This is a genomic window from Planctobacterium sp. R6, assembly GCF_055755215.1.
Genome location: NZ_JBVTQY010000009.1, coordinates 57,157 through 114,827 on the forward strand (window position 1 = coordinate 57,157; position 57,671 = coordinate 114,827).

52 protein-coding genes (1 of these 52 running past the window's edge) are annotated in these 57,671 nt (G+C 45.7%); 24 read left to right on the forward strand and 28 right to left on the reverse strand.

Annotated elements, in window-relative coordinates; translation table 11 throughout:
* Positions 1–135 precede the first annotated feature (135 nt).
* Genes fabG through yceD form a run of 6 tightly spaced genes read right to left on the reverse strand, consistent with a single transcriptional unit; the run spans position 136 to position 4,533 of the window.
* On the reverse strand, positions 136–873 hold the full coding sequence (gene fabG / locus AC0J20_RS08140) for a 3-oxoacyl-ACP reductase FabG (protein WP_473021311.1): 738 nt from the start codon (positions 871–873) through the stop codon (positions 136–138).
* Positions 874–897: 24 nt separating this feature from the next.
* Positions 898–1,821: an ACP S-malonyltransferase gene (gene fabD / locus AC0J20_RS08145; protein ID WP_473021312.1), complete on the reverse strand. Its 924-nt coding sequence runs from the start codon at positions 1,819–1,821 to the stop codon at positions 898–900.
* A gap of 9 nt (positions 1,822–1,830) precedes the next feature.
* Complete coding sequence (locus AC0J20_RS08150) at positions 1,831–2,793, reverse strand: beta-ketoacyl-ACP synthase III (RefSeq protein WP_229527371.1); 963 nt, start codon at positions 2,791–2,793, stop codon at positions 1,831–1,833.
* Entirely contained in the window at positions 2,794–3,822 is a 1,029-nt protein-coding gene (gene plsX, locus AC0J20_RS08155) for a phosphate acyltransferase PlsX (RefSeq protein WP_229527372.1), read from the reverse strand. It lies immediately after the preceding gene.
* 9 nt (positions 3,823–3,831) lie between these two features.
* Complete coding sequence (gene rpmF, locus AC0J20_RS08160) at positions 3,832–4,002, reverse strand: 50S ribosomal protein L32 (RefSeq protein ID WP_229527373.1); 171 nt, start codon at positions 4,000–4,002, stop codon at positions 3,832–3,834.
* A 3-nt stretch (positions 4,003–4,005) separates the two neighbouring features.
* Positions 4,006–4,533, reverse strand: coding sequence for a 23S rRNA accumulation protein YceD (gene yceD, locus AC0J20_RS08165; protein ID WP_473021313.1), 528 nt, complete (start codon positions 4,531–4,533; stop codon positions 4,006–4,008).
* A 315-nt stretch (positions 4,534–4,848) separates the two neighbouring features.
* On the opposite strand from yceD, the gene AC0J20_RS08170 reads away from it, so the two are divergent.
* Positions 4,849–5,478: a Maf family protein gene (locus tag AC0J20_RS08170; protein WP_473021314.1), complete on the forward strand. Its 630-nt coding sequence runs from the start codon at positions 4,849–4,851 to the stop codon at positions 5,476–5,478.
* A gap of 4 nt (positions 5,479–5,482) precedes the next feature.
* Here the strand turns inward: AC0J20_RS08170 and AC0J20_RS08175 are convergent, their stop codons facing one another.
* Entirely contained in the window at positions 5,483–6,133 is a 651-nt protein-coding gene (locus AC0J20_RS08175; RefSeq protein WP_473021315.1) for an HAD family hydrolase, read from the reverse strand.
* Complete coding sequence (rluC, locus tag AC0J20_RS08180) at positions 6,123–7,076, reverse strand: 23S rRNA pseudouridine(955/2504/2580) synthase RluC (RefSeq protein ID WP_229527377.1); 954 nt, start codon at positions 7,074–7,076, stop codon at positions 6,123–6,125. The genes AC0J20_RS08175 and rluC overlap by 11 nt, the downstream gene beginning before the upstream one ends.
* A gap of 429 nt (positions 7,077–7,505) precedes the next feature.
* Between rluC and rne the strand changes: the two genes are divergently transcribed.
* Positions 7,506–10,268 (forward strand): ribonuclease E, encoded by a 2,763-nt coding sequence (rne, locus tag AC0J20_RS08185; RefSeq protein WP_473021316.1) that lies wholly within the window; start codon positions 7,506–7,508, stop codon positions 10,266–10,268.
* Between the two features lie 90 nt (positions 10,269–10,358).
* Here rne and pyrF read toward each other — a convergent pair whose 3' ends face one another.
* The 8 genes from pyrF to gyrA form a co-directional block, all read right to left on the reverse strand.
* The gene (pyrF, locus tag AC0J20_RS08190; RefSeq protein ID WP_473021317.1) at positions 10,359–11,051 is read right to left on the reverse strand and encodes an orotidine-5'-phosphate decarboxylase; all 693 of its coding nucleotides are present in this window, start codon (positions 11,049–11,051) and stop codon (positions 10,359–10,361) included.
* Entirely contained in the window at positions 11,052–12,224 is a 1,173-nt protein-coding gene (lapB, locus tag AC0J20_RS08195) for a lipopolysaccharide assembly protein LapB (RefSeq protein WP_229527380.1), read from the reverse strand.
* On the reverse strand, positions 12,224–12,484 hold the full coding sequence (locus AC0J20_RS08200) for a lipopolysaccharide assembly protein LapA domain-containing protein (RefSeq protein ID WP_229527381.1): 261 nt from the start codon (positions 12,482–12,484) through the stop codon (positions 12,224–12,226). The genes lapB and AC0J20_RS08200 overlap by 1 nt, the downstream gene beginning before the upstream one ends.
* A 65-nt stretch (positions 12,485–12,549) precedes the next feature.
* A complete protein-coding gene (gene ihfB / locus AC0J20_RS08205) occupies positions 12,550–12,870 on the reverse strand; it encodes an integration host factor subunit beta (protein WP_267498149.1) in 321 nt (106 codons plus the stop codon).
* A gap of 43 nt (positions 12,871–12,913) precedes the next feature.
* A complete protein-coding gene (gene rpsA / locus AC0J20_RS08210; protein ID WP_229527383.1) occupies positions 12,914–14,587 on the reverse strand; it encodes a 30S ribosomal protein S1 in 1,674 nt (557 codons plus the stop codon).
* A 96-nt stretch (positions 14,588–14,683) separates the two neighbouring features.
* The gene (gene cmk, locus AC0J20_RS08215; RefSeq protein ID WP_229527384.1) at positions 14,684–15,373 is read right to left on the reverse strand and encodes a (d)CMP kinase; all 690 of its coding nucleotides are present in this window, start codon (positions 15,371–15,373) and stop codon (positions 14,684–14,686) included.
* Between the two features lie 153 nt (positions 15,374–15,526).
* Positions 15,527–16,807, reverse strand: a complete 1,281-nt coding sequence (aroA, locus tag AC0J20_RS08220) for a 3-phosphoshikimate 1-carboxyvinyltransferase (RefSeq protein ID WP_473021318.1) — start codon at positions 16,805–16,807, stop codon at positions 15,527–15,529.
* A 2-nt stretch (positions 16,808–16,809) separates the two neighbouring features.
* Positions 16,810–19,506 (reverse strand): DNA topoisomerase (ATP-hydrolyzing) subunit A, encoded by a 2,697-nt coding sequence (gene gyrA / locus AC0J20_RS08225; protein WP_473021319.1) that lies wholly within the window; start codon positions 19,504–19,506, stop codon positions 16,810–16,812.
* 192 nt (positions 19,507–19,698) lie between these two features.
* On the opposite strand from gyrA, the gene ubiG reads away from it, so the two are divergent.
* From ubiG to yfaE, 5 genes are all read left to right on the forward strand, one after another.
* Positions 19,699–20,454 (forward strand): bifunctional 2-polyprenyl-6-hydroxyphenol methylase/3-demethylubiquinol 3-O-methyltransferase UbiG, encoded by a 756-nt coding sequence (gene ubiG, locus AC0J20_RS08230; RefSeq protein WP_229527387.1) that lies wholly within the window; start codon positions 19,699–19,701, stop codon positions 20,452–20,454.
* Positions 20,451–21,116, forward strand: coding sequence for an HAD family hydrolase (locus AC0J20_RS08235; RefSeq protein WP_473021320.1), 666 nt, complete (start codon positions 20,451–20,453; stop codon positions 21,114–21,116). Before ubiG ends, AC0J20_RS08235 begins: the two co-directional genes overlap by 4 nt.
* Before the next feature lie 433 nt (positions 21,117–21,549).
* Positions 21,550–23,877, forward strand: coding sequence for a class 1a ribonucleoside-diphosphate reductase subunit alpha (gene nrdA, locus AC0J20_RS08240; RefSeq protein WP_229527389.1), 2,328 nt, complete (start codon positions 21,550–21,552; stop codon positions 23,875–23,877).
* A gap of 68 nt (positions 23,878–23,945) precedes the next feature.
* On the forward strand, positions 23,946–25,076 hold the full coding sequence (gene nrdB / locus AC0J20_RS08245) for a class Ia ribonucleoside-diphosphate reductase subunit beta (RefSeq protein ID WP_229527390.1): 1,131 nt from the start codon (positions 23,946–23,948) through the stop codon (positions 25,074–25,076).
* An 18-nt stretch (positions 25,077–25,094) separates the two neighbouring features.
* Entirely contained in the window at positions 25,095–25,361 is a 267-nt protein-coding gene (gene yfaE / locus AC0J20_RS08250) for a class I ribonucleotide reductase maintenance protein YfaE (protein ID WP_229527391.1), read from the forward strand.
* Positions 25,362–25,419: 58 nt separating this feature from the next.
* On the opposite strand, the gene purC is transcribed toward yfaE, so the two are convergent.
* Genes purC through dapA form a run of 3 tightly spaced genes read right to left on the reverse strand, consistent with a single transcriptional unit; the run spans position 25,420 to position 28,141 of the window.
* Entirely contained in the window at positions 25,420–26,133 is a 714-nt protein-coding gene (gene purC, locus AC0J20_RS08255; RefSeq protein ID WP_229527392.1) for a phosphoribosylaminoimidazolesuccinocarboxamide synthase, read from the reverse strand.
* A 17-nt stretch (positions 26,134–26,150) separates the two neighbouring features.
* Positions 26,151–27,263 carry an outer membrane protein assembly factor BamC gene (gene bamC, locus AC0J20_RS08260; RefSeq protein ID WP_473021321.1) on the reverse strand — a complete coding sequence of 371 codons (1,113 nt, stop codon included), beginning with the start codon at positions 27,261–27,263 and terminating at the stop codon, positions 26,151–26,153.
* The gene (dapA, locus tag AC0J20_RS08265; RefSeq protein ID WP_473021322.1) at positions 27,263–28,141 is read right to left on the reverse strand and encodes a 4-hydroxy-tetrahydrodipicolinate synthase; all 879 of its coding nucleotides are present in this window, start codon (positions 28,139–28,141) and stop codon (positions 27,263–27,265) included. The genes bamC and dapA overlap by 1 nt, the downstream gene beginning before the upstream one ends.
* A 116-nt stretch (positions 28,142–28,257) precedes the next feature.
* Here dapA and AC0J20_RS08270 point away from each other — a divergent pair, with 116 nt between their 5' ends.
* Together AC0J20_RS08270 and bcp are read left to right on the forward strand one after the other, a co-directional pair.
* Positions 28,258–28,782, forward strand: a complete 525-nt coding sequence (locus AC0J20_RS08270; RefSeq protein WP_473021323.1) for a glycine cleavage system transcriptional repressor — start codon at positions 28,258–28,260, stop codon at positions 28,780–28,782.
* Between the two features lie 9 nt (positions 28,783–28,791).
* Entirely contained in the window at positions 28,792–29,262 is a 471-nt protein-coding gene (gene bcp, locus AC0J20_RS08275) for a thioredoxin-dependent thiol peroxidase (RefSeq protein WP_473021324.1), read from the forward strand.
* A 20-nt stretch (positions 29,263–29,282) separates the two neighbouring features.
* Here bcp and AC0J20_RS08280 read toward each other — a convergent pair whose 3' ends face one another.
* A complete protein-coding gene (locus AC0J20_RS08280) occupies positions 29,283–30,365 on the reverse strand; it encodes an AI-2E family transporter (RefSeq protein WP_229527397.1) in 1,083 nt (360 codons plus the stop codon).
* 279 nt (positions 30,366–30,644) lie between these two features.
* On the opposite strand from AC0J20_RS08280, the gene AC0J20_RS08285 reads away from it, so the two are divergent.
* Together AC0J20_RS08285 and bepA are read left to right on the forward strand one after the other, a co-directional pair.
* Entirely contained in the window at positions 30,645–31,229 is a 585-nt protein-coding gene (locus AC0J20_RS08285; RefSeq protein WP_473021325.1) for a hypothetical protein, read from the forward strand.
* Between the two features lie 72 nt (positions 31,230–31,301).
* Complete coding sequence (gene bepA, locus AC0J20_RS08290) at positions 31,302–32,744, forward strand: beta-barrel assembly-enhancing protease (RefSeq protein WP_473021326.1); 1,443 nt, start codon at positions 31,302–31,304, stop codon at positions 32,742–32,744.
* Here the strand turns inward: bepA and AC0J20_RS08295 are convergent.
* Positions 32,730–33,197: a TlpA family protein disulfide reductase gene (locus AC0J20_RS08295; RefSeq protein ID WP_229527400.1), complete on the reverse strand. Its 468-nt coding sequence runs from the start codon at positions 33,195–33,197 to the stop codon at positions 32,730–32,732. The two genes, bepA and AC0J20_RS08295, sit on opposite strands and share 15 nt — an antisense overlap.
* A gap of 61 nt (positions 33,198–33,258) precedes the next feature.
* Here AC0J20_RS08295 and arsC point away from each other — a divergent pair, with 61 nt between their 5' ends.
* The 4 genes from arsC to AC0J20_RS08315 are packed head-to-tail and all read left to right on the forward strand — an operon-like array spanning position 33,259 to position 36,531.
* The gene (gene arsC, locus AC0J20_RS08300) at positions 33,259–33,612 is read left to right on the forward strand and encodes an arsenate reductase (glutaredoxin) (RefSeq protein WP_473021327.1); all 354 of its coding nucleotides are present in this window, start codon (positions 33,259–33,261) and stop codon (positions 33,610–33,612) included.
* Positions 33,612–34,178: an NAD(P)H:quinone oxidoreductase gene (wrbA, locus tag AC0J20_RS08305; protein ID WP_229527402.1), complete on the forward strand. Its 567-nt coding sequence runs from the start codon at positions 33,612–33,614 to the stop codon at positions 34,176–34,178. Before arsC ends, wrbA begins: the two co-directional genes overlap by 1 nt.
* Complete coding sequence (locus AC0J20_RS08310; protein WP_473021328.1) at positions 34,175–34,588, forward strand: DUF2069 domain-containing protein; 414 nt, start codon at positions 34,175–34,177, stop codon at positions 34,586–34,588. The genes wrbA and AC0J20_RS08310 overlap by 4 nt, the downstream gene beginning before the upstream one ends.
* Positions 34,589–34,599: 11 nt before the next feature.
* Positions 34,600–36,531 (forward strand): PKD domain-containing protein, encoded by a 1,932-nt coding sequence (locus tag AC0J20_RS08315; RefSeq protein ID WP_473021329.1) that lies wholly within the window; start codon positions 34,600–34,602, stop codon positions 36,529–36,531.
* Here AC0J20_RS08315 and hda read toward each other — a convergent pair.
* Together hda and AC0J20_RS08325 are read right to left on the reverse strand one after the other, a co-directional pair.
* A complete protein-coding gene (hda, locus tag AC0J20_RS08320) occupies positions 36,524–37,237 on the reverse strand; it encodes a DnaA regulatory inactivator Hda (RefSeq protein ID WP_473021330.1) in 714 nt (237 codons plus the stop codon). The two genes, AC0J20_RS08315 and hda, sit on opposite strands and share 8 nt — an antisense overlap.
* A complete protein-coding gene (locus tag AC0J20_RS08325; RefSeq protein WP_473021331.1) occupies positions 37,225–38,259 on the reverse strand; it encodes a DUF2066 domain-containing protein in 1,035 nt (344 codons plus the stop codon). The genes hda and AC0J20_RS08325 overlap by 13 nt, the downstream gene beginning before the upstream one ends.
* 229 nt (positions 38,260–38,488) lie before the next feature.
* Here AC0J20_RS08325 and purM point away from each other — a divergent pair, with 229 nt between their 5' ends.
* Genes purM through AC0J20_RS08340 form a run of 3 tightly spaced genes read left to right on the forward strand, consistent with a single transcriptional unit; the run spans position 38,489 to position 40,947 of the window.
* Positions 38,489–39,523 (forward strand): phosphoribosylformylglycinamidine cyclo-ligase, encoded by a 1,035-nt coding sequence (gene purM, locus AC0J20_RS08330; RefSeq protein WP_473021332.1) that lies wholly within the window; start codon positions 38,489–38,491, stop codon positions 39,521–39,523.
* Between the two features lie 10 nt (positions 39,524–39,533).
* Positions 39,534–40,175 carry a phosphoribosylglycinamide formyltransferase gene (purN, locus tag AC0J20_RS08335; protein WP_473021333.1) on the forward strand — a complete coding sequence of 214 codons (642 nt, stop codon included), beginning with the start codon at positions 39,534–39,536 and terminating at the stop codon, positions 40,173–40,175.
* Positions 40,165–40,947, forward strand: coding sequence for a DUF3108 domain-containing protein (locus tag AC0J20_RS08340; RefSeq protein ID WP_473021334.1), 783 nt, complete (start codon positions 40,165–40,167; stop codon positions 40,945–40,947). Before purN ends, AC0J20_RS08340 begins: the two co-directional genes overlap by 11 nt.
* Positions 40,948–41,009: 62 nt before the next feature.
* Here the strand turns inward: AC0J20_RS08340 and AC0J20_RS08345 are convergent, their stop codons facing one another.
* Positions 41,010–42,848, reverse strand: a complete 1,839-nt coding sequence (locus tag AC0J20_RS08345) for a DUF885 domain-containing protein (RefSeq protein WP_473021335.1) — start codon at positions 42,846–42,848, stop codon at positions 41,010–41,012.
* 150 nt (positions 42,849–42,998) lie between these two features.
* Complete coding sequence (locus tag AC0J20_RS08350; RefSeq protein WP_229527410.1) at positions 42,999–43,781, reverse strand: class II glutamine amidotransferase; 783 nt, start codon at positions 43,779–43,781, stop codon at positions 42,999–43,001.
* A gap of 147 nt (positions 43,782–43,928) precedes the next feature.
* On the opposite strand from AC0J20_RS08350, the gene fadE reads away from it, so the two are divergent.
* From fadE to AC0J20_RS08375, 5 genes are all read left to right on the forward strand, one after another.
* Complete coding sequence (fadE, locus tag AC0J20_RS08355) at positions 43,929–46,385, forward strand: acyl-CoA dehydrogenase FadE (RefSeq protein ID WP_473021336.1); 2,457 nt, start codon at positions 43,929–43,931, stop codon at positions 46,383–46,385.
* Positions 46,386–46,576: 191 nt separating this feature from the next.
* The gene (locus AC0J20_RS08360) at positions 46,577–48,409 is read left to right on the forward strand and encodes a two-component system response regulator (protein WP_473021337.1); all 1,833 of its coding nucleotides are present in this window, start codon (positions 46,577–46,579) and stop codon (positions 48,407–48,409) included.
* A gap of 22 nt (positions 48,410–48,431) precedes the next feature.
* On the forward strand, positions 48,432–49,025 hold the full coding sequence (locus tag AC0J20_RS08365; protein WP_229527413.1) for a PilZ domain-containing protein: 594 nt from the start codon (positions 48,432–48,434) through the stop codon (positions 49,023–49,025).
* Positions 49,026–49,038: 13 nt separating this feature from the next.
* The gene (gene mfd, locus AC0J20_RS08370) at positions 49,039–52,518 is read left to right on the forward strand and encodes a transcription-repair coupling factor (protein WP_473021338.1); all 3,480 of its coding nucleotides are present in this window, start codon (positions 49,039–49,041) and stop codon (positions 52,516–52,518) included.
* 47 nt (positions 52,519–52,565) lie between these two features.
* Positions 52,566–53,927: a CsiV family protein gene (locus AC0J20_RS08375; RefSeq protein WP_473021339.1), complete on the forward strand. Its 1,362-nt coding sequence runs from the start codon at positions 52,566–52,568 to the stop codon at positions 53,925–53,927.
* Between the two features lie 13 nt (positions 53,928–53,940).
* On the opposite strand, the gene AC0J20_RS08380 is transcribed toward AC0J20_RS08375, so the two are convergent.
* A complete protein-coding gene (locus tag AC0J20_RS08380; protein ID WP_473021340.1) occupies positions 53,941–55,320 on the reverse strand; it encodes an SLC13 family permease in 1,380 nt (459 codons plus the stop codon).
* Positions 55,310–56,317, reverse strand: a complete 1,008-nt coding sequence (gene nagZ, locus AC0J20_RS08385) for a beta-N-acetylhexosaminidase (RefSeq protein ID WP_473021341.1) — start codon at positions 56,315–56,317, stop codon at positions 55,310–55,312. Before nagZ ends, AC0J20_RS08380 begins: the two co-directional genes overlap by 11 nt.
* 267 nt (positions 56,318–56,584) lie before the next feature.
* On the opposite strand from nagZ, the gene AC0J20_RS08390 reads away from it, so the two are divergent.
* A complete protein-coding gene (locus tag AC0J20_RS08390) occupies positions 56,585–56,848 on the forward strand; it encodes a GrxA family glutaredoxin (RefSeq protein ID WP_229527418.1) in 264 nt (87 codons plus the stop codon).
* Between the two features lie 86 nt (positions 56,849–56,934).
* On the opposite strand, the gene AC0J20_RS08395 is transcribed toward AC0J20_RS08390, so the two are convergent.
* On the reverse strand, positions 56,935–57,671 hold the 3' portion of the coding sequence (locus AC0J20_RS08395; protein ID WP_473021342.1) for a DNA alkylation repair protein. 397 nt of this gene lie beyond the right edge of the window; 737 of the gene's 1,134 nt are visible here — the last part of the coding sequence; the start codon falls outside the window, past its right edge; the stop codon is at positions 56,935–56,937.

Below are 57,671 nucleotides of genomic sequence, written 5' to 3' on the forward strand. Positions count from 1 at the left end.
TAAAATTGCGGTTAGTCTATGCTTCAAATCCCAACCATGCAAGCATGACCATGGGTTTTTTGGCTGGTCTAACCACCAATTTAGCACATTTAATATTTATTCATAAAGCATTTGCGAAATTTTTTACAAAGTCGCTTAAACCATGAACATGCCACCATTCACATGAATGGTTTCACCAGTAATATAAGCCGCACCATCAGATGCCAGGAATGCAACTGTTGCTGCAATTTCCTCAGGTTTACCCAGGCGCTCCATTGGCACATCCTTCATAATCCCGGCTTTCTGGTCATCCGTTAACACCTTGGTCATGTCGGTATCAATAAAACCCGGAGATACCACGTTTACAGTGATACCGCGAGATGCAATCTCGCGCGCCATGGATTTACTGAAACCAATTAAACCCGCCTTAGCTGCTGAGTAATTGGTTTGACCAGGGTTACCGCTACTACCTACTACAGAACCAATATTGATGATTCTGCCAGCACGCTTTTTCATCATTGGCCGTAAAACGGCCTTAGACATGCGGAAAATAGACGTCAGGTTAGTATCCAGAATGGACTGCCACTCGTCGTCTTTCATGCGCATTAACAGGTTGTCTTTGGTGATACCGGCGTTATTGACCAGTATATCCACATCGCCATATTGCTCTTTGACTGCAGCAAGTAAGGCTTCGATGGATTCCTGGCTGGAAACGTCCAGTACTTTACCTGACCCATTCTCGCCCAGGTATTCACTGATAGCGGCAGCGCCCTTTTCTGATGTGGCTGTACCAACAACAGTCGCGCCCTGCGCCACCAAAGCTTCAGCAATGGCTTTACCAATGCCTCGGCTGGCACCGGTTACCAGCGAAACTTTACCTTCTAAGTTTGCCATTTTTACTTTCTCTCTTAGATAGTTTTATAAAAATTCTGATACCGATTCAGGAGTATTCATGGCACTCCCGGAAAGGCTTTTATCAATGCGTTTAGTCAGGCCCGTTAACACTTTGCCTGGCCCCACTTCTACCAATTGCTCAATGCCGTCAGCGGCCATCTTTTGCACGGTTTCGGTCCAACGCACAGGGCTGTATAACTGGCGCACCAGCGCATTTTTAATAGCGTCTCCCTCAGTCTCCGCCGTGACATCAACATTATTAATCACCGGGATCTGCGGAGCAGATAAAGTGAGCGTATCTAACTGCTCTTTGAGTTTGATCGCTGCCGGTTCCATTAATGCACAATGGGAAGGTACGCTTACCGGCAATGGCAAGGCGCGTTTGGCACCGGCCGCTTTACAGGCATCTCCAGCGCGCTTAACTGCATCTGCGTTACCGGCAATAACAACCTGTCCCGGACTGTTGAAGTTTACTGCAGAGACCACCTCGCCTTTGGCTTCAGCGGCACAAATTTCTACGATTTTGTCGTCGTCCAAACCGATAATAGCAAACATAGCTCCGGTACCTGCGGGTACGGCTTGTTGCATATATTCGCCGCGGGCTTTAACTAATTTCAGGGCATCAGCAAATTGTAAAACACCGGCGCAGGTTAAAGCGGAATATTCACCCAGGCTATGACCGGCCATAACAACGGGCTTTGCACCGTTTTGCGCCAGATAATGACGCCAAATTGCGACGCTGCTTGCCAACAAGGCAGGCTGCGTTTTATCCGTCTGATTTAGTTGTTCTGCTGGCCCTTGTTCAATTAATTGCCATAAATCATAACCCAGCGCATCTGAAGCCTCGGCAAAAGTTGCTTTAACTACATCAGAAGCAGCAACGAGTTCATTAAGCATCCCAACGGATTGTGATCCCTGACCAGGGAAGACAAAAGCAGTTTTAGACATAGTTTAACCTTAGTATTTGATCAGTAACGAAGCCCAGGTGAAACCTGCACCAAAAGCTTCCAATAATAAGTTTTGACCGCGTTTTATGCGCCCGTCCCGAATCGCTGTGTCTAATGCGGTCGGAACTGTTGCCGCGGAAGTGTTACCGTAATGCGGTAAAGTCAGAACCACCTGGTCCATCGACATATTGAGCTTATCAGCTGTGGCCTTAATAATGCGGAAATTTGCCTGATGTGGCACCAGCCAGTCCAGGTCTGATTTATCCATATTGTTGGCTTCCAGGGTTTTATCTACCACTTCGCTGAGTTTGGTAACGGCTACTTTGAAAACCGCATTGCCTTTCATGAAGCCCCAAGAGGAATTGACCGACGCGGCATCACCGCGGGTTGGCAATGAAGCATATAACAGGTCTCCGTGCTTTCCGGAGGCATGTAAATGACTGGACAAAATACCGGGTTCTTCACTGGCTTCAATAATAACGGCACCAGCAGCATCACCAAATAAGATGATCATAGAGCGATCATTAGGGTCCACCAATGTCGATAAACAATCTGTGCCTACCACTAACACGCGCTTACACATGCCGGTGCGAATGTATTGATCGGCGACACTTAACGCATAACAAAAGCCTGAACAGGCTGCGGCTACGTCAAATGCCCCCATAGTAGATTGAATTCCCAAACCTGCCTGAATCTCACAAGCGGCACTGGGAAAGGAGTTGGGTGCGGTAGTAGTACCACATACAATTAAGTCGATAGACTCAGGATCGATATCCGCCATTTCCAACGCTTTTTTTGAGGCCTCAACGCCCATCGTGGAAACTGTTTCATCCTTACCAATAATACGACGTTCTTTTATACCCGTTCGGTCAGTGATCCATTCGTCCGTAGTATCAACCATTTTTTCCAGGTCACGGTTAGTTCTTACTTCACTGGGATAGTAACTACCTGTGCCTATAATTCTTGAGTACATTTATTCTGCCTTATTCACGAGAGCATGGTTTATCTTGCTCTGAATTTTGTCGGGTACCTGTCTTTCGACTTCTTTCATAGCTTCCTGAATTGCATACATAAACGCGTCTTCAGAGGCATTGCCATGACTCTTAACTACAATGCCGCGCAATCCTATCAAACTGGCACCGTTATACTGGTCGGGGTTCACCCTGTAATAGACCTTTTTTAACACCGGACGAGCAATAAATGACAGCATTTTTGTCCAGATATTTTTGTTTGCTGCTTTTTTGCCTTCCTTTGCAATGAATTTCGCCAAACCTTCCGATGCTTTTAGTACGATATTGCCAACAAAGCCGTCGGTGACAATCACATCAACACTGGCATTAAATAGCGCATCACCTTCGACATACCCGACGTAATTTATGTCGTTGTTAGCCAGCAACATTTTATTCGCTTCTTTGACTATGGCGTTACCTTTATTTTGCTCCACACCGACATTAATTAAAGCGACTTTAGGCCGTTTAACCCCTTCTACGGTTTCAGCCATTACGGAACCCATGACCGCAAATTGGTAAAGCGCATTGGCATCCTGGGTAACATTGGCACCGAGATCTAACAGATATACGCGTTTTTTGTTATTGCCGGGGATAGAGGATATCAACGCGGGACGCTTAACTCCTTGTAACGGCTTGAGAAAATATAATGATAACGCCAATAATGCGCCGGTGTTGCCTGCACTGACACAGGCATCAGACTCCCCGCTTTTAACTGATTGCAGCGCTAAGCCCATTGTTGAGTCTTGTTTATAACGAAGTGCAGATGTAGGTGCCTCTTCCATGCTAATTTGAGAAGCCACATCAGTAATGCGAATACGTTGTTTTACTTCGGGAGGTAATCCATATAAATAAGGACGAATTAAACTTTCTGGCCCGAAAAGATTGAGATACAGGTGGGCGTAATTGCGGCAAGCGCGAATTGCGGCAGGCAAAGTAATAGAGGGGCCATTATCGCCCCCCATTACATCGACTGCTAGTCGAATATCAGTCAAGCTGATACCTTACTTTTCGACGACTTTTTTACCTTTGTAAAAGCCATCTGCAGTCACGTGGTGACGACGGTGAGTCTCACCTGATGTAGCATCAATAGACAAAGTCGCACCGCTTAATGCATCATGTGAACGACGCATACCACGCTTGGAACGAGTCTTACGATTCTGTTGTACCGCCATAATCTACTCCTGGTTCCGCTTAAGTTCTTTTAACACCGCGAACGGGTTTGGTTGCTCAGTTTCCGGTTCAATTTCACCAAAACTCATTTCTGCATCAGTGACACTGCAATCTTTTTCGTCATGCATTGCTACCAATGGTAAAGACAAAATTAATTCATCTTCAAACAGTTCCAGTATATTGATTTCTCCATGCTCATTGAGCTCTACCGGATCATAAGCTTCCGGAATATCTTCAACTGATTGGCCTTCGCTTATTGGCGTATAGCAAAATGGCTGCTCAATCGGATATTCAAAAGGCTTGTTACACCTTTGGCATTCCAATGAAACTTTGGTCAGCATGTTACCGTGAAAGAAGGTAAGACCCTGCGCGTCTATTTCAAACCTTAAATCAACAGCCACATCGTCCAAAATTTCAATTACCGCTTCTTTCAGTCTAAGCATATCACCAGTCGCCATCACACCCCGATAATCGGAGCGTTTCATAGCGCACTTGTGTGGCTCAACCTGTTTTGGAAGACGGACATTGGACATAGCGCGCGCATATTATAGATTTATAACCCAATAGTCAAAGACTTACTGTATTAATTTGCTGTTACCAATACTAAAAAATAGCAAACAGGTGACAGTATCAGCAATGATACTGGGATTTTCCAGGTTATGGTCGTTAGTTTTCAGCTTGTTGGCCTGTTACCTGCGCAAGTAGCAATTATCGCGATTAGCGCTTTATTCCCTCAATACATAAAGAATCACGCATCAACAGCGGTAACCTTGTTATAATGTCACAATCCACCAATGTTGACTTTGTCACGCTGTATACCAATCAACTAATTAAGGAAACCACAACCCATGATTTCCCCTTCCCTACCTGGCTTAATCCTGGCTTCAGGTTCGCGCTACAAACAATCAGTGTTGGCTAAACTTGGAATACCTTTCACCATAGCATCGCCTGACATTGATGAAACACCTGAAGACAATGAAACCGCGGAAAGGCTGGTATTGCGTCTGGCCCGGGAAAAGGCCCAACATATATTAAACACAGTCAATGACAGCAAACTTACTGAACACTATATCATCGGCGTGGATCAGGTTGCGCTGCACAATAACAGAATACTTGGTAAACCCCATACCCGCGAGAATGCCATTGCGCAACTACGTGAATTTTCTGCTCAGGAAGTGGTTTTTCTAAGTGGAATCGCCGTTTGCCATAGCAATGGCACTATCAAATCAAAGGTTGAAGAATACCGGGTTCACTTTAAGGCTTTGAGTGAACACCAGATTGAACGCTATATAGATGCTGAATCACCACTGGACTGTGCAGGTGCTTTTAAAAGTGAAGGGGCTGGTATCTTGTTATTTAACAATATGGTAGGTCGAGACATTAATGCCCTGATAGGAATGCCCTTGTTGGCATTTCAGGAACTCATGGCGGAATTTGATGTGGATCTGTTTGATCACATTTCTGACAATGGCCAGTGAACGTTTAGTTCAACCAGCCAATAGCCGTGCTGTAACAATCGATAATCGCTGTGGGCTGAGCTTCCAGCAGCCTCTCCCGTTGGTGTGCCCCAAAGGTGACTCCGATACTGTCCATGTTGGCATTTTTAGCCATCTTCATATCATGAATACTGTCTCCCACCATCAGACACTCAGCAGCAGAGACGCCGTAAAAACGGCTGATCTGTATCAGCATGTCTGGTGAGGGTTTACTGGCCGCCTCATCGGATGTGCGACTATAACTGAAGAAATGGCCCAATCCTGAGCGCAAAATCGCGTTGTCCAGGCCACGTCGGCCTTTACCCGTCGCTACCGCTAATTTTATTCCCTTTTCCAAAAGTCCGGTCAGCAATTCGGGAACATGGGCGAATAAAGGAAGGGTGATATCGTCATTTTTAACGTACTGATCTTTGTAGTTATCCCGAAACCGTTCAAAATCAGCGCTTTTATCTTCACCAAACAAAGTCAGAAATGCCTCAGGCAGACTCAGACCAATGATATTTCTGACACTGGCTTCATCCGGGACTGCCAATCTGTTGTCTATTGCAGCCTGTTGTACACAATGAACAATATGAGCGATGCTGTCCATTACAGTGCCGTCCCAGTCGAAGATGACAACTTTATACTTATCCAGCATTTCTAAGTCCCTGTAAGTATGCTTTTAGTTCGTCCGTAAGGGGAGCTGAATAAACCTGCCGCTCTCCTGACTCATGGTCAGCAAACGAAATCTCATGGGCATGTAAAAACATTCTGGCAAGACCACCGCGTTTAGCCTCGTCATTGCGTTCCTGAGTGCAATATTTATCATCCATTAATATAGGATGCCCGGCATGTAAACAATGTACCCGAATCTGATGAGTGCGGCCGGTTACCGGGATCGCTTCCACCAGTGTTGCCGACTCAAACCGTTCCATGACATTGTAGCGGGTCTCAGAAGGTTTACCCTGCTCAGACACTTTCACTACCCGCTCGCCAGATTGCAATACATTTTTATGCAATGGCGCTTTGACTTTGTTGCGATGTTCAGGCCAATCCCCATCAACAAGTGCAAAGTATTTTTTAACGGTTGTTTTTTCTCGCAGCTGTTCATGCAGACTGCGAAGAACTGAACGACGTTTTGCTATTAATAAACAGCCGGATGTATCGCGATCCAGGCGATGTACCAATTCCATATAACGCTCATCAGGACGCAGACTTCTCAACGCTTCAATTACGCCAAAACTCTGTCCACTGCCACCATGCACGGCCATACCATGAGGTTTGTTCAGCACAATGAGCTTTTTATCTTCGTGAATGATTAAGGACTCTAAATTTTGTACTGCAGACAAATTTGCAGATGGCCCCTGCTTTTCTTCAGATACCCGAATCGGTGGGACTCGTAATTCATCACCCGGGCACAGTTTGTATTCGGGTTTCACTCTTTTTTTATTGATCCGGACCTCGCCTTTACGCAAAATCCGGTAAATCATACTTTTAGGCACACCTTTTAGTATGTTTTTCAAAAAATTATCAACCCGCTGGCCTTCATAATCCGGCTCAATGGTTAATATTTGTACTTTATCAAATGTGAGATTCTTCATAGCGAGCGCAATTTTACAGATTTTCTATAAATTCACACCAGTTAATCGTTATTTTCTTGCTACAGTTTCAAGATTAATGCCATAATCTAACTACGCTTGCATTTAAGCGTAATACAGGATTATGGGGTAACACTCCGGCGAAGTAGTAAAAAGCCTACAGCAACCATGAAGAGAGTAACGTTTCATGCAGATTGCAACCGGAATAAACCCAGTAAAAAATTGATTAATCACCTGTTACAATGCAAACGTGGGAAGAATTTTTAATTACGCGCTAAATAGCGTGTAATCTATGAAAGCAAGACAATTTAGACCAATTAATCACTGCTAGTATGTTAAGTCGGGAGACTTTGCGTGCCTATCGCTAGTTAGGGCATATTTGGATATATCCCCGTTTGTATTGTGACCTATTTACACTATTTGAGTCACAATATGAAAAGAATGTTAATTAACGCTACGCAGTCTGAAGAGATGCGTGTTGCGCTGGTTGACGGCCAAAAGCTTTACGATCTTGATATCGAAAGCCCCGGTCACGAACAGAAAAAAGCCAACATATATAAAGGCACGATTACTCGTGTCGAACCCAGCCTTGAAGCCGCCTTTGTAGATTATGGCGCGGAACGTCACGGATTCCTTCCTCTAAAAGAAATTGCCAAAAGCTACTTCCCAGACGGATACAAAATCGAGGGACGCCCAAACATAAAAGATGTGGTGTCTGAAGGTCAGGAAGTCATTGTTCAGATTGATAAAGAAGAACGCGGCCAGAAAGGCGCGGCCTTAACCACGTTTATCAGCTTAGCGGGAAGCTACCTGGTACTTATGCCTAATAACCCTCGTGCGGGTGGTATCTCTCGTCGAATCGAAGGTGACGAACGTACAGAACTGAAAGACGCACTAAACCGTCTGAGCCTGCCTAAGGGCATGGGGCTGATCGTGCGTACAGCCGGTGTTGGCAAATCCTACGAAGAATTAGAGTGGGATTTAAATGTCTTATTGACACATTGGAAAGCCATCGAAGAAGCCGCTGATTCGCGCCCTGCACCGTTTTTAATTCATCAGGAAAGTAACGTCATCGTTCGCGCTATTCGCGATTATTTGCGTCGTGATGTGGGTGAAATTTTAATTGACCATTCCAAGGTTTACGATCAGGCGCTAGAACACATTAAATTGGTTCGCCCTGATTTCGCTAACCGGGTTAAGCGCTATAACAGCGATGTCCCCTTATTTAATCACTTCCAGATTGAAAGCCAAATTGAGTCAGCCTTCCAGCGTGAAGTCAGACTGCCTTCAGGTGGCTCAATCGTTATCGATCCAACCGAAGCATTAACGTCCATCGATATTAACTCTGCACGCGCCACAAAAGGCGGAGATATCGAAGAAACAGCGTTGAACACAAACCTGGAAGCGGCTGATGAAATCGCCAGACAGTTAAGATTGCGCGATTTAGGTGGTCTGGTGGTCATCGATTTTATTGATATGACACCGGTGAAACATCAGCGTGAAGTTGAAAACCGCATGAACCAGGCGGTAGAAAGTGACAGAGCTCGTGTTCAGATTGGCCGTATTTCTAAATTCGGTTTGCTGGAAATGTCTCGTCAACGCCTGCGTCCGTCGTTGGGTGAATCAGCAAACCACGTATGCCCGCGTTGTTTAGGGCAAGGTACCATCAGAAGTACTGAATCTTTGGCTTTGTCGATTCTTCGCTTATTAGAAGAAGAAGGCATCAAAGAAAACACTCATCAGGTACACGCTCAGGTTCCGGTAAATGTGGCCACCTACCTGTTGAATGAAAAGCGCAAAGCGATTCAATACATCGAAAAACGTCACAATGTATCGTTACTGATTATTCCTAACGCCAATATGGAAACGCCACACTATGAAGTCATTCGTTTCCGTAAAGATGATGCCACTGATGAACTGAGCTTTAATCTGGTCAGTGAACCGGTTGATACAACCCCTGCAGTATCTGTTGGCACGCCAACTGAACAGCCTAAGCGAGAGCAACCTGCTCTGTCTGGTTTTATTGCTCCCAAAGCAGCGGCACCTGTAGTTGCACCGAAAAAAGAACCCGGTATTTTCGCCGTTTTCTTTGCCTGGTTGAGCGGATTATTCCAGTCAGACGATAAGCCTGCTAAAGGCAAAGGTAAAAACAACACTGGCAATAAGTACAACAAAAATAACCGCAATAAAAAACAAGGCCGTCAGCGCAACAGCAACGACAGGGACAGAAACCGTCGCAGCAATGATACGCGTAAAGAAAAGGATGCTCCCCGCCAACAAAATAAAGAAGGCCAGGGCAATCAACGCAAGCGCGAAAGAGTCAGAAGCAACAATGCTGAAACCACCACCAGTAATAATGAGGCTCGCACCAACAACGCGGATCGCGATGACAATGCCCGTCCGCGTAAACAGGTTGCAGAACGTCGTAAACGCCGTGAGAACCGTCGAAGCGTGCGTGTTGACAACACTCAGAAAGAAGCGGCTTTAGCAAATACGGCTCAAATGAAGGAGCAACAGGCCCAGGCAGACAAAAAGGCTAAGCCAGAGGCTCCGGCGGCGGTTAAAGACGATGTCGTAAATGCACCATCAGCAAATCAGACTGCTGTTGCCGAGCCAGTAAATGCAGAACCAAAAGCTGAAAAAGCGCCAGTGACTAAAGCTGCGCCTAAACCTGCTGAGAATGACACCAACAAACAAGCCGAAAGCGCAAATGTTGAACAACAAAAAGTAGCGGAAGACAAGCAACAGCAAGTGACCAAAAAGCAGTTAAGCTTTGATGTTACAGCTGAAGCGGCAGAAAGTGCCTCTGAGAATACTGCAGCAGACACCGCTATTGTTGAAGAGCCGCAGGTTACTGGTGATGCCTCAGAAGCGCAGCAACACAAACTGGACATGGACTTCCACCATGATGTTGCCGACACGAATAACGAGCAGCCAGAAGCGAAAGACGTTGATGTTAAGGAAACCTCAACTCAACCAGCAGCAAAAGCCACTAAGCGCGCTAAAGTGCTTGTGTTAAAAGCGTCTTCACCGATGACTCGCCCTGCAGAGTTGCAGGAGAGCATTAAAGAGATAGAAATCGTTGCACGTGACGTGGCAGCACGTCCTGACATCCGTGTCAGCGGCAAAAGTGCAGCTCTGCTGAGCGCCAGCAATCGCTCCTCAGCACCAACCACTAAGCCTGTATCTCTGTAAAAATACTAAGGTAATAAAAAGCCCTGCTAATGCAGGGCTTTTTTGATCGGTTATGCCGTCAGCATCTTCAATTATCTTCCGGCAGTTAACCTATGCGATGCTTTGATTTATTTGTTGTAGCGTCTGTAATGGATTAGCTGATTGGGTAATGGGTCTGCCAATAACCATGTAATCGACTCCGTCTGCGACAGCCTGTTCTGGTGTGACAATACGAGATTGATCTCCGGCGGCACTTCCCACCGGTCTGATACCAGGAGTCACCAATTGAAATTCTTTGCCCAGTTGTGCTTTCAGGCTGCTGGCTTCCATCGCGGAACAAACCACACCGTCCAGTCCTGATTGTTTTGTTAAGGCCGCCAGATGCTCTACATGGGCCTGAATTGACATTGTTATCCCGATGCTCTTCAGTTGCTCGACATCCATACTGGTTAACACAGTAACAGCAATTAATTTTGGTCTGTGAGAACACTTATCCAGTGCGTCTTTGGCAGCCTCCATCATTTTGTTACCACCAGACGCATGAACATTTACCATCCAGACTCCCAGCTCGGCTGCCGCTGAACAAGCTTTGGCTACCGTATTGGGGATGTCGTGAAATTTCAGATCCAAAAACACATCAAAGCCTCTGCCAACCAATTCTTTGACAAAATCAGGGCCAAATAAGGTAAACATCTCTTTGCCAACTTTCAGTTTGCAGGCGTCAGGGGTTACCTGGCCCACAAATTCAAGGGCAGCGTGTTTATCGTTGTAATCCAGAGCGACTATGACTTTACTATCTTGCATTTATTCACCATCTAAACCTTTAATTGGTTTCATTTCCCCCCAGGTCTTACAGGAAGGACACAACCAATGGATCTTCTTGCCCGAGAATCCGCAGCCGTTGCAGCGGTATTTCGGTCGTTGTTCAATTTGCTTTTCTATCAGTTTATTCAACAGCATTAAACTGTTCTGTGTGTCTGAATTTTCTGCCTCTTCGCTGGCATATAAACTCAGTAATTTGTGAAAGCCTTTCATGGAAGGACTTTTGTTAATTTTTTCCAGAAGTAATTGCGCTGCAGCTGAAGAGGAAGTTTCCTTTTGTGACAAGGAAACCAGCGCCAGATACGCAGTAGCACATTGATTAGAATGGCTTTCCAGTATGGTTTTTAACGCCGACCAGTTACCGGTTTGTTCGGCACATTGCCACAATCCAGGTATCGCTTCACTCACCCAATCGACATCGCGATGCGGGATCTGACTGAGATAGTCGAAAGCCTGAGCAAAATTATTTTGTTTCTTTTCAATTTCGGCTAATAAAAACCAGGGACGTACACTGTGCTCATCAGACATGACAGCTCTCTGCAACCATTTTTCTGCTTGCTGATAAGCCTCTTTATGAATGGCTATTTGCGCCTGTTCACAGTAAAAATGCGCGATACGCTTAGAAAGATCATCGCTGTCGCCATGATTTTCCACCATGTTTTCTGCCAACTCTATGGCCCTGTCCCACTCTTTGGTGGTTTGGTAAATGTTGAACAGTTGTTGATGTGCTAACAGGTAATAATCTTTGGAGTCCATCAGACTCAAGAAGGCATTTTCAGCACGCTCCAGAAAGCCTGCCAACAGGTAATCTCTGCCAAGTTCATACATGGCGTTTTCACGTTGTGTTCCGGCAACTTCTTTTTTGTTGACCAAATTCTGGTGGACCTTAATGGCTCTGTCGATTTCCCCGCGATGCCTGAAAAAGTTGCCCATCGCTATATGGGTTTCGACGTTACCGGTATTGATATCCACCATTTTAATCAGAGTATCTACCGCTTTATCGGGCTGATCTGACAATAAGAAATTCAGGCCCTTAAAATACTGTTTTGTCAGTATTTTCGAGGTGTTGCGCTGCTGCTGTCTGACACTATTCCTGCCCATCACCCAACCGTAGCCGGCAGCAACTGGCAATAGAAGAAAGAGGAGTTCCAGCATTAGTTAGTCTTATCTAAGGATTTGACGAATTTTTTGTTTTGGCTACGCAGCTTGAGCTTTAACTTGAGGACGTAAATGATCCAGAACAGGGAAGCGAGACAGGCGCCGAATAAAATAGATCCTGACATGAGTGCTGTAACAGAAACAGTTTGTCTGGCAATCAAGAAGTTAAAATCTGTAAGCTGTGTGTTCTGTGAGCCCAAAACAATAGCCAAAATCAGGCCAAGCAGACAGATTGAGATATAAAGAAACGCCTTCACAATTTCAATCCTGAAAATAGAGGTGTAAAAAAAGCGGTTGCCAAAGGCAAACCGCTTTTTATTTTTTAATTTGCAATCGCTTCGTTGACGCGTTCGCGAAGTTCTTTCCCGGGCTTAAAGTGCGGTACATACTTACCGTCTAACTTCACAGTCTCACCAGTTTTAGGGTTACGACCCTCTCTGGGAGCTCTGAAATGCAGCGAAAAGCTACCAAATCCGCGGATTTCGATACGCTCTCCTTTCTGTAGCGTTTGAGCCATTTGCTCCAACAGCTCTTTTATCGCTACCTCTACTTCCTTAGAAGGAATATGCCGCGCCCTATCGGCGAGTCTTTCGATCAATTGTGACTTGGTCATCTCAACCCCTTTGTCAACATGAAAAACCAGACGTTACCGACAGTTACCCGCCACAGCGTGGCGGGTACAAGTTTTACTCTTCGCCTTTTGCCGCTTTGAAGGCTTCAGCCATAGCACTTGCGAAACCAGAATCTTCTTGCTGGTTCACACGGGCCAATGCTTCTTTCTCGTCAGCTTCGTCTTTTGCCTTCACAGACAAGTTAACGATGCGGTTCTTACGGTCTACACCGATGAACTTAGCTTCTACAACATCACCTACTGCAAGTTCAGTTGAAGCATCTTCGATGCGGTCGCGAGATAAATCTGCAACGCGGATATAACCGTCAACTTCTTCAGCCAGATTGATTGTTGCGCCTTTAGCGTCAACTGCGGTAACTGTACCGTTAACGATAGCACCTTTCTTTTTATCTGTCAGATACTTATTGAAAGGATCTTCGTCAATTTGCTTCACGCCAAGAGAAATTCTTTCGCGCTCTGCGTCGACCTGCAGAACAACGGCTGTAATTTCGTCACCTTTCTTATAATCACGAACTGCGTCTTCGCCCGCTTTGTTCCATGAAATATCAGATAAGTGAACCAGACCGTCGATACCACCGTCCAGACCGATAAAGATACCGAAGTCAGTGATTGACTTAATCTTACCAGTGACTTTGTCACCCTTGTTGTAAGACTTAGCAAACTCTTCCCAAGGATTCGCTTTACATTGCTTAAGACCAAGAGAAATACGACGACGTTCTTCGTCAATTTCAAGTACCATAACTTCAACAGTGTCGCCAAGGCTAACCACTTTTGAAGGATGGATGTTCTTGTTAGTCCAATCCATTTCAGAAACGTGAACAAGACCTTCAACGCCTTCCTGGATCTCAACGAAGCAGCCGTAATCAGTCAGATTAGTAACCTGACCAGTTAACTTAGCACCTTCAGGGTAACGGTTTGCGATTTCTTCCCAAGGATCGTTGCCCATTTGCTTCATACCAAGAGAAACGCGAGACTTCTCTTTGTCGAACTTCAATACTTTTACATTGATCTCATCACCAACACTGACGATTTCGCTAGGATGCTTAACGCGCTTCCATGCCATATCAGTGATGTGTAACAGACCGTCAACGCCACCCAGGTCAACGAATGCACCGTAGTCAGTCAGGTTCTTAACGATACCTTTAACTTCAACGCCTTCGTCCAGAGTTTGCAGCAACGTATCGCGCTCTGCACTGTTCTCTTCTTCGATAACAGCACGACGAGAAACAACAACGTTGTTGCGTTTTGCGTCTAACTTAATAACTTTGAATTCTAATTCTTTGCCTTCAAGGTGCAGCGTGTCACGTACCGGACGAACGTCAACCAGAGAACCGGGTAAGAACGCGCGTACAGAGTTAACTTCAACCGTGAAACCACCTTTAACTTTACCGTTGATAACACCAGTAACGGTAACTTTGTCTTCGTAAGCTTTTTCAAGCTCAACCCACGCTTCGTGGCGTTTCGCTTTTTCACGAGACAGGATTGTTTCACCAAAGCCGTCTTCAACAGCGTCTAGTGCAACATCAACCTCGTCACCAACTGCGATTTCCAGATCGCCTTTGGAATTTTTGAATTGTTCAGCAGGAATGGCGCTCTCAGATTTCAGGCCAGCGTCTACCAAAACAATATCTTTATCGATAGAAACAACAGTACCACGTACGATCGCACCTGGGCGTGTTTCTAATTCTTTTAAACTTTCTTCGAATAATTGAGCAAAACTTTCAGTCATAATCTTTCGTTTTTTAGTCCAAGCTTACATCCGGTAAGATGGGGTTGTTAAATTTTACGTTTCTAATCCATTAAAACGCAGTTGTACTTGGGTGAATTAAACCTCACCCTCATGCAATTTGGTCTCTACCCAGTGGGCTACTTTTTGCAACACTTCTTCAATAGAAAGTTGTGTAGAATCAACCACTAAGGCATCGGCGGCAGGAACTAAAGGAGCCACAGAACGGTTTGTATCTCGTTCATCCCGGGCCTGTATGTCCGCCAAAAGGGCGGAAATACTAACATCATGGCCTTTTTCACGCAACTCATTATAGCGCCGCGACGCTCTTTCTTCTGCCGATGCGGTCAAGAAAATTTTGGCGTTAGCTTCAGGAAATACCACTGTCCCCATGTCTCTGCCATCGGCCACCAGGCCAGGTTCCATATTAAAAGCTCGTTGACGTCGTAACAGTGCTTCGCGGATCCGGGGTAAAGAAGCCACTTTTGATGCTAACGATCCCACTTCTTCAGTGCGAATGGAGTGAGTAACATCTTCGCCTTCCAGTATGACACGTGTTTCTGCGGCTTCGCTGTAATCGAAGTTAACATCCAGACTGGTAGCCAGAGGAAATAGCGCCTCTTCATCGCTGGCTTCTATACCATGGTGTATAGCAGCAACGGCTAAAACCCGGTAGATAGCACCACTATCCAGTAAATGCCAACCTAGTTTGGTCGCGAGTAATTTGCTGATGGTTCCCTTTCCTGCTCCGCCTGGACCATCTATGGTAACGACTGGGCTTTTAAGCATATTTTGGGCTCCCTGATTAACTGCTGTGAACAAAATGCGCGACATTATACGCGTACAAAATTTTTCTACAATGACGAGTTTGTGACATCAGGCAAATGCTACAATTGAAAAAGCCCTCACGGGAGGGCTTTACAGAAATTTTGCCAACAAGACTCAGTGGCAAATCTTTTTCAGACGATCAAAGTAGTCCGGAAAGGTTTTAGAGGTACATTTGGGATCATTAATTACCACTGGGGTATCGCTCAAAGACACCAGCGAAAAGCACATGGCAATGCGGTGATCGTTGTAAGTGTCGATAGCGGCTTCTTTCAGATTAGCCACTGGCGTAACTGAAATAAAATCGTTCCCCTCTTCCACTATAGCACCAAGCTTTTTCAGTTCCGTTGCCATAGCCGCCAGACGGTCGGTTTCCTTAACCCGCCAGTTGTAAATATTGCGAATAGTGGTGGTACCTTCGGCAAACAAAGCGGCAACAGCAATTGTCATAGCGGCATCCGGAATATGGTTCATATCCATGTCAACGGCACTTAATTTGGCCCCTTCCACTTCGATGAAGTTACTATCCCAGTTAATTTTTGCCCCCATATTTTCCAGTACATCGGCAAATCGAATATCGCCCTGAACACTGTCTTTACCAACACCGTATACTTTAACTTTACCACCTTTGATGGCACCTGCCGCAAGGAAGTAAGAGGCAGAAGATGCATCACCTTCCACCATGTATTCGCCAGGACTTTGATAAGACTGATTGCCTTTAACATTAAACTCCTGGTAGTCGCGATTTTCAACGCTGACGCCAAACTGACTCATTATCGCCAGGGTGATTTCAATGTAAGGTTTAGAAACCAACTCTCCGGTAACCTGAATACAGGTATCGCCACTAAATAATGGCGCGGCCATTAACACGGCGGTCAGGAACTGACTGGATATAGTGCCATCGATTTGCAATGTCCCGCCTGTCAGTGCGGTGCCATTTATTTTCAGCGGTGGGTAACCGTCATTCTTGAGGTATTGAATATCCGCCCCTGCCGCTTGCAACGTATCGACCAATGAGCCAATTGGCCGTTCTTCCATTCTCGGTTCACCACCCAGAATAAATTCACCCTGACTCATGGCTAATGCCGCGCATAAAGGCCGCATCGCGGTGCCGGCATTACCCAAATACAACTCTACCGGTTCAGCTACAGCAAAAACACCGCCATTACCCTTAACCTGGCAAATGGTTTTACAGTCTGACAGTGAGTATTCAATACCCAATTGTGACAGCGCGTCCAGCATATGCCGGATGTCATCGCTGTCCAACAGGTTGGTCACTGTCGTCGTGCCATTGGCTAATGCTGCCAACAATAATGCACGATTTGACAGGCTTTTGGAGCCTGGTACCGTGACATCGCCATCAACCGAACCAACGGGTGATAGTTTAAGTTGCTCCACTATCACGCTTCCTTATCGTCAGATTCATTTGCATTCGGTGCACTGGATTCTGCGTCAACCGTAGCCGTCTCACCTTCAGTCTCTGAACCTTCAACAAGTTCGCCTTCTTCTGTGACAACTTCCTCGATGCGTTGTAATCCAACAACTTTTTCGTCGTCTGCAGTTCTGATAATGCGCACGCCCTGAGTATTACGACCAATCACTGACACTTCGTTAGCACGGGTTCTGACCAACGTACCTGCGTCACTGATGAGCATCATTTCATCATCTTCATCCACCTGAATCGCGCCAACTACAGCACCATTTCGATCGGACACCTTGATGGATACAACACCTTGCGTTGCTCTGCTCTTCGCCGGGTAGTCATCTAATGGCGTTCGTTTTCCATAACCATTTTCAGTTACGGTCAGGATTGGAGCGTCAGTTTCAGGCACGATCAGAGATACCACGCGCTGACCTTCCTGCATTCGAATTCCTCTTACACCGGTGGCAGTTCTGCCCATTGGACGAAGTGCCAGTCTTTCTTCACCGGTTTCAGCATCAATTTTCACCGCACCTGTTTCGGCATCACGTTCTTTTTCATTAAATCTGACCACTTTACCGGCATCAGAGAACAGCATGATATCGCTCTCGCCAGATGTTAACGCAACACCGATCAGCTCATCGCCTTCATTCAAATTCACTGCAATAATACCGTTTGAACGAGGACGGGAGTATTGAGTCAGCGCGGTTTTCTTAACGGTGCCGTTGGCGGTTGCCATCAACACAAAGCGGTCGTCCACGAATTCCTGAATTGGCAATATCGCGGTAATACGCTCGTCGGATTCGAGCGGTAAAATATTAATAATCGGCTTGCCCCGGGCATTTCGACTGGCCAATGGTAACTGATACACTTTCAGCCAATACAGTCGACCTCTGGTGGAGAAGCACAGTATGTGGTCGTGGGTGTTTGCCACCAACAACTTCTCAATATAGTCTTCATCTTTCATGCGGGTGGCGGCTTTACCTTTACCACCGCGGCGTTGTGCTTCGTAGTCTGATAGTTTTTGGTACTTAACGTAACCCTCTCTGGACAAGGTCACGACCACGTCTTCCCGTTCGATCAGGTCTTCAAGGTCGATGTCGTGGGCAGCTGCCGTAATTTCAGTACGACGTTCATCGCCAAATTCGTCCCGCACCTTTTCCAGTTCTTCGCGAATGACTTCCATCAAACGATCTGGATTCGCCAGGATTTCCAGCAGTTCTGCGATCAGATCTAATAAATCTTTGTACTCAGCAAGAATCTTCTCGTGTTCAAGACCTGTTAGTTTGTGCAGTCTCAGGTCCAGAATAGCCTGTGCCTGGTTTTCAGTCAGGAAGTATAAGCCATCGCGAATACCAAACTCAGCTTCTAACCATTCAGGACGCGCCGCATCTACACCAGCACGCTGTAACATTTCCTCAACGTTACCCAGTGCCCAACCCTGTGCTACCAGGCCTTTTTTCGCTTCAGCGGGACTTGGTGAGGCTTTGATAAGCTCGATAATAGGGTCAATGTTGGCCAGCGCTACCGCCAAACCTTCCAGGATGTGCGCCCGCTCTCTTGCTTTTCTGAGTTCGAATACGGTACGACGGGTTACCACTTCACGTCTGTGACGAATAAAGGCATTTAATAACTGTTTAAGGTTAAGCGTTTTCGGCTGCCCCTGATCCAGTGCCACCATGTTAATACCAAACACGGTTTGCATTTGGGTATTAGCATACAGTTGGTTAAGCAGTACTTCGCCTGATTCGCTGCGTTTAACCTCGATAACAATACGCATACCGTCTTTGTCAGACTCATCGCGCAAGGCTGAAATACCTTCAATTTTCTTTTCTTTGACCAACTCAGCCATTTTTTCAATCAATCTGGCTTTGTTTACCTGGTAAGGAATTTCAGAAACGATAATGGTTTCTTTACCGTTTTTATCTGTTTCGATCTCGGCGCTGGCTCTCAGGTAAATTTTACCCCGGCCCGTGCGATAGGCGTCATCAATTCCTTTGCGACCACTGATAGTGGCAGCAGTGGGGAAATCCGGTCCCGGAATATATTGCATCAAATCGTCGATGGTTAAATCCGGATTGTCGATCAACGCAATACAGCCGTTAACCACTTCAGTGAGGTTATGTGGCGGAATATTGGTGGCCATACCTACGGCAATACCTGAGGAACCATTCACCAGCAAATTGGGAACTTTGGTGGGCAACACGTCAGGGATTTTTTCTGTACCATCATAGTTAGGTACAAAATCAACCGTTTCTTTGTCTAAATCAGCCAGTAATTCATGTGCAATTTTCGCCATGCGCACTTCGGTATAACGCATTGCCGCCGCCGAATCACCATCAACAGAACCAAAGTTACCTTGTCCATCAACTAACATGTAGCGCAATGAAAACGGCTGAGCCATACGAACAATCGTATCGTATACAGCCGAATCACCGTGGGGGTGATATTTACCAATGACGTCACCAACGATACGCGCTGACTTTTTATATGGCTTGTTAAAATCGTTCTTTAGCTCGTTCATGGCGAACAGAACGCGTCGATGCACTGGCTTTAAACCATCCCGGACATCGGGCAATGCACGCCCGACGATAACGCTCATGGCGTAATCCAGATAGGAGTTTTTCAGCTCATCTTCGATATTAATTGGAAGGATTTCTTTGGCGTTGTCAGTCATATACAGCCTTGTTGTTATTATTTTCACCGACAGTCGCCGGGAAACATCACTGTTTAATTATCTTTGCAAAGCTTTTTAGATTTAAAAATCGCAGCTTGTCAAAACAGGAAATAAAAGTGTTCAAGATTCTATCATCGAACCACAAAAATAAAAGACGTTGATTGCTGAATATATGTGCAAACGAACCTGTTAATGCGACTTTTGAAGCCGTATACTTGCCGAAACTTGTTTGGAGTCAGCATTTTGCAAGAAAACGTCGATTATTCAGAAATTCAAAAATTTGCCGATCTGGCCAGTCGTTGGTGGGATTTTGAAGGGGAATTTAAACCCCTGCATGAGATAAATCCACTGAGATTGTCTTTTATTATGCAGCAATGTGATGGGCTGCATGATCTCAAAACCCTGGATGTTGGGTGTGGTGGTGGCATCTTGTCTGAATCGATGGCAAAAGCCGGCGCACACGTCACCGGAATTGATATGGGCGCAGAACCACTGGAAGTGGCAAAGTTACATGCCCTCGAATCCGGGGTACAAGTTGATTACCGTCAAATTTCGGCAGAACAGATGGCCCAAACACATTCAGCAAGGTTTGATGTAGTAACCTGCCTGGAAATGCTGGAGCACGTGCCAGACCCGGCCTCAGTCGTTGCTGCTTGTGCCAGCATGGTAAAACCTGGCGGTTGGGTGTTTTTCTCCACCCTGAATCGCAATCTTAAGTCCTGGTCTATGGCTGTCGTAGCGGCAGAGTATGTTTTGGGTTTGGTGCCAAAAGGTACTCACGACTACCAAAAATTCATCAAACCTTCTGAATTGATGAAATGGACAGATGCTTCAGGTTTAGCTGCGCGTAAAATAACCGGGCTGCACTATAACCCTCTGGCAAAATCTTATTATCTTTCTGACAGCAATGTCGATGTTAATTACATAGTAGGTTGTCAAAAACTATGATTGCTGAACCCCGTGGAATTTTATTTGATCTGGACGGAACATTACTGGATACCGCTCCGGATCTCGGCAATGCCCTGAATCACATTTTAAAGCAACTAAACTTCCCTGAAAAAAGCTACGATGAATATCGTGTCGAGTCTTCAAATGGTGCAATCGGTATGCTTAAAATGGGACTGGGAGACAACTTCGACAAATTTGACACTGAAGAACTCAGAGAAAAGTTTTTGCAAAGTTACGCAGCTAACGTCTGTCGGGATACTCGTCCGTTTGAGGGCATTGAATCTCTGATAAAGCAGATCGACGCGCAACATATTCCCTGGGGCATCGTTACCAATAAGCCCGGATTTTTAACTCAGGCATTGTTAGCCTTTTTTCCGGTTTTTAAGCGCTGTCAGGTTTGCTTCTCAGGCGATTCTTTTGCTAATCGTAAACCTCATCCGGAACCTCTGTTAAAAGCGGCTGAAACACTCAATGTTGCACCTCAAAGTATCTGGTACGTAGGAGATGCGGAACGCGATATGGAAGCCGCGCAGGCTGCCGGTATGGTCGCAGTGCTGGCTCGCTACGGGTATCTGACGCCTGATGAACTGGCGCGCAGCTGGGATGTAGATTTAAGCGTAGATTCGCCACATGAACTCTGTGAATTGCTGCCCGGGGTATAATATCGCCCGGGTTGTTAGGTCGATTGCTGTTGAGGTTTTTGTCAATATTATCTTTAGATCGCTTCAGTCTAAACGAACTAATTTTATTACTATTTAATTTATACGAAAATTGCCCCGTAAGATCGCTGTTGAAATTCCAAATACACCTGAATGAGAATAGCTTTGAAGTTAGCTTACACTAACCGAAAAAAGCAGCGGTGATTAAAGCAACAACACACCCTATATCTTGGGTTGAAATGCAGGAAAAACCCCTTTATCTTGTGTCCCAAGGATAACCGACGTTATCTTTAAATTGGGGAATGACGAGTCGAAAACAGCATCATAGCTAGCCTGATATCTGCAGCAATGCAGTCCAGGTCATTAACAAGTGTGCGCGACAGACTACACTTAATCGACCTCGCCAACGATTTATAATAATAACAGTGGCAGCTTTATGAATAATACTTTGTACGTCACCAAGCGAAATGGTGAGCGTGAGCCTATTGATCTGGATAAAATCCACCGAGTCCTTGATTGGGCAGCCAAAGGTTTGTCTAACGTTTCTGTCTCTCAGGTAGAGATAAAAGCACATATTCAGTTTTACGATGGAATAAAAACCGAAGACATTCACGAAACGCTTATCAAGTCAGCAGCCGATCTGATATCAACAGATAGTCCAGATTATCAATATTTTGCTGCGCGCCTGGCCATCTTTCACCTTCGTAAAAAAGCTTACGGCCAGTTTGAACCACCGTCGTTGCTACAACACGTACAAAAAATGGTGGAAATGGGCAAATACGACGGGCATTTACTGGAAGATTTCAGTGCCGCTGAATTTGAGTTGATGGAAGAATACATCGACCATTGGCGAGACATGAATTTCAGTTACGCTGCGGTTAAACAACTGGAAGGTAAATACCTGGTACAAAACCGGGTCACCGGTGAAATCTATGAAAGCGCCCAGTTTTTGTACATTCTCGTGGCCGCCTGCCTGTTTGCTAAGTATCCCACTGAAACCAGAATGAACTATATTCGACGTTTTTATGATGCGACGTCGACCTTCAAAATTTCGCTTCCCACTCCCATTATGGCGGGTGTCAGAACCCCTACCCGTCAATTCAGCTCCTGTGTTCTGATTGAAACGGGTGACAGCCTTGACTCAATCAATGCCACAGCCAGTGCCATTGTTAAATATGTCAGTCAACGCGCTGGTATCGGTGTTAATGCCGGTAAAATTCGCGCATTGGGAAGCCCAATCAGAGGTGGTGAGGCATATCACACTGGTTGTATTCCGTTTTACAAATACTTCCAAACTGCCGTTAAAAGCTGCTCTCAGGGTGGCGTTAGAGGCGGTGCTGCCACACTTTTCTATCCACTATGGCATATGGAAGTTGAGTCGCTCTTAGTACTTAAGAACAATCGCGGTGTAGAAGAAAACCGGGTGCGTCACCTTGATTACGGGGTACAGTTTAACAAAACCATGTACCAACGCTTGATCAAAGACGGCCATATCACTCTGTTTAGCCCGTCAGATGTACCAGGCCTGTACGAAGCGTTTTTCGCTGATCAGGACAAATTTGACGCGTTATATACGCAATACGAACAAGATCCAACGATTCGCAAAAAACAGATAAAAGCACTTGAGTTGTTTAGTTTGTTTATGCAGGAGCGTGCCAGCACAGGTCGTATCTACCTTCAAAACGTGGACCACTGCAACACCCACAGCCCGTTCGATCCTAAAGTTGCGCCGGTTAAACAAAGTAACCTTTGTCTGGAAATTGCCTTGCCAACTAAACCATTGGCGCATGTTAATGATGAAGAAGGTGAAATCGCGCTTTGTACGCTTTCGGCATTTAATCTGGGTGCCATTAAATCACCGGAAGACTTTAAAGAGCTATCGGAGCTGGCCGTCAGAGCGCTGGACAGCCTGCTCGATTACCAGGATTACCCGGTACCGGCGGCATATAATGCCACTATGGGACGACGTACCCTCGGCATTGGCGTCATTAACTTTGCTTATTATCTGGCTAAACACGGTGTGCGTTACTCCGATGGTAGCGCCAACAATTTAGTGCACGAGACCTTTGAAGCCATGCAGTATTATCTGTTGAAAGCATCGGTTGAGCTGGCCAAAGAAAAAGGCGCCTGTCCTAAATTTAACGAAACAACCTATGCGCAAGGTATATTGCCGATAGATACCTACAAAAAGGATCTCGACGCCATCTGTACTTCTCAGCTGAAACTCGACTGGGAGTCCTTGAGAAAAGAGATACAACAGCATGGCTTGCGCAACTCTACACTGTCAGCATTGATGCCATCTGAGACATCTTCGCAAATCTCCAATGCCACAAACGGCATAGAGCCGCCGCGCGGGCATATTAGTGTCAAGGCGAGTAAAGACGGTGTACTTAAGCAGGTGGTTCCTGAATATCAAAAGCTCAAAGACAACTACGAGTTGTTATGGGATATCCCGTCCAATGATGGGTACCTGCAGCTCGTGGCGATCATTCAAAAATTCATCGACCAAACCATATCCGCAAATACAAACTATGATCCGGGTAAGTTCGACGGTGGTAAAGTGCCGATGAAATTATTGATCAAAGATTTGCTTACGGCGTATAAATTGGGTGTGAAAACACTGTATTACCACAATACCCGAGATGGTGCAGGTGATGAATCCAGTAAGCCTGAAACAACCCAAAAAGCGGTCAGCAGGCCAGCCGTCCAGGAAGTTGTGGAAGAACAGGATGATGATTGCGCAGGTGGCGCCTGTAAAATCTAAGTGTGTTAGTGGGAGCCAACAGGCTCCCACTACTTTATTGCAGACCTTCTTATAAAAAATAAAGTCAGATGAAATATACAACGTTCAATCACAACACCACTAACCCGCTCAGTGAACCCATGTTTTTCGGAAACCCGGTGAACGTAGCGCGTTATGACCAACAAAAACACCCAATATTTGAAAAGCTGATCGAAAAGCAGATCAGCTTCTTCTGGCGCCCGGAGGAAGTGGATGTCAGTAAAGACCGCATCGACTTTCAGGGATTGAGCACCTCAGAAAAACATATTTTTGTTTCCAATCTGAAATATCAAACCTTGCTAGATTCCGTTCAGGGAAGAAGCCCGAACATTGCGTTTCTCCCTATCGTTTCGCTACCCGAGCTGGAAACCTGGGTGGAAACCTGGTCTTTTTACGAAACAATTCACTCCCGTTCCTATACACACATTTTGCGGAATCTTTTCTCTGATCCCAGTGAAGTGTTTGAAGATATTGTGGTAAACGAAGAAATCAAACGCCGTGCTACTGATATCTCGAAGTATTATGATGATCTCATCTTTGTTACCCAGCTATGGCAAACACAAGGCGAAGGAACCCATGTCGTTAACGGCACAAAATACCAGGTGAGTATGCGAGAGCTTAAGAAAAAGCTGTACCTGTGTATGAATTCAGTGAATGCGCTGGAAGCAATTCGGTTTTATGTCTCTTTTGCCTGTACTTTTGCCTTTGCCGAACGCGAGTTAATGGAAGGCAACTCCAAGATTATTCGCTTAATTGCGCGTGATGAAAACCTGCACCTGACATCAACTCAGCACATACTGAATCTGTGGGCACGGGGCAAAGATGATCCGGAAATGGCTGAGATTGCAGAAGAATGTAAAGATCAGGCCGAGGCCATTTTCCTGAAAGCAGTTGAGCAAGAAAAGCAATGGGCAGAATACCTGTTTCAGAATGGCTCTATGATTGGTCTGAACAAAGAAATTTTATGTCAGTACGTTGAGTTCATTGCAAACCATCGCATGGCCGCGATTGGTCTTGGTCAACCGTTTGACGTGCAAAGCAACCCGCTGCCCTGGATGAACAATTATTTAAATTCAGATAATGTACAGGTGGCCCCTCAGGAAGCTGAGATAAGCTCCTATCTTGTGGGACAAATTGACAGCGAAGTTAATGCTGATGATTTCGGCGATTTTGATCTTTAATTAGATCATATCGTCGCAATGAAACCCTCTGATACGTTACGCATAACACTGGAAACAGGCGAAATAGTTGAACAACAGGCCGATAAAACCCTGTTAGAATCGTTAGAGGCTGCCGGACAAGAAGTCCACTTCCATTGCCGGGAAGGCTTTTGTGGAGCCTGCAGGACCAAGTTGCTTTGTGGCACAGTAAAGTACCTGACCGATCCACTGGCTTTTATCGACGACGATGAAATACTGCCCTGCTGTTGTGTCGCAGAACAAGATATAAAAATTAAGTTGCTCTAAACCAACAAAAAAGCCACGCTGATGCGTGGCTTTTGTTTTCGTATAAGCGCGTTTCGGATTAATCCAGGTTAACGCCCAGGCGTTTAGCGACTTCTTCATACGCTTCAACCACACCACCGAGGCCTTGTCTGAAACGGTCTTTATCCAGCTTTTCACGGGTTTCTTTGTCCCACAAACGGCAGCCATCTGGCGTGAACTCATCACCTAAAACAATTTCACCGTTTGATACACCAAACTCCAGTTTATAATCAACTAACAACATGCCTGCATCACTGAATAGCGACTTGAGGACATTATTTACCTGAAATGTCAGTTCTTTCATGCGATCTATCTGTGCTTGCGTCGCCCAACCAAAAGATAACACATGGTATTCGTTAACCATTGGATCGTGAAGTTCATCGTTTTTCAGGAAAAACTCAAATGTAGGCGGATTTAATTCCATGCCTTCTTTCACGCCAAGGCGTCTTACAATCGAACCTGCAGCAAGGTTTCGCACAACGCATTCTACCGGTATCATATCCAACTTTTTAACCAGTGACTCATTGTCTGATAGCAGCGCTTCAACCTGAGTTGGTATCCCGGCTTCTTCCAGTTTAGACATTATAAAATGATTAAACTTGTTGTTTACCATGCCCTTGCGAGCCAACTGTTCGATTTTTTGCCCATCAAAAGCAGAGGTGTCATTTCTGAATTCCAATACTAATTTGTCGGCGTCATCGGTTAAGTAAACCGTCTTTGCTTTACCGCGATAAAGTTCTTTAGTTTTTTGCATGATAGCTCTTCAGTAGATTAAATATCTAAATCATTGGTGGTCATAACCTGCTGAAACGCAGGGTACATCTCGCTAATTTTACTGGCCGATAAGGGATTATCTTCCGCATCTCTCAGCGATAAACTGGTTTTTTCTCCCTGCTCTTTTACCACAACCCGGTAATCATCCTGTTCGATTTCGAGTTTATTGTTAGAGCTAAATAAACTGCTCCACCACCCTTCATCCACGCCGGCATAGGTGGCAAAAATCAATCCGGTTGATTGATCTAAATCTTTAACATTAAAGCCCAATTTACGCAGCACCAGTAATAATCTTGGCCAGGTGACATCGTAACTGGCAGAAACCAGGTATGCAGCATTACCATCGGCATCAAATCCTAGTTCCATCGGCAAACCAGTCATCACCTGGCGCGCCTTTCTTATATCCGCCAACGTTAACTGCTTTTCATAATGACTGATGACGTCATTTAAGACTTCAACTTCGTTCTTCCTGACCTGGTGTTCAGAAATTTCATCCACTATTTTTTCGTCTACGGTTTCGAGATAATCCACCAGTTTGGTGTAAAGCGTTGCGGACCGGCCATGGGCTTTGATATCCAGTGTAAATTCGAAACGTTGTCCTACTTTGCGATCAGTTTTGGTCCAGCTATACCAGGGACTATCACCGTCGTCTTCGATAATCATCCAGTCGGTTTTCAAACGCTGTTGTGATTTATCAAAATCCACTACAGCGATACCGCGCTCATCCAGGTAGCTAATCAACGAATTCCAGATAGCGGTATCCAGCGCTACGTCATCCCGAACCTGATCAAACTGCACAATGGCTTCGCGGGAACCCTCTAAAATACGCGAACCGGTAACTACCGGTAACACTAATCTTGGTGAACTGATATCTAGTTTTGCGCCCAGTTCACCAGATTCTGCATTAGCGCCAACATTGGGAATGTCATATTCATCACCAAATTGCGGCGTATCTTTCCCTTGTGGAACCTTTACCTTCTCAGTTTGTCTGGAATCCAGATAAGGGTATGAGGGATCCGTTTTCTGTTCGTCTTGCCATAAGGCACAACCGCTTAACCCAACTGACAAAACCATTGCAACCACAGGTGCACTTTTACGTATTTTTTGCATTAAACCAACGCCATTTGTTTTAATAATTTTTCGAGACTTTCCTGACTGCTAATGTCAGGCTCCACCATGGGCAATCTCAAAAACGGGCTTTGCGAATATCCCATTTTGTACAGCGCCCATTTTGGCATAACTGGATTAGGTTCGATAAACAATTTCCGATGAAGTTCCGCAATTGATGCATCTATTTGTCTGGCTAATTCCGGATCGCCACCTGTCGCGGCTTTACACAAATCAGACATGAGCTTAGGCACAATATTGGCCGTCACTGAAATCACACCGTGACCGCCCTGAATCATAAATTCACAGCCCGTTGGATCGTCTCCGCTCAACAAGGCAAAATCTGCTGGCACCCGATCGCGCAACTCCGCCAAACGCCCAAGATCCCCGGTGGCATCTTTGAGCGCGACAATGTTTTCGTGTTGTGCCAGCTGGATCACAGAATCCGCTTCTAGATCAGCAACGGTTCGCCCCGGTACATTATAAAGAATAACCGGAACAGTTGCAGCATCGGCAATCGCCTGAAAGTGTTTAACCATGCCCTTTTGTTGCGGCTTATTATAATAAGGCACAACGCTCAGCATGGCGGAGATTCCGACACTTTGCATCAAGTCACCCAATTCGATCGCTTCGGAAGTCGAGTTTGCCCCAGTTCCGGCAATCACAGGTATCCGACCATCGGCATATTCTACCGTCTTTTGAACGACGGCTACGTGCTCATCCACTGGCAACGTAGCAGACTCTCCTGTAGTGCCGACTGAGACGATGGCATCAGTACCATTGTCAATGTGGAATTGCACTAGTTTTTGCAATGAAGCATAATCGACGTCACCTTCAGGTGACATTGGCGTAATCAACGCTACAATACTGCCTTTAATCATATGGGCTCCCAGAAAAATAGCGCTTAATGGTAATGACCTAAGCCATTAAAAACAAGGTATCCGCGAGTTTTATCTGGCTACATAAAAAAAACAAAGGAGCGACGCAGGAAAACTGTATGAAACATCAGCTAATTGTAACATTCCTAGGTGCTGATAAAGCGGGGATTTTAGGAGAAATTGCGACACTGGCATGTTCTCTTAACTGTAACATCTTGGACAGTCGTCTGGCTCACTATGGACAAGACTTTTCCTTTAACATGATTTTAGAGGGGACGCTGTCGTCCATCACTAAAGCTGAGTTTAATTTGCCAAGTCTGGCTCAAAAACTCGATCTTCTTTGCATGGTCAAACGTACCAGCCATCACACCAAGCAACACCTGGTTCATTTGGCAGATGTCGAATTCAATGGTAAGGATGCGGTCGGTATCATCAAAGATATTACGACGTTGTTTACCCATCACGGAATACACATTAATGCGTTCCGACAAAAGACGGTGGATATAGAGCAGGAACACACCAGGGTCGAGTGTAAAATGGTGGTGAGCATGCCACAGGAATTAAAAATTGATACCATTGAACCTTTGTTTAATGACTTTATTAAACAACATAACCTGCAAGGGTCAATGAAAGAGAAAACATAGGATTTTATCATGAATACGATTTCCGAAGGACAACCCGTCCCGCAATTCAGTATCCCTAATCAGGATGGTCAGTTAGTCAATTCAGCTGACTTTATAGGCCAGAAAACCTTAATGTACTTTTACCCCAAAGCCATGACACCGGGGTGCACTGTGCAGGCACAGGGTCTCAGAGACAGCAAAGCCAAACTCGATGCGTTAAATGTAAAAGTTTACGGTGTCAGCATCGACCCTGTTAAACGCTTAGGCAAGTTTATCGAACGAGACCAACTCAATTTCGAATTGCTTTCGGACGAAGACCACGCGGTCGCGGAACAATTTGGCGTTTGGGGTTTAAAAAAGTTCATGGGCCGGGAATTTGATGGTTTACATCGCATCAGCTTTCTCATCAACGAGGAAGGTGTGATTGAAAAAGTGTTTAACAAGTTTAAAACTAAAGATCACCACGAAGTGGTGCTTAATTATCTGCAACAAGCCAACTAACATATTGCGCAAAGCCGCACCTATTGTGCGGCTTCTTCTTCCTTTTGATAATTCATAACGGGTGACGACCAGGCGTTAACCAATGCCTTAACCAAAGTCGCCAATGGGATCGCAAAGAATACTCCCCAGAACCCCCACAGGCCGCCAAAAAACAACACTGCGACTATGATATACAGTGGGTGCAGACTGACCGCTTCAGAAAACAGAATCGGAACCAAAACATTACCATCGAGTACCTGAATAATGCCGTAGGCAACCATGACATACCAAAATTCCGGGCTAATACCCCATTGAAAGAGCGCTACAACGGCAATAGGCAATGTAACTACGGCTGCGCCGATAAACGGGATAAGCACTGAGAATCCCACCAACACCCCAAGCAATACAGCATAGCGCAAGTCCATGACCAGAAAAGTGATTACGGATACGGTTCCTACTATGATGATTTCAATCACTTTACCGCGAATGTAATTGACGATTTGCTGGTTCATTTCCTGTGCCACCTGCACGATTAACCGTCTTTGCGTAGGTAAAAAGCCTGAGATTTGGGTGAGTAGCAGGTTTTTGTCCTTAAGCATAAAAAACACCATTAACGGCACCAAAATGCAGTAAATTAACAATGCCGCAAATCCAAACAAAGAACTGAAAGAAGCGGATATGATTTTTTCACCCAGGGACACCACCTTGTCATCCACACCCACAAGCAGTTCCTGGATTTGATCGGTTTTAATTAAATGCGGATAAGTGTCGGGTAAACTCAGTAGCCATACCTGGGCTTTTTGCCAGATGTCGGGTAGCTCACCAATAAGATTGACACTTTGTTGCCAGATAACGGGAACCAGGCCCAGAGAAACTAAAATAGAAAGCCCAATAAAACTGAGTAGTACCAGGCTACTGCCCCATTCTCTGCCTACCTGTGCCTTTTCCAGTTTGACAACCGGCCAATCCAACAGATAGGCCAGTACTACGGCGACAATCACGGGAGTCAGAATGCCGCCCCAGAAAAGCAAGAAAACACCAGATAATACCAATAGCAGCAATAACATAGCTGCGTCAGGATCTGAGAACTTCCTTTCGTACCAACGACCAAACACTCCAAACATACACAGACTTCCGTTACAGTATTCCTTGGCGCATATTATCAGACTCATTCTGTCAAAACGAGATTTGCATGATATAGTCTGTATATTGTTGTTGTGGCCTGATTATCATTTAGCCACGCGAATGATTGACGCTCTGGTGGCCTGAATTGCCGCCCAACAAATCAGAAATGATAAACAGGTACAGCCCAAGCCATTCGCCAAAAATGCGTTTTTACAGAACAAACTGACATACCAAAGGTCAAACAGGCCCAAGGTACCAAAATATTCAAGGAATCCCCGGTGACTGAAAGCATCACGTTAAAATCCATTAGTCAACAGCGCAAAAGTTCTAACTGGGGAGAAATTCCACCATTTTTTCATTTAGTTGCCAGTTCAATTGCCGAGCTTGAAGGCATGAATATTCATGGCTTTGACAATGCCTTTAAACGCCTCGTTAAAAGAAACAACTGGAATCTGGAGCGTCTCGGCGGTGAAGAGCAACTCAGTGGCAAAATCACGGTAAAGAGAAAGCCGCAGTTAATTGTTCATCGTCGCTTTGTTGGCAACAATTATGAAGTGCATTGTATACCTGAAGTCAATGAAGAGCCGGTGGTTTTGTACAGTAAAAACAATCCCAAGATTGACTTCACCGTTTGGGACCCAAGCACCATGCAATGTTTGATAAAACTACCGGATTTTATTGAGTTTATTCGCTTCGCGTTTACCCGTGGTGATGAGATAGATCAAAAGCTGGTGAGGTTTGCAGCAATGACGGTTGATAATATTTTAAAAGATCTTGCAACAGAAATTGATATTGTCGGTCTAAAAGGCTACTCCATTAACCACATCATTGAGCGCATTGAAGAAGAAGGTTCGGTGGAATAACCACCTGTCAACCAGATTAGCCGTTCAACGTTATCAATTTTATACCTTTAAAAAGAGCAAATAATTAACGATATGATGAAAAAGCTGTTCTGTTTATTGCTGTCAGTCAGTGCTTTCTTAGCCAGTGCCCAGGTTGGGCAAGATAAAAATTCCTTACCCGAAATCGGAGTCGTAGCCTCTGATGCAATTACCATTGGCAAAGAAAAAGAAATTGGTGAACTAATGATGAAGCAGCTGCGTAGTCAGGCGCCTGTCATTTCTGATCCACTGCTGGAGGAATATTTAAGCGATATTGGCAACCGACTGGTGGTTAACGCTGACAATGTCAAATTTCCCTTTACCTTTTTCTGGATCAATAACGATGCCATCAATGCCTTCGCATTCTTTGGGGGTCATGTTGGTGTGCATACCGGTTTAATTTATCAGGCAGACAACGAAAGCGAACTGGCTTCAGTGCTGGCTCACGAAATTAGCCACGTAACACAACGTCACATTGCGCGTCGCATTGCGGCACAAAGCAAGGCTGCACCTCTGGCGCTGGCCAGTATTCTGGGGGGGATTCTGCTCACTATGGCAGATCCTGAAGCCGGGATTGCTGCAATTTCCGCCAGTCAGGCAGCCTCTTCGCAATTTGGCATTAATTACACGCGCTCTAACGAACAGGAAGCTGACCGGGTGGGATTTGATATGCTGGATAAATCTGGCTTTGATGTCAGTGGGGCTGCTTCATTCTTTGGCAAACTGGTCGAAAAGAGCCGCGGCCAGTCAAAGCAGTTGGCATTTTTACAAACTCACCCCCTGCCCGAGTCCAGGGTTTCCGATGCAAGGGCGCGCCAGGCCTATTACCAGCGCAAAAACTTGCCAGACAGTCTGCCGTTTCATCTGGTAAAAGCGCGGATTCAGGCTCGTTACATGTTTGATGCCAAATACAACATTGCAGACTTTGAAAATAAACTCCGCAATACCCAGGGCGTACAACAAAAAGCGATGCACTATGGTCTGGCATTGTCATACCTGGCCAATGAGCAACCATTAAAGGCAGAAAAAGCGCTGGAAGTGTTGTTAAAAGAAGATCCTGAAAATCTGTATTATATCGATCTCGCCACCGATATCTCACTGGCCCTTAATCGCAAAGATCAGGCAATACGCAATCTGGAAAATCTGGCCAGTAAAATCCCAAGAAACAGGGTGATCAGTTTAAATCTCGCCAATGCCGCCATCGAAAATGGCGACTATGATAAGGCAATTGAAGTTTTAAACGATTATTTGTTGCTAAATCCCAACCATGTTCTGAGTTATCAGATGCTGATAGACGCCCATGGTAAAAAACAAGCTTTCTTGCAAATGCATCAGGCCAAAGCCGAGTATTTTTCGTTACTCGCTGCCTACCCCAATGCGATTGACGAATTGCACACTGCCTATAACTTTGCTGAAGGTAACAACCTGGAACGGCAACGAATCAGAGCCAGAATTGAACAGTTACGGGAAAGTCAAAAGCGTTTAAAGTCCCTTTAATCGGGTGATTGCTTTAATAATATTGTCGCTGCTTTGCTCACCCATCAGACGTTGTCTGACTACTCCATGGTCATCGATAATGTAAGTGGCAGGCAATGCTTTTGGCGGCTCCATGGGAAGCTTTGCCGGGATTGCCGTACTGATCACCGGGAAACGCATGTCATATTTATTGCGAAGCTGCTGCATATGTTCGTCAGTTTCATTATCGAAACTGATGGCGAACAGTGGATATCCTGACGTGTTGTGAAACTTATTGAGTTCCGGTACTTCTTTCAGACAGGGTGCACACCATTCCGCAAAGTAATTAACCACCACCCATTGCCCGCGAAGTTCTCCCCAACGATAAGCCTGTTGGTCAATGGTCACGAAGTCAGCCTGGTTGTGTTTGAATGCAACAATCCCGGCAGAAAGCGAGACCAGTCCTATCAGAAAAAAAATAATATTTTTGCGCAATTTTGTATTCTCTGAAGCGTTGTATCGTTAGAATAGATGTTTTTAGTTTTTCGAGATTAGCATGTCAAACGTCACCATTCTACATAACCCTCGCTGTTCTAAAAGTCGTCAAACTCTGGAATTACTCACCAATGCCCAACACAGCCCCGAGGTGGTTGAATATTTGAAAACACCGTTGACTGGTGAGCAACTTACCGAGCTGAAAAATAAACTAGGGCTCAGCTCATTTATTGAAATGATGCGGGTGAAAGAGCCGGAATTTAAAGAAGCGGGACTGAGTAAAAGTGATTCTACCGAGCAGCAATTTCTGGATGCCATGGTGAACTTTCCCAAATTGATGGAACGTCCTATTGTCATTACAAGTAATGCTGCTCGTATCGGGCGGCCCCCTGAGTCTGTGTTAGAGCTGTTCTGATGGCCTACATTCTGGTGCTTTATTACAGCCGTCACGGCGCCACTAAGAAACTGGCAGAACAAATTGCTTTGGGTATCGCCAGTGAAGAGCTGGAAGCCCGCATAATGACGGTTGCGCAGACAACAGATGACACCGGCAGCGAATATGCCAGTCAGCAAGACCTCGCTGATTGTGCGGCACTGGCAATGGGCAGCCCAACCCGGTTCGGACAAATGGCAGCGCCATTACAACGCTTTTTACAGGACTCCACAGCACTGTGGCTGAAAGGAAGCCTGGTAGATAAACCAGCCATGGTATTTACTTCATCATCCTCAATGCATGGTGGCCAGGAGTCGACCCTGCTCAGTATGTCACTGCCATTGATTCATCAGGGAATGCTGCTGTGTGGTATACCTTACTCAGAACCGGAGTTGCATGATACCAAAACCGGCGGAACGCCCTATGGTGCCAGCCATGTCGTTAGTAATCAGTTTGCAGATCGATTAAGCGAAGACGAGAAGCAATTGGCGTTTAAACAAGGTAAACGTTTAGCGCAAATCACAAAAAAATTAATGAGAAATTCATGACCGAAAACACGACCTCAACAGTTTCGACTATGTCGGCACAAACACGCCAATTTCGGGTGCTGGCACTAATTGGTTACTTTGGTTTGCTGGCCTGGGTAATACTGTGGCATTTTGTCTTAAGCACCAGCAACTACTCTAATCTGTTTGTATTTCTTTTCTGGGTGTTACCTTTGGTGTTTCCCCTTCGCGGACTGTTGCAAGGAAAGCCTTACACCTATGCCTGGGCAAACTTTGTTGTAATGATTTATTTTTTACACGGTCTTACTGCAATATACACAGAACAAAATTGGTGGTACGCCGCCATCGAACTATTCTTTGCACTGCTGATGTTTATTGGCTGTTGTTACTACGCCCGAAGCAGAGGCAGAGAATTGGGGCTAAAATTGAAAAAACTGTCAGAATTACAATAGAGGAAATCGTTGTGGCCAGAGTGTTGTTGTTAGGTTCTGTAATGCTATTGTCTGCATGCGGTGGTTCAGGGGGCAGCTCGGGCGATTCGCCGTCACCAGGTACGCCAACCACTCCCGCAACCCAACTGACCATTCAGGGAGATAGCGAAGCCAATGTCAACGAAAGTGTTGGCATAGTCGCCATGTTAAATACCGACGCCTCTGCCTACCAATTTAAATGGGCACAAACGTCCGGAACGACCATTAATCTGGTAACTGAAGATAGCCAGGTGTTGAGCTTTGATGCACCGGCAGCGGGAGAATATGGGTTCAGGGTAACGGTGACGGACAATAACGGTGCCGTGCAATTTCAGGACAATCATACGCTGTTAGTGAATGACAATAACCAAAGCGCCACTGTCAGGTTGGATCACGCGGTTTCCGAAACGGCTAAGGTATCACTTCGCGCAGACGCTGTACCCGATCGACAAATCATCAGTATTAGCTGGCAACAAACTGCCGGTGTAACCGTTCCTCAAAGCAATTATACCCAGACTGAAGACAATCAGTTTTTGTTTTTCACTGCCCCGTCCGTTAGCGCCGATCAACTTTTACAGTTCCGGGCCACAATGACGTTGGACAATGGCGACAATGTCAGCGAAGACGCCTATGTTCTGGTGAAAAACGTGACCGCCAGTGACAATGGTTTTTTCCCCGATTCGGCGGAGCGCATCGTTACAACGGAAATGCATGCTTACAACAGCGACTCTCCTTACGCAAATGCGTTAGAAAGCTGCGTTTACAATAATACCGTCAGCAGTTCCTGCCGGTTTTCAACTTTGCCGCTGCTGGGTCAGGTAACTCAGTCACCCAGTATTGAAGACGTCATGGACCGGGTGTTTGTATCCCACCAATGGATGGGTGACCGACTAAAAACTTACCTTGAAAACTCCGTGGCAGCCCAGGATATGTTGTTACTGTTTCGCGGCGTAACGGCAATCATTATCTCCTACGAAGTCAGACCGTCTTTTTACTGGGTCGCTACCGGCGCAATTTATCTCGATGCCAATAACTTTTGGGTAAGCCCGGAAGAACGCGACACCCTAAATGACGTGCCAGATTTTCGCAGTGCCTTTGGTGCTGAGTTACAGTTCTTTATGCCCTGGCGTTATGTGCGTAACAACCAGAGTTATTTATCAAGAGCTGCCTATCCCAGGGCACAGCGATTAAGCCGTATCTTCGAAGACGTAGAAGCCGATATCACCTGGCTGCTGTACCACGAACTGGCCCATGCCAATGACTATTTCCCACCGGACAGATGGCAAGATATCCCCTCTACTTCTGATCCGCTGACTTATTACAACCTGATGCCGGCAGACTCAACTAATTTTGCATCCTTTTATCCACTTAATTCAGATGAACTAAAGGCTTTAGCCCAGGTGAGTTTTGCCGGTGCAACAGCAACAACCGCACAGCGCAATGTCACCGATGTCGATGCTGCAGATATGTTTGAGAACGACAGAGCCGCCATGTATTACAGCTACAGCTCTATCAGAGAAGATTACGCGACCTTATTCGAACGATTCATGATGGCATATCGGTTTAATGCAGAAGCCGACACAGCGGTCATGGAGGTGGTTAGTAATAATCCTGAGTTAATCGTTACCTGGGGGCAGCGCTCGAGAATCAATGACCCGGCATTACTGAGTCGCACCCGACAAACTGTGCGCAACATTTATCCTGGTCTGGATGTTGACGCGATTCAGCCAACCTTACCCGAGCCGAAATATCTGAATCCGGGCGAAAGTTGGCAGGATAACTTAAACTTAGATGGCAATGCCGGGCGTGGTGTAACAAGCGATTTGCAAAGTGCATCAGCGGAGCAACGCGCTCATTATCTGCAACATGCTTTGCACCATGGCAGACCTAAATTACCCGGACAGCAAAAACCAACGCCTAACTGATACCCAAAACGTCTTTTGCAAAAGGTATTGTTAGTTTTCTTTTGGCTTGTAATGAACTCTCATCCAGTGCTTTCATCGCACGGGTGAGAGAATGTAAGTCTCTGGGTAAACGGGTTAGTAGAAAGTTTGCCAAATCGTCGGGTAATTCCAGTCCGGCATTTTTGGCCATCAGATGTAATAACTGAACACGTTCCTGTTCACCAATCGGGCGTATGCTCATACACTGCCCCCACACCAAGCGAGACGCCAAATCCGGTAACCGGAATGACATTAATTTAGGCATTTTTTGTGCAGACAAAATGATGTGCACATTGCCTCTTTCTAATATTCGATTAATCAAATCAAAGACCGCCACTTCCCACTCTTTATTAAGCAATATGGCATCGATGTTATCTACGCAAACCAGATCGCAGTTTTCCAACCCTTCCAGCATCCTGGGGCTGAGTGAATCCGCAGCATCCAGGTCAATGTAAACTGCTATTTGCTGATTATCGTTGGCGAGATTACAACTGGCGTTCAACAGGTGTGTTTTACCGTCACCTCGCCCACCGGTTACAAAAGTAATGACGGACTCAGAGGCATTACCTGCTGCCAGACCTTTGAGGTGTTCGAGCAACTCGACATTATCAGCAACAATAAAGTTCTCAAAGGTATGAAATTCTGAGCTGGAAATGGGCAAGGCTAACTGCGGGGTTATCGAAGCCATATAAACTCCATTTCATTAACCACTCTGCCGAATGGATCAGTTTTTTGAGATATTTTTGCGTCCAGCTCCAGGGTATTAATCAGATCTTCCTGAACCCCCACGATATCCAATTGAAAAGTGGCATTCTGCCCCGACACATTGAGTAACCGGACACTGTTAACAATCGCCAGTGATTCCAGAAACTTTTTCGCTGACACGTAAGCCTCAATGGAATCCAGATTGATGATAGTCATGGTCACTGAGTTTTGCGTTTCATAACTGCTGGATACCACGGCAAATCTCTCAGCCAGTTTATTAGCTAACATATCGATAAACTGAGTAATAACCTGATTGCGTTCCGCTGCAAACAAAGTCCCTTCTTCGATCAATTCATCATTTAATACCTGCCAGTCTATTTGCCAGCGCATTTGATCGGATACTTCTGTGTTTGCTGTGGTTAGCTGTCGTCGGTCAAACAACCTTGCCGCAACCAGATTGTCGTTCGGGTACCGCTGGCTCGCGCGTTTAACAACGCCATCAAAACGCCCCCATACATCATAAACATGAATAATCTGTGCATCCTCTATGTCCATTAACGGAAAACTGAAAGGAATACCTCGGATTTGCGCTTGTTCTAATAAGATTTTTTTAACCTCAGGATCTGCCGTCGCGGTAACCAACTCTCTGTCGTCTCGCTCATTCAGCCAGGTAAACCACAACAGTGTATCAGGCCGCCGTTTACCCCAGATCGGTTTACCTATATCGGTTAAAAGTTGGTTGATTTTTCCTTCGTCAAACTGAGCAACCATAAACCGCTCACCATCGATAATCTCAAAGCGAAATGACTGTATTAAATCCCTCGCGTCACCGGCTTTAGACGTTAGTTCAGACACTTCTGTAATGGACTTTGAACCACTGACTTTAACCAACACCTGATAGTAACTATCGCGAATCGCGTTATTTTGTGCAGCCACAGTTTGGCTATTAACCCGCACTTTGGTCTCATAAAGGTTTTGTATCACTGCCGCAGTAACGTTAAACACGCTCAGGCAACAAATGAGTAAACATACCGTTTTTCGCAGCAAATTAAGTCAACTGTGTGATTATAATGCGTTTATTGTCCTGGAATATGAGACAAAGATCACCCCTCAGAATAAAATATTTAACTCATTTGCTTAAATTCAAGGCAATTTGAAAAGACAAATCAGTATTCATCAGGCTGTTAAATTGATAACATTAGCGCCAATTTTATCCACACCCAGAGTAGTCGTTTTGAGTAAAGAATCCCTGAGTTACAAAGATGCCGGCGTTGATATTGATGCAGGTAACGAGCTAGTAGAAAGAATTAAATCAGTCACTAAAAAAACCCATAGGCCAGAAGTTATGGGTGGGCTCGGTGGATTTGGTGCGTTGTGCTCGATTCCGGAAAAATACAAAAGTCCGCTTCTGGTATCCGGTACCGATGGCGTGGGGACCAAATTACGTCTTGCTATGGATTTAAACAAACACGACAGCATCGGTATTGATCTGGTGGCCATGTGTGTTAACGATTTAATTGTTCAGGGTGCCGAACCCTTATTCTTCCTGGACTATTACGCCACCGGCAAACTGGATGTTGATATAGCAGCTGAAGTGGTAACTGGCATTGGTAAAGGTTGTGAACTGTCGGGTTGCGCTCTGATAGGCGGTGAAACAGCAGAGATGCCAGGCATGTATCATGGCAACGATTACGATGTTGCCGGGTTTTGTGTCGGTGTGGTGGAAAAAGACGAAGTCATTGACGGTAGTAAGGTTGCCCCGGGCGATAAATTAATTGCGCTGGCTTCCAGCGGACCGCATTCCAATGGTTTTTCCTTAATTCGCAAAATTATTGAAGTCAGTGGCGCTGACACCAGTGAATTACTGGACGGTAAAACGATAGCCGAGCATCTACTGGAACCGACCCGTATCTACGTCAAAAACACCTTAAATGTGATTGAGCAACATCCTGTCAACGCAATTTCGCACATCACCGGTGGCGGTTTTTGGGAAAATATCCCCAGAGTACTGCCCGCGTCAGCCAAAGCACTGATCGACGGAAACTCCTGGCAGTGGCCGACCATCTTTAACTGGTTGCAGGAACAGGGCAACGTTGAAACCAGAGAGATGTACCGAACCTTTAACTGTGGTGTAGGACTTATTCTGGCGGTTCCGGCGGCAGCAGCAGAAGCAATAACCAAGCAATTTAATGAACTGGGCGAAACCGCCTGGATTATTGGTGATATTGCGGCACGGGATGGTGATGAAGCCCAGGTAGAAATACGCTGAGTCGGCTTTTATGAAACGTATTGTCGTACTCATATCAGGAAGCGGTTCAAACTTACAGGCAATTATTGACGCGACGGAAAGCAACCAAATACCAGGTCAGGTGGTGGCTGTAATTTCCAACAAAGCAGATGCCTACGGATTAACCCGGGCCAAACAGCATAATATTGCTCATCAGGTTATCGATCACAAAGCTTTTCCGGACCGGGAAAGCTTTGACACAAAACTACAGGAAGTGATAGACGCCTTTAATCCGGATGTTGTGGTGCTGGCTGGCTTTATGCGCATCCTGACGCATCAATTTGTCGAACACTTCACCGGTAAATTAATCAACATCCACCCTTCTCTTCTACCTAAATTTAAGGGTTTGGATACGCACCAGCGGGCGCTGGATGCTAAAGAAAGTTATCATGGTGCTTCTGTACATTTTGTAACACCTGAATTAGACGGCGGCCCTGTTATTGTTCAGGGACCAGTCGCTATACTTGCAGAAGACAACGTTGATTCCTTGAAAGCGAAAGTGCATAAAATAGAACATCAGATTTATCCTTATGCGGTTAAGCTTATTTGTGAAGACAAAATAACAATGACCGCTGAAGGCGTCCATTATCAACAACAGCAATTGCCAGAAACAGGGTTAGTACATGAAGTTTAAAAAACAGTTTACGATCCCGCTAACTTATTTTTTAACCACATGTTTTATCCCACAAGGTGTCGCTCAACAGGTTGATTCACCGGCAACGACGGTAGTCACTGAAGCTACAACTGAAATCGCACAGCCTCAGGCCAGTCTGGCTCCCTTTTCAGCCCGATATATTGCCTATCGCAATGGTAGTGATATTGGTCACGCTGTAATGTCGCTGGAAAAGACCGACGCAGGTTATAAGCTTTTTTACAAAAGTGATGTGTCAATTTTCTTCCTGTCAGATCGCCGTGCCGAAACCAGTTTGTTTGATGTTGTTGAGGGCCAGTTTGTCCCACAGAAATATCAATACAAGCGCGAAGGTACCGGTCCTGACAAATCCCTCAGTCTGACATTTAACGACAAAGACCAGTCTGTGGTTATTAAATCAGGCCGCAAGGATCCCGCGACCATCAACTGGCAAGGTGAATGGGACAACCAGCTTTATCGCTTCGATCTGCAACGGCAACTCAAGCTGAATAATCAGGACATCAGTTATAACCTGATCAATTATCGTGGTCAGCTGAAAACTTACGGTTTTGAAATCGCCGGAGAGGAAGTACTGGAACTCCCCTTTGGTAAACTTAACACCATCAAAGTCAAGACCATTCGCAGCAGCAATAAGCGAGTTACCTGGTCCTGGTTTGCTCCGGATCTGAATTATCAGTTAGTTCGTTTACAACAATTTAAAGACGGTGACGAACAAGGTGACATCCAACTTTCTGAATACAAGCTGCTAAATTAGATTCATTTTCCAGCGACAAAAAAGGCCGTCATCGGCCTTTTTTATTGTTGTCTGCGTCTCGCTTATTTGCTGGCGATGTACTGGTCAACAAATCCGGACAGTACGTCTAATGGCACAGGCCCATTTGCTAACACGATGTCGTGAAATTCGCGAATATCGAATTTATCACCCATCGCTGTCTTCGCTTTCTCGCGTAACTCAATGATCTTATTCATACCGATTTTGTAGGCCGTGGCCTGGCTGGGCATAACGATATGTCGCTCTACCATTTTAACGGCATCGGCTTCAGCGTTAGGGGTATTACTGACGTAATAGTCTATGCCCTGCTCCCGGTTCCATTTCATGGCGTGAATGCCGGTATCTACAACCAGACGACAGGCTCGCCAAAGCTCCATTGCTAAGCGACCGAAATCAGAATAAGGGTCTTCGTATAAACCGATTTCTTTTGGCACCATCTCACTGTATAAACCCCATCCTTCCGTGTAAGCCGTGTAACGACCGAATTTGCGGAACTTTGGAATGCCTTCTAATTCCTGGGCGATGGCTATCTGCATATGGTGCCCCGGGATCCCTTCGTGATAAGCCAGAGCTTCCATCTGATAAGTTGGCATTGACGCCATATCATACAGATTAGCGTAATAGGTACCGGGTCGCGTTCCATCCATAGAAGGTTGCTGATAAAAGGCCTTGCCGGCTGACTTTTCCCGGAAGGGTTCTACTGCTTTCACAATCAAATCAGCTTCGGGTTTGGTAATGAACAGTTCATCCAGTCGAAGTTTCATGTTGTCAATCAGGGCTGTCGCCTCGTCCAGATAACGTTGCCTGCCTTCTTCATTTGACGGATAAACAAACTGCTCGTTGTCGCGCATATGCACGAAAAACTCCTGCAATGTGCCTTCAAAACCGACTTTTTTCATGATTGCTCGCATTTCATCATGAATGCGGTTTACTTCATCTAAACCAATTTGATGAATATCTTGTGCGCTCAGACTGGTGGTGGTAGTGCGGGCCAGGGCGTTGTTATAAAAGGCCTCGCCTTCAGGAAACTTCCACGCACCATCTTTATCATCCGCCTGTGCAGCGATGTTTTGCACACCGGCAATCAAACTTTCATAAGCGGGTTTTACGGCATTGGTCAGGGCCGTTTTTGCGGCATCCAAAAGCGCTTGTTTTTGTGTTTCGTCAATTTCAAGTGCGCCAACCTTTTTCGAAAAGTCAGCCCATAACGTACTGTCATCACCCTCGTCGAATGGCGCACCACTAATGATATTCTGGCTATCATTGACAACGTATGGATAAACAAACTTGGGTGCGATGATACCTTGCTCTGCGCGCTCATTAAGATTGGCGACGAGTTGCTCGAAAAGTTTCGGTAAACCATTCAATCTGGCGATGTAGGCCTCAGCGTCAGTAACATCAGCAATGCGATGCTGGTTTATCAGCAAAGAAGCCACACTGGAATGTAAACCAAACATCTGATTAACGGGGTAGTTATAATTGCGCCATTTAAAATCATCAATACCGTTTTGCAGTTGCTGAACCATCAATTGCCAGCTTAATTTTGTCTGCGTATCTAACTGATTAACATCAATTGCTTTAACCCGCGCCAGCTGTGCTTTTTCCAGTTCGTGATCTTCTAATTCGCGCTCGGCAGACAAATCGTCCCACTTATCCTGATCGGTTTTGATACCCAGATAGGATTGATACATAGGAGAGCGCATAACATTCTCCATAAAGATATCTTCGAATAACTGGTTGGCCTTTTCAGATTCAGTCATGGCGGCAGCTTCAGTACTTGCCGGGGTTTCTACCTGTGCGGATTCCTGTGTCGGTGCCTGCCCACAGGCTCCTAACATCAGTGCCAGTGAAACAGCAGTTGAAATGTACGTTAACTTTTTCATAGTTTCCTCGAAATTTTCTGTCTTATTTATAATTGTTTTACTTGCGCCCTCTATCCTGTTGGGCACAAGTTGTAATACACCTTAAACTTATCAGATTTGTTGGCAAATTGCTTTCACCCGTGCACAGAAGTGTTTTCGGGCGAGTTATCGCTATTTTACACCTTTGAGTATGGGCTCCCCCTTTTTAAACAAAACATACTCTCCCTGGGTCATATTTTGCCAGGTTTCATCCCCTGTCAAAGGCTCTGTTGCGATAACAGATACCACATCATTAGGCGTTGTTTCCTGTTGAAAATCAATGACCCAGTCGGTATCAATTAAGGTTGCTTTTCCAAACGGTGCACGGCGCGTTATCCAATGTAACTTTGTAGTACAGTAGGTCATCAGGTATATACCGTCAGACAGTAGCATGTTAAAAACCCCCAACTCCCTTAAAGATGCCGCGAGTTTTGCCACATAGCGGAAAACCGGTTTCATGTCTTTCGGCCTGTTAGGGTACTTTTTCTTGATGTTATCCATAATCCAGCAAAACGCCATTTCACTGTCTGTATTGCCAACCGGTTGAAAAATATCTGATTGCAGTTTGTCTTTGTAATTGGATAGCTGGCCGTTGTGAGCATAAGTCCAGTGGCGTCCCCACATCTCCCTGATAAATGGATGGGTATTTTCCAGGGACACTTTGCCGCGATTAGCCTGACGGATATGACTAATCACTGAGCAGGATTTAATTGGGTAAGATTTCACCAGTTTCGCGATTTCTGAGTCACAACTGGGCAACGGATCTTTAAAGCTTCGACAGCCTTTACCTTCATAAAAGGTAATACCCCAGCCATCTCGGTGAGGCCCGGTTCTGCCACCTCTTTCCAGCAACCCACAAAAGCTAAAACAAATATCAGTCGGCACGTTGGCCGACATCCCAAGTAATTCACACATAACCAGTAATTCTTATTCTCATATATTTGCAAACAAAAAAATAATTCAAACACCTGTTTGAATTCCGGCAATTATGCTATAAATTAAACATACTATTTACATTTTAATTGTCCGGACAGATTAATCATACTGTCCTTAGGAGCCATTATGAATCTATTAATATGGTTTTTTGCGCTGTTCGCTGCGTTAGCTGCTTGCAGTTATTTAAGAATTAAACTTTTCCAAACTACGCTGGCTGTCGGTGCTATTTTTATTGTCGGTACCATGCTCAATCTGGTTGGGGTTCTGGGATGGATAGCCTTTGCCGCCATTGCGATCCCTTTGAATTCAGCTTCACTGCGCAAGCAATACTTCACGGCGCCGGCGCTTAAAATGTACCGCAAAATTATGCCGGAAATGAGTAAAACTGAGCAAGATGCGATTGATGCCGGTACTGTTTGGTGGGATGGCGAGTTGTTTAGCGGTAGTCCAAACTGGGAAACCTTACACAACATTCCTCAGGCCAGATTGTCAGCGGAAGAGCAGGCTTTCCTTGACGGCCCGGTAGAAACCGTATGCGGAATGGTAGATGAGTGGCAGGTTAACCATGAACTGGCCGATCTGCCGCCAGAAGTATGGCAATACCTGAAAGACAATAAGTTCTTTGCCATGATCATCAAAAAAGAATTTGGTGGCCTGCAATTTTCTGCCTATGCGCAATCGCGCGTTTTACAAAAACTGTCAGGTGTAAGTACCGTATTAGCCAGTACTGTTGGTGTTCCAAATAGTCTGGGCCCAGGTGAACTATTGCAACACTATGGTACGGAGCAACAACAGCAGCAATATTTGCCGGCACTTGCCCGCGGCGAAGAAGTGCCCTGCTTTGCGCTGACCAGCCCGGAAGCAGGCTCCGATGCAGGGGCAATTCCTGACACAGGCGTCGTGTGCAAAGGTGAATGGAATGGCGAAGAGGTGATTGGAATGAAACTCACCTTTAATAAGCGCTATATAACGCTGGCTCCGGTAGCTACCGTGGTCGGTTTAGCATTTAAGCTGTACGATCCCGAAGGGTTAATTGGCGAAGAAAAAGACATCGGTATTACCTGTGCATTGATCCCATCCAACACGAAAGGGCTGGATATCGGCAATCGTCATTTTCCTTTGAATGTTCCATTTCAAAATGGCCCCATCCGAGGTGAAGACATTTTTGTTCCGCTGGATTACATCATTGGTGGAGTAAAAATGGCCGGACAAGGGTGGCGCATGTTAGTGGAGTGTTTATCGGTTGGCCGTTGTATTACTTTGCCCTCCAATTCCACGGGTGGTGTAAAAACAATGGCTCTGGCCACAGGCGCCTATTCCCGTATCCGTCGCCAGTTCAAACTCCCTATCGGCAAAATGGAAGGCATTGAAGAAATGCTTGGACGAATCGGGGGCAATGCTTACCTGATGGACGCAGTGACCAGCATGTCGACAAAAGGTGTTGACCTGGGTGAAAAACCGTCTGTCATTTCAGCAATTTGTAAATATCACCTGACCGAGAAAATGCGTCAGTGTGTTATTGATGCAATGGATATTCACGGTGGTAAGGGCGTAATGTTAGGCCCCAACAATTATCTGGGCCGAGGCTATCAGGGTGCTCCTATCGCCATTACCGTTGAAGGTGCCAATATACTGACCCGCAACATGATGATTTATGGTCAGGGTGCGATGCGCTGCCATCCATTTGTTCTGAGTGAAATCCACGCAGCTGCAATCGAAGACAAAAACCAGGCTATCGTAGAATTCGATAAAGCACTGTTCGGTCATATTGGATTTGCCATCAGTAACACGGTGCGCAGCAAGTGGTTGGGCTTTACAGCGGCGAAATTTATCAATGCCCCCTTCAAAGATGAAACCCGTCCTTACTACCAGTCACTGACGGCCTTTAGCGCGAATCTGGCAATGTTGTCGGATATTTGCATGGCAATGTTAGGTGGTGAACTGAAACGCAAAGAGCGCATTTCTGCGCGACTGGGAGATATTCTGAGTTATCTGTATCTGGGCTCGGCTACCTTAAAACGCTTTGATGACGAAGGTCGTTTAAAAGAAGATCTGCCCTTCCTGCACTGGGCAATGCAAGATACCTTGCACAAAACCGAGGCAGCAATTATCGAGTTACTGGAAAACTTCCCCAGTAAAGCGGTTGGTCGGATTCTGAAGTTTATGATCATGCCCTGGGGTCGTCGCCACAACAAACCTTCAGATGCACTGGAACATAAAATCGCCCTGATTTTACAACAACCCGGTAGTGCCCGTTCTCGCCTGGGTCACGGTCAATTTTTAACGCCGACAGAACACAACCCGATAGGCAAAATGGAACAGACCCTGAAAGACATACTGGAAGCCGAGCCACTGTTCGACAGAGTATGTAATGCCGCCAACGAAAAGCTGCCATTTACACAGCTTGACCAGGTGGCCATCAAAGGGAGCGAACTGGGTGTGCTGAACGAACAGGAAGTGGCACTACTTAACCGCGCAGAAAAAGGTCGCCTGGAAGTGATCAATGTCGATGACTTTGAACCTGAAGCCCTGCGAGCCGGGGTAACCAAAACCAGCCGAAGAGGCAAAGCCAAAGCCGCTTAATTGCCTATTTGTACGATTGAAACGGCCCTTAACGGGCCGTTTTTTGTTGTCTGATTTACGCTTTTATTCTTCTTAATTCTAAAAAAACTTTTTAAATTATCTAAACTTAAGCGATACTGCTAGGATTTCAGTAGAGCAAACCGGTTAAATAAGTTTGCTGATCCGAAACGCAATCACAACAAGGTGCCTTAATGCGCGAAGAAGACTTTCCAGATACCAGAGACTTCGCCAAGATTTTGGTGGTAGATGATGACCAGATTAATCTGGAGACCATCTGTCATACATTGGAGTACTACGGCCATAATGTTTTTCCGGTTGAAGATGGGGAAACGGCATTAATGGCGGTTTTTGAGTTTCAGCCAGACCTGATCATTTTAGATATCAACATGCCAGGCATGAATGGGCTGGAAGTGTGTAAGCGACTTCAGACTGAACCCAGCACCAGCAAAATTCCAATTATTTTTCTCACCGGCAGCAAAACGGACATCAACAAAGCCTTTGAACTGGGCGGCGTTGACTATATTGTTAAACCCTTTAATACCCATGAAGTTTTGGCCCGGGTAAACGTGCATTTGCGCAATAGTTTGCTGCTCAATACGCTGGCGGATACCAACGCAGCGTTGGAGAAAATTACCAACAGCCTGGAAGAAAAAGTCAAAGAGCGCACGCGGGAATTAGCCCTGTCCAATCAGAAGCTCACTGAAGAAATTGCCGAGAGACAAAAGCTACAAAGCAAACTGGAACACCTTGCTAAATACGATATGACATCCAGCCTGCTCAACCGCATTTCAATGGAAGAACATCTGGATTTCAAATTGCTTGAAAGCCAAATGCTGGAAGATTTTACCCTATTCTATCTGTACATGGACGTCGATCAGTTCAAAGTGATTAACGATACCTGTGGTCATGCCGCTGGCGACCAATTGATCCGCAATCTTTCAGCACTGCTAAAACGCATCGCCAATAACGACGAAATTGTGGCCCGTATGGGTGGCGATGAGTTTTCAATTATTTACAACAGTCCGGACATCGAATCAGCTACCCGCCGCGCCGTTGAAATTCGCAAAGCTATCAACGACATGCACTTCGACTGGGAAAAAGAGCACCTGTTCGTTAATGTCAGTATGGGTCTGGTGGAACTCAATGCTGAATTTCAGGATGCAAACCATATCATGAGTGTTGCCGAACGCTTGTGCTTCGAATCGAAATCCCAGGGCGGCGGTGAGCTGCTAATATACGAACAAGAAAAAGAAACTGTAAACAACAATACCCGGGCTGTTCGCTGGGTGCCCGTTATCCAGCAAGCCATAGAGCAGAACAAATTCTCTTTGTTTGGTCAGGGTATTTACGCCACCCAAAAACAACAGTCTGCTAAATTTGAAGTACTGCTGCGAATGCAGAGTAGCGGCTCGGAACTGATACAACCATCGCAATTTATCAGTATCGCCGAGCAATACCATTTGATATCAGCTATCGACCAAAAAGTCCTGGAGAAAACCTGTCAGATGATGGCAGACTTCCCCAATTTTAAAGGGGAATTAGCACTCAATATTTCCGGTGAGTCTGTGTATAAAGCCAGTTTTGTTGATCAGGCTTACGATACGATTCAACGGTATGACATCGATGCCAGTAAGCTGTGTTTTGAAATTAACGAATCATCGGCACTCACCAACCTCAACGCCACCCGTCGCTTTATTGAAAAGTTAAAACAACTGGGCTGCAAATTTGCACTGGACGATTTCGGTACAGGCACATCTTCTTACGGATTTTTACGTGAGTTAGACGTTCAGTATGTCAAAATAGACGGCAGTTTTATTCACAAGATCGGTTCCGAAAAGATCAGCCGTATGATGGTAGAATCTATAGTGGCAATTGCCAGAGAGAATAACATGAGTGTTATTGCTGAGGCTGTGGAAACCGAATCCATGTTGAAAGTATTAAAAGAAATTGATGTGGATTACGCCCAGGGATTCCTGTTACACAAACCTGAAGCATTAGAAAATCTGATAAAAATGCCCCACTAATGATTAACCTGAAGCGCCCTAAATGAGTGATACAAACATTACCCAAAAGTTAGAGCAATATCATGAGTATTTCACGATAAAGCATGTCCTGAATGTAAATTTGCTGCCCGTAGAAGCCGGGTTTACAGTGCCGACATCTGAACAGTTGATTACCCATATGCCCTACGCTTTTCGCATGGCGGGTGAACTGGCGGAACTGGAAACCCGGGCGCTGAGACCTTTGCGACACCTGGGTGATCACGCACGGGAACTTGCTGAATTTCTCAATCATCAATCAAAAAAAATAGATTTGATGATGTCCTACATTCTGCATCAGCAAGATGATCAGGATAATCGTTATAGTACTACGGAGTTCGGTGGCGCAGGTTTAACTGTCACCAGTAACAAAGAAATGTTGCCCGGTGGCATATATCAACTTAAAATTTTCCTGGAAGAAGAAGCCGCAGCCGTATTTTGTTATGCGGAAGCGATCCTGTGTGAACCATTGGACGAAGATCAGTTCAAAATCGCGTTCATATACAACAGTATCCGCGAACAAGACCAGGAACTACTGGTACGCGCCAGTCTGCATTTACAAACAAAGCACCTTAAGAGTCGCACAGATAAAATCGAGTAATTAACTTTCTCCAATGCAAAAAACTATTTTTTCCCCGGTATTCCCCAAAAAAGCAGGTGAACAACAACATTGGTGCAATCTTGCCGGAAGCTCATCCGCTCTGGCGATTGCAAATTGTGCTACAGAAAGCCAGAAGCGCGTTGTAGTTGTTACTTCTGACACTCCCGGCGCCTTAAAACTGGAACGCGAAATTCGCCATTTTTTAAAGCACACCAGTATCAACGTTTCTGTTTTCCCCGACTGGGAAACACTGGCTTATGACACGTTTTCGCCTCATCAGGACATTATTTCACAACGCCTTGAAACCCTGTATGACCTGACGCAAAAAGGGCGCGATATCTATATTTTCCCGGTGACAACGATGCTGCAAAAAGTCGCGCCTGTTGAGTACCTGGGAAAATACGTTTTATTCCTCAAACAAGGTCAAACGCTGGATATCGAGGCATTCCGTAGCCGCCTCAACCGAGCCGGATACAACGCAGTTAACCAGGTAATGGAGCATGGCGAATATTCGGTGCGCGGCAGTATTGTGGATCTGTTCCCCATGGGCACCCAACGTCCTTTGCGCCTGGATTTATTTGACGACGAAATTGAGAGCATTCGGGAGTTTGATCCAGATAGCCAACGCTCCGGAGAAAAGCGGGAATCCATTCGACTGTTACCCGCTCATGAATTCCCTATCAATAAACAAGGTATCGAACAGTTTAAGGAAAACTACAAACTAGCATTTGACGGCCATTATGGAAAAGGCTCCATTTTTCACGACGTCAGTTCCGGTGTTATGCCGGCAGGCATTGAATATTATCTGCCGTTGTTCTTTCAGCAAACTGCCAGTATTTTTGACTATATCAGCGACGATACTTTGTTCGTTACCCAGGGCAATATAATTCAGGCCATTGATTTTTTCCTGGCAGACGTAAATGAACGCTATGAACAACACCGTTGGGATCCCCTAAAACCCCTGCTCCCCCCACAATCTCTGTTTTTTCGGGTGGAGGAACTCAATAGTTTTCTAAAACAGTGGCCCAGAATAAATGTCAGAAGCGAACAGTCTGAACAAAAGTCCGGCAGCACTGAATATGCGATTGAAAAGCTCCCTGACATCGCCATTAATGCTCAGTCAAAGAGTCCTTACACGAAACTACAGGCACAACTCAAAGCGTGGCGTGACAGTGGTACAAAAGTACTGTTTTGTGCTGAAACAGCGGGCAGAAAAGAAGCCTTGCTGGAACTTTTACTGGAAGCGTCTGTAAAACCAAAACCTTTTGAGCATACCGAAGCGTTTTTAACGGGTCATGCACAACTGGGGATTTGCGTGGGTTATGTTGATCACAGCTTTGTGATCCATGGCGCTGACGGTGCACTGGCTTTTATTACAGAAACCGAACTGTTAGGTCACAAGGTCAGTCAACGCCGATTGCGTAAAAAACAGCAGCCAACTGATGAATCGGCGGTTATCAGAAATCTGGCAGAATTACAGCCAGGCCAGCCTGTAGTGCACATTGAACATGGTGTTGGTCGTTATCTTGGCCTGCAAACCCTGGATGCCGGTGGGGTTACGACAGAGTACCTGACTATTGAATATGCCAAACAGTCTAAATTGTATGTGCCGGTCGCTTCACTCCATTTGATCAGTCGCTATAGCGGCGGTGATGATCAGGCGCCATTGCACAATCTCGGTACCGATACCTGGTCAAAGGCGCGGCAAAAAGCTGCAGAAAAAGTACGGGACGTAGCGGCGCAATTACTGGAAGTCTACGCCCAAAGGGAAGCCAAACCTGGTCAGGCCTGTAAAATAGATTGGCAGGACTATCGCCAGTTCGCTGACAGCTTTCCCTTTGAAGAAACAGATGACCAACAGCAAGCCATCAATGCTGTTATCAACGATATGGGGTCTCCGAGAGCCATGGACCGACTGGTGTGTGGCGATGTGGGCTTCGGGAAAACAGAAGTTGCAATGCGAGCGGCATTTATTGCCGCAAGTCAGGGCAAACAGGTGGCTGTTTTGGTCCCTACAACCCTGTTGGCACAACAGCATTTTGAAAATTTTCGCGATCGCATGAGCCAATGGCCATTCCAGATAGAGGTGATGTCGCGCTTTAACAGCAGCAAAGAGCAAAAACAGGTGTTGGCAGGATTAGCCGGGGGCAAAGTGGATATTGTCATCGGTACCCACAAACTCATTCAAAAAGACATCAAGTTTGCCGACCTGGGTTTATTAATTATTGACGAAGAACACCGCTTTGGGGTGCAACAAAAAGAACGAATCAAGAGCCTACGTGCTGAAGTCGATATACTGACCCTCACTGCGACGCCCATTCCGCGAACATTAAATATGGCACTTAACGGCATGCGCGATCTGTCAATAATCGCCACCCCACCGGCCAAGCGACTGGCGATTAAAACCTTTGTTAAACAACGCGATAAAGCACTGATACGCGAAGCTGTAATGCGGGAAATTTTGCGGGGTGGTCAGGTCTACTTTTTACACAATGAAGTGGAGACTATCGAAAAAACCGCCAGTGAAATTTCCGAAATAGTGCCGGAAGCCAAAGTCAGCGTTGCTCACGGACAAATGCGTGAAAAAGAACTGGAACGCGTCATGTCTGACTTTTATCACCAACGATTTAACGTGTTGGTTTGTACCACAATAATCGAAACCGGCATCGATATCCCGTCTGCAAATACCATAATTATGGACCGGGCCGATCATTTAGGTCTGGCTCAGTTACATCAGCTCAGAGGCCGCGTCGGTCGTTCTCACCATCAGGCTTATGCCTATATGTTGACGCCACACCCTAAACGCATGACCAAAGATGCCACCAAACGCCTGGAGGCTATTGCTCAGTCAGACAATTTGGGGGCCGGTTTTGAGTTGGCCACCCACGATCTTGAAATAAGGGGCGCGGGAGAATTGTTAGGAGAAGAACAATCTGGGCAGATTACTACCGTGGGCTTCAGCCTGTATATGGATATGCTGGAAGAAGCGGTGGAGGCGCTGAAAGCTGGTAAAGAGCCATCATTAGATAACCTGATGGCACAACATACAGAAGTGGAGCTGCGCATCCCGACACTATTGCCGGATGATTACATTGCAGACGTCAATGTGCGACTCTCCATGTACAAAAAAATCGCGTCCTGTAAAAAACGGGCGGATTTGAAGGAAATTCAGATTGAATTAATTGACCGGTTTGGCATGCTACCCGAAGCAACTAAGAACTTGTTTAAAGTTCATGAGTTAAAACTAAGCGCTAAACAAATAGGTATTACAAAAATCGATGCCAATGCACAAGGTGGTTTTGTTGAATTCAGTGAATCCACTAAGGTAGACCCAGGGTACATAATTCAACTGATACAAACTCGTCCCAACGTATTTCGCTTTGATGGACCACAAAAGTTGAAGTTTACCTCTGAAAAACCAGAAGCTACCAGGCGACTGGCTTTTATTGAAAACTTACTGACAGATTTTAATAAACAGCAGAAAGTCGCCTAAGGCTGATAACATAGTGTTTAAACGATAAATAACCAGGGAATTTCATTTTGCAGAAAGCAGCATTTTTTCTTAGCCTGATTGTTTTATTCGCTTTTACCTTCCCCCAGGTACAGGCTAATGAGACGTCAAATCCCTGGTGGTTTGAGGTTGAATTGATTCTGTTTGAACGAGATACCTCCCCGGAAACATTGGAAGAACAGTTTCCGCTGCAGGTTACACAGATTGATACTCAGGGTATGCGTGACTTTATCACAGAAACCCTGGTCCCTGAATTTGACTTTCTTCGTCAGGGAGCAAGCCTGTGCAACCAGGAAAACCAGGTTATCCCTTTTCCTGCACAAACCCGCCCCGTTGTCTTAACTGATGAGCCGCCGATTGCCACCAGTTTACTGCAAAATGCCTTGTTGCATGACCCGGAATGGGTAACCTCTACCAGACCTTCTGAGCAATTTCAAAGTCAACTTGACCGCTTTTTTGAAGTCTCAGACGAAGACCTGGGTAAGCATCGGGACCACTCACAACCTGTGTTTGATCAATTTGACAACACCAGCATTAAATCGTCGTCACCGGAAATTAAACTTCCGGATTCTTTGTATTGCCAATGGCCAACAGAATTAACTGATTTTTACAGCGATGAAGCGTATGCGCTGCGTAATAACGTAAAATTGAGCACCGTTCCCGCAACGTTACAAGGTATTGAGTACCCCTTTGCAGATAAAGCCTACACCTTACCGAAACAGCTGTTACAACTAAAAACGCTCAAAACAGACATCAATCGCACCAGGGGCTTAAACGTATTGTTGCATACAGCCTGGCGACAAAATGTAATTGTGGGCAGAGACAATGCCCCCTGGTATCGCATTTATGCGGGTGAGAACTTTGGCCAGGAATACTATTACTCCGGTTTACCTAAGCGCCATCCTGAGGCTGAAGATCGCTTTCATAACCCTACCCTTTATGAACAAATTGCAGCGGTTCTGGCAGCACAAGACTATCAAAACATTGAGGAGAGCGAGTCTCCGGCAGCGCTTTTGGCGCTTCAACAATCTAAGTTAAACGATGAAACATTGCCGGTCTGGACAGTAGATGGACGACTCAAGGTCTTCATTGAATATATTGGCCGCACGCCGTATCTGCATATAGACAGTGATTTAAACTTCAGAAAACCCGTGGTCATTGATTGGAGCAGCTTTAAACATCCTGTTGAGCAAGGGTTAGAGCCCTCATCAGCAACCGCAAACAATCAACTGCCCCTGCAACCCAATTTTCTTCAGGCGTTTCATTTCGATCAGTTACGCCGCATGATCAGCACAGAAATTCATTACTTTGACCACCCGATGTTTGGCATGGTAGTGCAAATCAGGCGCTACAACCGACCTGCAGCACCTGACGAGCAAATTGCGGAATGATTGCTCATCCGGTTTACTGCAGTGTCAGATAACTCACTCCGGACACAACAAACGCCACCAGTACATTCAACACAAAACCTTCCCGGGCCATGGTCTTTATTGGGAACTTGTCCGTTCCGTACACGATGGCATTGGGTGCCGTTGCCACAGGCAGCATAAATGCACAACTGGCCGATATTGCGGCAGGTATCATTAACAGCGCCGGCTCGATGCCCATTGCCATACCACTCAACGCTAATATTGGCATCAGCAGCGTTGCCGTTGCGGTATTTGAGGTAATTTCAGTTAAAAAGGTGACAAATAAACAAATCGAAAGAATCAGTACCGGCAAAGGTACGCCATCCAGAAAACTGAGCAAATCGCCCATTTTTTGGCTTAACCCCGACGCGGTAAACGCTTTCGCAATACAAATCCCCCCGGCAAACAATAATAACAAGCCCCAGGGAATATCATTGGCAGTTTTCCAGTCTAATAAATTACCGGGTTTACCATCACTACCTTTGTCGCCGGAGGGCACCAGAAACATGGCAATAACTCCTAACAGGGCAATCGTACTGTCGCCAATGGTCCCAACGCCAAGTAAATCAGACCAGTAGGGCCTGCTCACCCAGGCTAAAGCGACTATACCAAACACTGTTACCACACGCTTTTCTGCTGGGCGCCATTGGCCTGAGGTGGGAATGTTAACGGGACCAAGTTGCCCCAAACCTCGGGTCAACCATAGCGCCATGATAGGAATCGCTATCACAACGATTGGCACGCCAGTTTTCATCCATTGTAAAAAGGTGACTTCCTGCCCCTGAGATTCCTGATAGACACTGATAAATATAATGTTTGGCGGGGTGCCTATCGGGGTGCCGACGCCGCCCAGACTGGCTGCATAAGCAATACCCAGGAGCAAAGCAGCAGCCAACCGCGGATTATCAATAGAGGACAAAATTGCCAGGGCAATTGGCAGCAACATCAAGGTTGTAGCCGTATTGGAGATCCACATACTCAGCAACGCAGCGGTAAGCATAAAAGCAAGTACCAGTCGCGCCGCACTTTTGCCACCGGTTAATTTTAACATTTGCAAGGCGAATCGCTTGTGGACGCCGGACTTTTCAATGGCTTTCGACAACATGAACGCGCCCATTAATAACACAATAACATGGCTACCTAAGGCTGATGCGGCTTCTTTATGGGACAAAACCCCTACTGCCGGAAAAGCTGCAAATGGGATCAAGGAGGTGGCGGGAATAGGTAGCGCTTCTGAAACCCACAACACGGCAGTAACCAGAGTTATTGCCGCAGTCCAGCTAATCGCTGCTGTAACGCTGATACTGTCCAGATACCATTTGAGTACCCCGGCGATGAGAACCGCGACAACAATAATCGCTTGTTTAGTGGTCATTAAAACTATCCAGAATCTGACGCAGTTCTTGCCAACGCTGCGAAGACTGACAATGGTTTAAGCCGTTGTATTTGGCCTGCTGCATAATCATTTTCAGGATTGCCGGTGACATTGCTGTATCACCCTTGTAATTATCCAGAACTTCAATCGAAGCGTCTCGATTATTGCAAATCAGGGCCATATCACAACCAGCTGCCATCGCTAATTGCGCTCGCTCTGTAGGGCTACCGCATTTTACCGCCCCCTCCATCGTCAAATCATCCGAGAACACCGCGCCACTAAAGGCTAATTCTGTTCTGAGCTTTTGCTCGATCCACACTTTAGAAAAGCCCGCTGGCAAATCATCAAAGGCTGAATAAATAACGTGCGCGGGCATTACGGCATCCAGCACATTTTGTTGTGCCAATTGTTCAAACACCCAATAATCCGTTGCGAGAACCTCCTCAGCAGGACGCTGGTCCACCGGCAATGCAATGTGCGAGTCTTCTTTAACACTGCCATGACCTGGAAAGTGTTTCCCGGTAGTTGCCATACCGGCATCACGCATTCCCTGGCAAAATGACGCGACTAATGCCACCACATCTGACTTATTTTTTGCAAACCCCCGATCCCCTATAACCTCAGAAATGTTATTGATGTCTGCCACTGGGGCAAAACTGATATCAATACCTACTGATTGAATTTCCAACGCCATGAGTTCGGCTATGGCACGGCAGTATTTTTTTGCCAGTGCCATATCGCCTTCTGCGCGTTCCAGAATACTCGCCATCGCCGGCAGCTCACTGAAGACTTTTCTGAAGCGCTGAACACGTCCACCTTCCTGATCAACCGCAAGTAGTAACGGCTTTTTGACTGCCATTCTGATCTCTCGGGTAAGCTCTGTAATCTGTTGATGATCTTCAAAGTTACGGGTGAAATAGATCAGGCCACCCGTTAACGGATGCTCAAGTATTTCCTTATCTTCCGCCGTCAGAGACTGACCGGGAAGGTCCAACATTAAAATTCCCATTAATACCGTATTATTGTTGTTTTAAACTGGCACAACTATAAAAGATGCTAAAGGGGCATTGCAATTAGCTTTACAGCTATTTAACAAACTGATGCAGCCTGATGTTTAAATATCAGGCAATTTACGTTGGTTGTTGGCCAAATAGTGCCTGGCGCTGTTCATTTAAAAAACCGATAACAGGTATCGAATCTATCAACTGTTATATTTTTAGCTAAGCACTAAACTAAGAACAAGTTCACTCATTCAGGAAAATCTATGTACGCTGTAATTTTTGGTAGAGATGGTTGCCCGTTTTGTGTCAGAGCAAAAGATCTTGCGGAAAAACTGACCCAGGAAAGGGATGATTTTAAATATCGTTATATCAACATTCACGAAGAAGGGATCAGCAAAGCTGACCTTGAAAAAACCGTGGGTAAGCCTGTGGAAACAGTGCCGCAGATCTTTTTAGATCAAACTCATATCGGCGGTTTCACTGATTTTGAAGCCTACGCCAAAGAAAACCTTGGCCTGTTTGAATAAGCCGCTGGCTTGAACTACACCATGTTGCCAGAGAGTGTTGCCCGATGCAGCGAAGCCGCCCCCGGACAAGCAACATTCTCTGGTATTTACTTACCGGCAATTAGCTCAAATGTGACCTCAGACAACACCTGACCGTTAATTTGCAACGCAATTCTGTGTTCGCCCGGGTAATACTTTCTGGTGGTAACTGATTTAAACGAATGCTGCTTTTTTAAGCTGATGGCGTCGCCACGGTAAGATTCCAACTGTTTCCACTTGAAGACTTTCGCACTCTGTGTGCCATTAGCTTTTTTATGCCAGACGATATAATCCACCATCAACTTCTGATTGCCCACTGCTAAACCATGCAATTCCACCTGCATACTCAGGGCACTCTCCATTGCTACCTGCTTCTGAGCCAACCTAAATTGTACACTGCCCTGAAACGGCGTGTAGCCAAACAGGGCTAATATTTTGGGATGCCCCTGCTTAAAAAGCGTTCGGCTGGCATGTTTAAGTAACCGCAGGCGCGTCTGATCCGCATCGGGTAAATACTCAGCGACAAACTCACAAACAAATTCAGCATTGTCTTTGGCAATATCATTCAGATTATTGGCAACAGAACGACGCACATACTCTTCGTTGTCGTTCAGTAAATTCACTAACAACGGCCTGATTAAATCTGGCTGCGCGATAAATTCTGGCAGCTGCTTTCCCCAGGGTAACCTGGGACGGGTGCCCTCACTGGCCAGTCGCCTGATATGTTTATCGCCGGATTTGGGCCAGTTCATAATGATGTCAAGTGCCCGCTGCTGGTCAAACAGAATGAAATCACGTAAAGCAA

Excerpts from the sequence above, each read along its gene's own strand:
- ubiG (WP_229527387.1), top strand. The coding sequence starts at position 19,699 with ATGCGACTTTTGAAGCCGTATACTTGCCGAAACTTGTTTGGAGTCAGC.
- fabD (WP_473021312.1), bottom strand. The coding sequence starts at position 1,821 with ATGTCTAAAACTGCTTTTGTCTTCCCTGGTCAGGGATCACAATCCGTT.
- gyrA (WP_473021319.1), bottom strand. The coding sequence starts at position 19,506 with ATGACTGACAACGCCAAAGAAATCCTTCCAATTAATATCGAAGATGAG.
- arsC (WP_473021327.1), top strand. The coding sequence starts at position 33,259 with ATGTCAAACGTCACCATTCTACATAACCCTCGCTGTTCTAAAAGTCGT.
- AC0J20_RS08310 (WP_473021328.1), top strand. The coding sequence starts at position 34,175 with ATGACCGAAAACACGACCTCAACAGTTTCGACTATGTCGGCACAAACA.
- nrdA (WP_229527389.1), top strand. The coding sequence starts at position 21,550 with ATGAATAATACTTTGTACGTCACCAAGCGAAATGGTGAGCGTGAGCCT.
- purC (WP_229527392.1), bottom strand. The coding sequence starts at position 26,133 with ATGCAAAAAACTAAAGAACTTTATCGCGGTAAAGCAAAGACGGTTTAC.
- bcp (WP_473021324.1), top strand. The coding sequence starts at position 28,792 with ATGAATACGATTTCCGAAGGACAACCCGTCCCGCAATTCAGTATCCCT.
- bamC (WP_473021321.1), bottom strand. The coding sequence starts at position 27,263 with ATGCAAAAAATACGTAAAAGTGCACCTGTGGTTGCAATGGTTTTGTCA.
- AC0J20_RS08150 (WP_229527371.1), bottom strand. The coding sequence starts at position 2,793 with ATGTACTCAAGAATTATAGGCACAGGTAGTTACTATCCCAGTGAAGTA.
- rpsA (WP_229527383.1), bottom strand. The coding sequence starts at position 14,587 with ATGACTGAAAGTTTTGCTCAATTATTCGAAGAAAGTTTAAAAGAATTA.
- fadE (WP_473021336.1), top strand. The coding sequence starts at position 43,929 with ATGAATCTATTAATATGGTTTTTTGCGCTGTTCGCTGCGTTAGCTGCT.
- AC0J20_RS08340 (WP_473021334.1), top strand. The coding sequence starts at position 40,165 with ATGAAGTTTAAAAAACAGTTTACGATCCCGCTAACTTATTTTTTAACC.
- yfaE (WP_229527391.1), top strand. The coding sequence starts at position 25,095 with ATGAAACCCTCTGATACGTTACGCATAACACTGGAAACAGGCGAAATA.
- hda (WP_473021330.1), bottom strand. The coding sequence starts at position 37,237 with ATGGCTTCGATAACCCCGCAGTTAGCCTTGCCCATTTCCAGCTCAGAA.
- lapB (WP_229527380.1), bottom strand. The coding sequence starts at position 12,224 with ATGCTGGAACTCCTCTTTCTTCTATTGCCAGTTGCTGCCGGCTACGGT.
- AC0J20_RS08345 (WP_473021335.1), bottom strand. The coding sequence starts at position 42,848 with ATGAAAAAGTTAACGTACATTTCAACTGCTGTTTCACTGGCACTGATG.
- wrbA (WP_229527402.1), top strand. The coding sequence starts at position 33,612 with ATGGCCTACATTCTGGTGCTTTATTACAGCCGTCACGGCGCCACTAAG.
- AC0J20_RS08175 (WP_473021315.1), bottom strand. The coding sequence starts at position 6,133 with ATGCTGGATAAGTATAAAGTTGTCATCTTCGACTGGGACGGCACTGTA.
- nagZ (WP_473021341.1), bottom strand. The coding sequence starts at position 56,317 with ATGTTGGACCTTCCCGGTCAGTCTCTGACGGCGGAAGATAAGGAAATA.
- rpmF (WP_229527373.1), bottom strand. The coding sequence starts at position 4,002 with ATGGCGGTACAACAGAATCGTAAGACTCGTTCCAAGCGTGGTATGCGT.
- AC0J20_RS08380 (WP_473021340.1), bottom strand. The coding sequence starts at position 55,320 with ATGACCACTAAACAAGCGATTATTGTTGTCGCGGTTCTCATCGCCGGG.
- cmk (WP_229527384.1), bottom strand. The coding sequence starts at position 15,373 with ATGCTTAAAAGCCCAGTCGTTACCATAGATGGTCCAGGCGGAGCAGGA.
- rluC (WP_229527377.1), bottom strand. The coding sequence starts at position 7,076 with ATGAAGAATCTCACATTTGATAAAGTACAAATATTAACCATTGAGCCG.
- AC0J20_RS08170 (WP_473021314.1), top strand. The coding sequence starts at position 4,849 with ATGATTTCCCCTTCCCTACCTGGCTTAATCCTGGCTTCAGGTTCGCGC.
- pyrF (WP_473021317.1), bottom strand. The coding sequence starts at position 11,051 with ATGCAAGATAGTAAAGTCATAGTCGCTCTGGATTACAACGATAAACAC.
- AC0J20_RS08360 (WP_473021337.1), top strand. The coding sequence starts at position 46,577 with ATGCGCGAAGAAGACTTTCCAGATACCAGAGACTTCGCCAAGATTTTG.
- AC0J20_RS08270 (WP_473021323.1), top strand. The coding sequence starts at position 28,258 with ATGAAACATCAGCTAATTGTAACATTCCTAGGTGCTGATAAAGCGGGG.
- dapA (WP_473021322.1), bottom strand. The coding sequence starts at position 28,141 with ATGATTAAAGGCAGTATTGTAGCGTTGATTACGCCAATGTCACCTGAA.
- AC0J20_RS08365 (WP_229527413.1), top strand. The coding sequence starts at position 48,432 with ATGAGTGATACAAACATTACCCAAAAGTTAGAGCAATATCATGAGTAT.
- fabG (WP_473021311.1), bottom strand. The coding sequence starts at position 873 with ATGGCAAACTTAGAAGGTAAAGTTTCGCTGGTAACCGGTGCCAGCCGA.
- AC0J20_RS08280 (WP_229527397.1), bottom strand. The coding sequence starts at position 30,365 with ATGTTTGGAGTGTTTGGTCGTTGGTACGAAAGGAAGTTCTCAGATCCT.
- nrdB (WP_229527390.1), top strand. The coding sequence starts at position 23,946 with ATGAAATATACAACGTTCAATCACAACACCACTAACCCGCTCAGTGAA.
- mfd (WP_473021338.1), top strand. The coding sequence starts at position 49,039 with ATGCAAAAAACTATTTTTTCCCCGGTATTCCCCAAAAAAGCAGGTGAA.
- bepA (WP_473021326.1), top strand. The coding sequence starts at position 31,302 with ATGATGAAAAAGCTGTTCTGTTTATTGCTGTCAGTCAGTGCTTTCTTA.
- yceD (WP_473021313.1), bottom strand. The coding sequence starts at position 4,533 with ATGTCCAATGTCCGTCTTCCAAAACAGGTTGAGCCACACAAGTGCGCT.
- rne (WP_473021316.1), top strand. The coding sequence starts at position 7,506 with ATGAAAAGAATGTTAATTAACGCTACGCAGTCTGAAGAGATGCGTGTT.
- AC0J20_RS08390 (WP_229527418.1), top strand. The coding sequence starts at position 56,585 with ATGTACGCTGTAATTTTTGGTAGAGATGGTTGCCCGTTTTGTGTCAGA.
- purN (WP_473021333.1), top strand. The coding sequence starts at position 39,534 with ATGAAACGTATTGTCGTACTCATATCAGGAAGCGGTTCAAACTTACAG.
- AC0J20_RS08350 (WP_229527410.1), bottom strand. The coding sequence starts at position 43,781 with ATGTGTGAATTACTTGGGATGTCGGCCAACGTGCCGACTGATATTTGT.
- AC0J20_RS08235 (WP_473021320.1), top strand. The coding sequence starts at position 20,451 with ATGATTGCTGAACCCCGTGGAATTTTATTTGATCTGGACGGAACATTA.